We start from the raw sequence: 57,671 nt of genomic DNA on the forward strand, positions 1-57,671 counted from the left end.
GAAGTTTTTCAAGAAGTAATGTCTTAGCATATTTTTCAACAGATCTAAGCGACATGATATGAGGTGTTGAAATAATTGTTATCAAGGTTTTAGATAAGTTAAAAAGACGGAAAAATTCAAGATGAGAATCTGAGAATCCTGGTGGCATATCAATAATAAGCACATTGCCACTCCACCTAGTTACTGAAAGAATCTCTTTAATAACATTTTCAACATCCCTACCTCTAAGTGGTGTTGAATAATCTTGAGTGAAATATGCTAGTGTCATAAGCTCTATCTTTTCATTAACTTTCAAAGGTTTGATGCCCTTGTCTTCTTCAATTCTAACATTTTTTAAATCTAATCCAAATACTATATGAAGTGTTGGATTAGCTAAATCCATGTCTAGAATGGAAACATTTACATCATATTTATTTGATAGCAAAAAAGCTGTTACTGCAGCTAGAAATGTTTTTCCAACACCTCCCTTGGGGCTCATCAAGGCTACAAAAACCTTGAAATCTTCCATTCTTTTCTTTATTGAAGCTATTCTAGGATCAATAATGCTCATTTTATTTACAACCATGATGCTTACATTTTTATGGCTGGGATGAAGGTTTATAAGTTTTTGATTTTTGATTTCTCAATAACTTATCATGTATAAAATTTCTGGTACTGTCATTGAATTAAGGATTAATTTTAAGTTTATTGTTCTAAATATTTTAAAAGCCTGGAAATGTCTACTTCAGTTGTTTAATAGATGAAAATAGATCTAGGTGTATGCTGAAAATTAATGATCAATTTAAAACATTTTTGAGTTAGAGAAGAATTAAAGTCTTAGATACACCCCTCTACCCTGAATGATTTCAAAATCGTGAGAACCACACTTAGGACATTGTATATAACTATGTGCAACCTCAGGTATGAAATGTATTGATTCCTTTGCAAAACTGTCAATATTAACCTCATCTAAGCTCCATACATAGTTGCATCTATTACATTTGAACATTGCTTTTTCTTCAACAATTTTAAGATTCTTTATTACAACATTGTTTTCTTTTTCAGCAAGAGTCTTCAATTCATTGAGTGCAAATTCAAATATGTCTTTATCTATTTCTTGTAGTTCTCCAATTACAATTTCTACAGTTTCAACAATATTTTTATTCTCGCTTTTAGCTTTTTCCAAAACTGTTAATATAACAGATTCTGCTAAAGCCCATTCATGCATAGCACTATTACCTAATCTATGCTGATTAATGATTCTTCGAAATAAGTTAAAAGGCTATATAAATCTTTGATAAAGTCAAAAAGAAGATTATCTCTATAAAGCATTTCTATATGCATTTTTGCCTCAACTGTTACACCTACTTCTACTCTACTATTTGTAATAATAGATAATGTTACTTGGTATTTCCTTAAGTTTTTACCTATGTAGAATCCTTTAACAATAGTTACATTGAAATCGTTTATGAGTCTTCTATCTATAACCTCAATAACTATGCCCATATTTTTAAAAAGCTGTAGTATGTGATTAATTGTTTTTGAACTTGGTGTTAAGATTATTCTTAACAGAATTATTGGCTCATCCATAATATTTGCTAAGGAGGAAACAGTTTTATTTATAGGCATTAAAAACTTTTTCAAATTCTCTATAATGTTATAAACATCTTGCTTAACACTAATAAATGTGGATAATGTTCCTTCACCAGTTGGTGACATGTATACCCTTATTTCAAAATCCTTTCCCACAATAACAATTCGAGCACAGCTTGGCCTTTCTATGGCAATGGAAACAGCACTGTCTTTAAATGATGAGTAAAACTTGTAGCAAAGCTCATCAATACTATTCAAATCTATTGAAAATCTCTCTATAAAACCAATTAAAACATTATTATAACTTATCATAAAAATTGTCCTCTTTATGCAAAAAATTATTGATTTTTTGTAGCTGGAATTTAGCAAACAGATTTATAGCCTCAATACTCGAGTATAGCACATCAGCTATGGCAACACCCTCATGTGGTAAGCCATAGATTACATATCCTCTTAGAAGAATTGATTGAAGAACCAAACCAAGTAAATCTTCTTCACCATCAACAACAACAAGGCTTTTGGGAATACTTAAAGCCTTTCTTATAACATCTATGCATTCACTAGATATTGCTCCTCTGGGATTGCAACACCTAGCTACGTTTTCAAAATATTTTGATATCGTATGATGCGCTTCATAAGGTTTTCTCATAATATTTCCATCTACAATACACATTCTAGGTATGCCAATATAAAGCAAAAATGTTTCGCATGTGTAATCCCCTACAACATAAACTTCATGTAGCTTGTCATAGAATATCGATCTGAGTACCATGGCCACGTATTCTCTCGGTCCTTTAATTACAACAAGGTTTTTGTTATATGTATGTGGTGCTGATAATCTTTTTCTAAGGTCATCAGGCATTCTGTATATAATCATTGCTTACAATGTCACCACTCTTAGATATTAACCTGAACATAAATATCGTTGTCTTCTATATTCCAGTGAATAAATTGTTCAGGTTTTGTAGAGGTTACTACTATTTTCTGAGCTCTTATTTCATTAGCGATATAGTTACGATGCTTTTCCAAAGCTTTAAGCATTAATTGTGATGGTGAGTATACAATAATTTCTTGTAAAACATGGTCCACAGGTAGATTCAGCTCCTTTCTATACATTTGCACTCTTCTAATAAAGTCTCTGGCCAAGCCCTCCAAAACAGCCTCCTCATCCATTGTAACATCTATGAACACCTCATATGGTTTATCACAAACTTTAACAATGTTTTCACTTAGATGAATACTTTGATTTTCAATTTCAACACTTTTCACATTTGCATATATTTGAACAACATGCTTTGCCATACTAACTAACTTAGCCTCATCATCATTACTAACTCTTATCCACATCTTTTTCAAGGGCCATCTTCTCTTAATGTTGTATTTAGCACGCAAAGCCAAAATTTCATCAGCTACTTTAAACAAGTTGTTAACAATGCTCCACTGATTCTTATCCACATCAATTTCTATTCGAGACCACCTCTCAAGGTGAACACTGTCCTTAGAGAGCTCATATCCATATTTTCTTGTAAATGCTTGGTATAGATACTCTGAAATAAATGGTGCAAAAGGTGCTAGAACCTTGTATAGCGCTGTTAAAACCAGAAACAGCGTTGCATATGCAGCTCTTTTCTCCTTTGCCTCTTTCTCAATCCATACCCTAGGCCTTATAACAGTTATGTAGCGATGACTAAGAGACTCTGTTATAAAGTTTAGAATTGCTCTTGCAGCTATGTGCAAATCGTTTTCCTCAATAGCCTTCTCTACAAGGTTTATTAAATTATTTACCTCATGTAAAATCCAGTGATCCTCTGGCAGTAAATACTTTATGTCATTGTGTAGGTTATTAGCATTCCATTTATCCAAGGACATATATGTATCAGCAAAATTGGTTGCATTCCATAAAATATTCAATACTGATTTGATGTCATCAGTTTCGTCAGGATCAAAGTTTATGTTATCCCAAGGAGCAGCTTTAGATGTTACATACAATCTTAGTATGTCAGCACCTTTCTTTTCCATGAAGTCAAGAGCCCATATAACATTGCCTCTACTCTTACTCATTTTCTTACCATATTTGTCTAAAACATGGCCTTGGCACAAAACCTTTTTATATGGTGATCTGCTGTAAAGCGAAGTTGATGTGAATATAAGTGTGTAAAACCAGCCTCTTGTTTGATCAATTGCTTCTGTGATCCAATCATATGGAAACAGATTATTAAACATTTCAAGCTTGTTTATTTGAGCAAGAGATGCTGTATGAGCCATTCCACTATCCATCCAAACATCAACAACAAATGGCTCTCTAAACATTTCAGATCCACATCTTGGACATTTTATAGTGATTTTGTCTATCCAAGGCCTATGAACATCCTCAAGTTTTCTATTACTCAGCCTCTCCAGTTCCTCAATACTGCCCACAGCTATTCTATGTCCACATTTTAGACATGTCCATATAGGTAATGGTGTTCCCCAGTACCTCTCTCTAGATATGCACCAATCTCTTGCATTAACAATCCAGTCTTCAAATCTTTTCCCAGCCCATTCAGGATGCCATTCAACTCTGCGATTTTCTTCTATCATAGTATTCTTTATAGGATCTATTCTCAAAAACCACTGCCTATCAGCATAATACATTAATGGTGTTTCACATCTCCAGCAATGGGGATACTCATGCTCTACTTCACTAATATGTACTACAAGATCCTTCCTCTTTAAATCCTCAACAACCTTTTTACTAGCATCCTTAAACCACATGCCTTTGTATGCTCCAGCTTCATCAGTGAAAACACCATTCTTTTGAATTGGCTTAAAGACTATAAGACCATATTTCTTGCCAAGCTCATAATCCTCTGGACCATGTGCAGGTGCTATGTGAACAATTCCCGTTCCTTCCTCCATACTAACCCATTCAGCAACTAGAATTCTATGATTAGAAGGCTCATGTAATTTATGAGCAGGCACCTCATCTAATAGTGGATGAATGTATTTCTTGTTGAATAGTGATGAACCAGGAAATGCATCAACAACTTCAAAATTGTTCAATCCAATTTCGCTAACAAGTGGTTTTAGCCTTTTTTCAGCAATAATCCAATATTCGTTATTAACTTTAATTTTGACATATTTCTCATTTGGATGCACAGCCAAAGCTTCATTGGCTATGATAGTCCATGGTGTAGTAGTCCAGGCAACAACATATGTTTCTTCATCAGCAAGCTTAATCTTGAAATAGAGACTAGGGTCTTTAACAAGTTTATAGCCTAACGCAACCTCATGAGAACTCAAAGCTGTTTCACATCTTGGGCACACTGGTATAACTCTATAATCCTCGTATAAAAGGCCCTTATCCCACATCTTTTTTAGAAACATCCACACAGCTTCAATATATTTTGGATGTCTTGTTTCATAAGCATTGTCATAGTCAAGCCATAGACCCAGTCTTTCACTAGCTTTGCGCCAGTGACTGATGTAGTAATCAACAAGCTTTTGACATTCATAAATAAACTTGTCAACACCATATAACTCTATATCCTTTTTCGATTTAATTTTTAGATTTTTCTCAACCTCAAGCTCTACTGGTAAGCCCTGAGTATCCCACCCCGCCTGATCCCATACACAAACACCCTTCATTCTATTGTATCTAAGCACAATATCTTTAAATGTCCTTCCTCTTGCATGCCCTACATGCATAAAGCCATTAGCTGTTGGCGGGCCTTCTAAGAATCTAAACAATGCTGATTCTTGTGAACATGTATCCTTCTTTACTTTATCATATATTCCATTTGCTTTCCAGAATTCTAAAACCCATTGCTCAACTTTTACTGGATCATATCTACCCTTAACAGACATTGTACTAGATAATGCTATCACCTCCAATCCTTCTCATTTGTTACCTCATTTGAATAAAGTTGAATAATTCTGTTTTTAAGTATTGCATTGAATACTAGCAAATTTTTGAACCAGGTTTAGCAACACCCTCAACTGTTATTAGCAGTGGTTTTTCGCCATTACATGTCGCTAAAAGCATTCCCTGGCTTTCGTAATTCATAATCTTTTTTGGTTTTAGATTAGTTACAATAACTACTTGTTTTCCAACAAGATCTTCTGGCCTATACCACTCAGCAAGACCAGCAACTATTTGACGCACCTCAGAACCTATATCGACAAGCAATCTCAATAACTTCTTCGAACCAGGGATTTTTTCTGCATACTTAACAATACCAATTCGAAGGTCTATTTTCTTAAAATATTCTATATCAATGATTTCTTGTGATTGAGATGTGTCATTGTCCATGTGTTTGCACCAGTACATATTTTCCTTTGTCACTTAAAAAAATGTTAATTATATAAATAAGGTTTTCAGCACTGAAAATACTACTGTGGGTATTAATGGAAGAGTTAGATTATCTTCTGGACTAAACATTTCTACTAATATAGATGTGGCGGAAACAATCAATGCTATAATAATATTCTTAACTAAAAAGAATAGAATAGATGCAAAAATAGAAAAGGCTATTAGATAAGCCTTAACCGTATGTTTAAACACCTTTCTGCTTTTTCCATCAAGCAAAGTTACTATAGATGTTATACTATCTACGAACGCTAATGCTAATATCCCTACATAAGCATCATATCCACAAGTCACATAACTTAAAAATATTGATAACAAAGCAAAGGTAACACTAACATAGCCATATCTCTTTTCATAATCTCTCTCAACACTTTCAATAAAACTATCTAAGCTTTCCTCATACCTACTAAATATTTTATTAAGTTCTTTGAGAAATTCATTCAAAGGCGTGTTAACAAGAGACTCTGTTACATAATCAATAACCTTCTTCCTATAATCCCTAAACATGTTTAGAATATGCAAGCGAATATAAGGCATTCTGATCTGAATACTATTGATAAGTGCTGAAGCAAAAAGTAGAGTAGAGTATGTAAGTAGTGTAGGATCAATTAAATTGCCTACACCACTAAACAATTCTCTGTAGCAACTAGATAGCGGTATCAGTAAAAGAAGCGTTAATGCTATATGCAGAATTTTTCTAGCTACTTCAAATTTAATTGAAATTGAATTTCTCATGCTCTTCACTTCAGAATCTCAAATTCAATATATTCATAGCCACCTGTTCTCATATTCTTCCAACCATATATGGCCAACACATTATTTCCCACAATATCCCACTGCTCTTCTCCAGATCCAAAACTAACACGTAGTATTTTTGATCCAGGTGGAAATACCCAGTATGCAACATAATCATATTCCGCTATTTCACTTTCATAAATGTTTTCATAAACATTTACTCCTTTCTTTATAGGAGCTCCAAATCTTATTAAGAAAACAATGTATGGATTTCTCCTACCTCTTCTAAATCTAATATCTATCATAATAACCTTTGGAAAGACTCTTGTATTATTTATTTTAACAGTTTCAGCATCTAAAAACTGCTGCATATTTGCCCAAAGCTTTGCAACTTCTTCATTAAAAAGCTCTTCATTCTTCACTACTGTGTCGTAATATCCAAGCGGATCATCATAATCAAATATTAGATAATAAGAAATATAGTTATGTGATACAAAGAAAAATCCCTGTGCATATACAGGCTCTACTTTTTTGCTTGCTTCTTCTAAAAATTTTTGCGAAGGTCTCATCAACCTAGCCCTTTTCACTGTGAAAAGAAATCACTTAGAGATGTTGGCAAGGAATACTCTTGTTTACCATCATTTAACCTAGTTGTTGTTATCGGGATTTTTAGACTTGCTTTAACAAACTCTCTAATCTTTTTCAAAACCTCATTATGATGTTCCCTACTTGGTCTTCTCCAAGCCTCTGCATCATTGAATATTAAGGGTGCAACAACATGTTCTACAAAAACCTCAGCTACTGGACAATTATATAAACAGAATTTACATCTAATGCACAAGTTTTTGTTTCGAACAACTGGAACATTTCTTCCATTCATTTCCACAACACGTATTGTATGTGTTGGACAATTAGATTCGCAAGATTTGCATCCTACGCATAGGTTCCATCTATATAAAAGTTTTAGTAGATCCACAAGCTTTTCAATCTCCTTCTCATTCTTAAATTCAAATACGATTCTATTGCTTGATATCTTCGCCTTGCAATTAGACCATTCAATAGTTACAGACTCTTCACTACTGTAAATCTTAGTTGGGTTAATGACAGTATATTGGTTTTCAAGAAACTGTTTATCTAATGCATTGGCAAAACTTATTATTAAAGTATTTTCGTTTTTAACAACTTCAAATATTCTTGGCACAACAATTTCCTCAAATATTTTTCTCCAATCATTTATCTGCTTTTCAATTCCTAGCCTCTTAGCCATTATTGTTTTATATCTTGCAGGAGCATTCCATCTCCATAGCCCATAATCAATCCAATCTCTTGGCAAATTCAATCGCTGTCTCCAATACTCTAAAACCTCAATCCATTGAGACCAGAGCTCTTTATGTGTTTGAGAAACAAGCTCTAGTTCAGCAAGTGTTGAAGCAGGACACATAAAGCAACCTATGCGCTCATATCCCATGTAGTAAAGTGGGTTCACATAGATTTTGTGTTTATGAAGATAGAGCCAAATCTCGAACTGCGACCAGTTATTTATTGGTGATAGGTTAAGCATTTGAGGAGCCCATCGAAGCCTCCACAAAGTTGGGCTTCTAGCTCTATCTATAGATTCAAAAGCTCTTTGCCCAACTATATTCAAAGCTCCGTTAGACCACATGTTTTTGACTGTTGCTGCAAGTGGAGCAAGTTTACATATCTTACAGCACCACCTATAGTCACGTCCTGGAATCCCAAATTTGTATACAGCACTCCAGAATTTGTTTTCGGCTGAAGCCTCAACAAGTTTCAAGTTATAGCTATCAACAACTTTGTAAACAGTTTCATAAGTTTCTGGAAGCTCAATACCTGTGTTATTGAATAAAACAATGGGCTCAATGCCAAGACTTATAGTAAGATGCAATGCTGTCATGCTATCCTTTCCACCACTAAAAGAAACAACAACAGGTTTGTTCATCTTCTCAACAGTTAAAGCTATAGTTTTCTTAGATTGAGACTCGACAATGTTTAGATGCTCCTCATTCACCTTCATAACAGTATCCATTGATGATTTGGATTCAAAGCCTTGAAATACCTTGCCCTCGCCCCACCAGCTATGAACAATTAACTTGCCATTACCCTTCGAATATGCTAGGCCTACGATATCATCATTTCTTCTAACAAGAAGAACCTGTTTATATTTCTCAATATTTTTATCAACACGAATAATATCTAATGGACTATATTGTGATTTATCAACAACAACTTTTTCAACAACTTCGGAATCTTCGCTTAGAACACGTAAAGCACCAACTTTAGAAAGTCTAAATCTCCATTTTCGAAGAAATGGATCAAAGTATAAACGACCTATTTGAACACCATCAACATACACCTCCTTCATCTCATCATAATATGGAGCCTTATTCAATAGCATAATGGAATTGCCTAAAAGTGTTTTAAGACCTTTATCAGTGGAAAACTCAAATCTATAGGCATTTTGAAGTAGGATATAGTCTCTTTCAAACGCTGGTCTAGCGTCTCCGGGATCGGAAAGAGGAATTCTAACAGCTTTTGATTTACATACAGGACATACTTGCTCTAATAAAGGTACATTGCAGTTGGGGCACCAATAAAACCTTTTTATCTTTGGCCAAAAAATTCTTCTTCCCATGGCTATGGTCACAGCTCACCCAATCTTTACAGTGCAATGGAAGCTATGTGCATTCTTATGCTAAATACATATCTTTATAAGTTTTTAAATTTAGCATTAAAATTATTGAGGTAGAGATGCTGTTGAAAAACTACGTTAATGAAATGATATATAGATACTTCATTGAAAAAGGAGAATTGTTTAGATTAGTAATGGATTCTAAACAAATGGTTTTGAGAGGTAGAAGAATAGCTAAGGGAATAGCAAAACAATTATATATGTTAGGATTTAACAAAGGTAAAATACTTGATGTTGGTTGTGGAACAGGGAGAGTCTCAATACCATTAGCTGAAATGGGTTTTGATGTAGTTGGAATAGATATATCACCTACCTATATTGATATTGCTAATAAAAGAGCTAAGGAGAAGGGTTTAGAAAGCAAAGCATTGTTTTTTGTGTGTGATGCAAGAGAGATGAGCAAATGCGTAGAAAGCTATAGGCCGTTCACATCTGTAATATTTGTATGGTCATCTGTTTTAGGATACTATGATGAGGAAACAGATATGAAGATACTTTCAATGGCTTACGAAGTATCAGCAGACAAGGCTTCTTTAATTATTGCTGATGCTGTGAATAAAGAGTATATATCATTTTCTCAGTATGTTCTTGGATTTACGAAAAAAGTTGCCGAATATGATAATGTTGTTGTAATTGAAAAAACTATATACAATCCAGCTACAGGTAATGTATTGATAAAGCAAGACTTTTATAGAAGAGATAAAAACAATTTACTATTCCTTGGAGAATCGCATTTTGAATTCCATGTCTATAGCTTAGATGAGTTAGTGAAATTAGCTAACAAAGCTGGGTGGTGTCTACATAAAGTTCTGGTTGATTTGTCTGGTGAAGCAAGGTATTCTCCGATGAACTCAATTAATGTGATATTCTCCAAGTGTAGACAATAAAATAATTAACTCTGGTATACTATCTTTAATTTTGTTAAGAGAGTTGATGATGAAAGAGCTCCGCGGAAAGGATCATGTGACTGAACCACGACCGCTGATTCTAGGTGTTTAAAATGGGAATGGAAAGCGTGGAGAATGAGTATTGCCTATCTAACTATGTGAATATAGAACCTCTTTCACTTGACACTATTAGAAAAAGAGTTTTGGATATTTATGTAGAGAGTGTAGATGTTTCTAAAAACATTGTAAAGTTGGATCCAGAGAAAAGAACAGCTTTTAGGTATATGTTAAAGTCTGAAAGGGTTTTTCAATACGTTGCAACAACACTTGGAAAAATAGCTAGGCTTCCACCAAAAGAAAATCTGAACTCATTTTATGCAGATTTACTTGACATAGCTACTCATGGACGCTACAATGAATTGAGAAAACAAGCCTCTTTAGCAGTAAAAGTTATTTCAAGTATGTGGAAAGAGTATCGCTCAAAAATTCTAAGCAGTGGTTTGAATGCAAAAAATGTTTCAAGAGAATTTGTTGGCAGAATTCTTTCTATTGTAAAGCGAAAGGTTAAACTAGTTGAGTTAACAAAGGAAATTTCATATGTTGCTAAAAACACGCCTTGCATAGATTTTAGCAAGCCTTTGATTATAGTAGCTGGTATGCCTCAGGTTGGGAAATCAACGTTTGTTGGTGCTGTTTCCTCGGCTAAGCCAAAGGTGTCTCCATATCCATTTACAACAAAAAATGTTATAATAGGTCATATTAAGCTTGGTGAAGTGGTTATACAGGTTATGGATACCCCGGGAATTTTAGATAGACCAATAAAAGAGATGAACGATATAGAAAGAAGAGCCGTGGCGGCGCTAAGGAATTTAAAAGCTGTTGTGCTATACTTTATGGACCCTTCTCCAGATGCTTACTACTCCTTTGAACAACAAGTAGCTGTTTTGAAAAATGTTGAGGAATTGATTGGCAAAGAGAAAATAATTGTTGTTTTTAACAAAATTGATAAGCTAAGCAAAGAGCTTCTTGAAAAGCACAAAAAAGTTGTTATGGGTATGGGCTACAGTAAATTAGTCGAAATTAGTGCACTACATAAAATAAATGTGTGGACAGCCATAGCATTTGCTATAGAAAGATTTGATGCTTTATTCAACACAACTTACTTGGAATTGCTGAAACTCTATTCTTCCTCAACAACTTCGATATCTGGAGTCTTCTCCTCGCTTTCCTCAACTTCAAGTTGAGATTCCTTGGCTACAACCTCAGCTTCTATTGATTCAGCACTCTCCGTTTTCATTGACACTATTTGTTTAGGTTTGATAGTTCCTGAATATACCAGGTCTAGAAGCTTTGAATAAACCCAAAATTCATCAGCTATAGACGGTATTGTTTCAAAGACATATTCAAATTTGCATGTAGAGCATCTAACATATGCACTCTTTACTCCACTATTCTTATTCTGTCTAATCTCTATTGAGAGTCCGTGGGGATCTCCACAAACAGGGCATTGCTGAAGACTTTGATAAGCTCTAACCTTTCTAGCTTCTTGCATAAGCTTCTTCACTATAACTGTCGATCTACGCCACTTGCTTCTTCTTCTAGCCATTTTCCTCACATCTTCTAAGTTTTTATGTTGTAAATTAATATTTATACTTTAATGAAGTATTTGCTTAAATAAATTATTACATTTAATAACCTTTAGCTATGATGCAAAATACTTTTATTTTTGTTTAACAATGCAATGAAATTAGATGGGCCCGTAGTCTAGCTTGGCTAGGATGCGGGGTACACGGAATTATCCGTGCCCGACTCGGGACCTTTCGGCGGAGATCCCCGTGGTCCCGGGTTCGAATCCCGGCGGGCCCATACCTTATCCAATTTCAATCAGAATTTTTCTTAGTGTTGTCAAAAGCTCGTTGTAATCTGTGTTATTCTTTAGTTTTGCTATAGCTAGCTTTTCATGGCCCATAACATCTTCTACTAAGCCTTGTTTATATAACATCATTGATATTGCAAAAGCTTTGTCATCTCTTGTTTTTATTGCTATTAACCTCTTTTCCTCATTGTATAAAACTACAGGTGATTTCGATATTCTATACAGCGAAGATGCTATAGCTGATAATCTGCATGAACTTGGAATCCTCTTTATTTTCACAACTCTATAGTTAAATATTCTTGCAGAGCTTACAGCAAGCTCCTCAGCTATGCTTTTCTCATTACATAAGGTTGTACTAGTTTCTAAACCAACGTTGATATAATCATTTATTTGAAATGGTGCAGCCACGTGGGGAAGAGGTGAGCTAATCCATCTCACAAATCTTTCCCATAATTCTCTGTTTCTACTCGATGATATATACTTTGATATGTTTACCAAAATCTTTACAAGCTTCTTATTCTCATACTTATAGCCACCTTCAATACTAGCCACAACATTAACAAAACTTTCTATTCTTGGAGTTAGAACCACGCCAATGGATTTTAGAAATGTGTAAACAAGTAGGGCAACAGGCTTCTTACCAACAATAAGTTCATCAACATTCTTCTCAATTTCCTTATAGTGAATATGAGTTGATAAATGATGATCCACATAAATAGTATAGCTTCCTAAATTTCTTAGTTGTGCTAAGAATTTATTTACGTAACTATTGTAGGCAATATCCAAAATAACCACATAGTTTTTCTGCTCACATATTGCGCATTTAACATAGTCTAAGTAAGAAAGAATTGTTTTTGGTGTTGATGGCAAAATATCAACTTTGGTCTTAGATTTAATTGGATAGAGGCCGGCAACTTCCTGCGAATAAACTATTTCAGCAGCTGAAACAATGCCATCAGCATCCCAATCACTAATCACTATAACCTTCATAGTCTTTAACCAAACAAAACCTTCTCAATAAAACTTTTAAGCTTAAATCTATAAAAATAGTCTAGAACAGCATTGTGCCGCGGTAGTATAGCCCGGCTATTATGCGGGCCTGTCAAGCCCGTGACCCGGGTTCAAATCCCGGCCGCGGCGCCAAATAAAACTGTTTCATGCAAAGCATCAACCATAATTAAAACCTCATTGCTTTAGAAACTAGCATAAACTTTGTTGTGTAATTTTATTAATAAAGCATTGGATACTTATTTAACTTAAACTATAGGTGGGAAAAGCCATTGAGCTATGCTAAATGAGTTTTAACTAATCAATAAAAAGACAAGCTATTCTGTGCACTGATACCTGTAAGCATGTTTAATGTAGCTTGTATCTATATCTGTTGTTTTGGCTAGTGATATTATGAGTCTTGCTAACAATACACCACTCATTATTTGTGCTGCTTCGCACTCAAGATAATTGGTTATGCTTTTGTCGAAGAGTATGGATATGGATGGTGGTATACCTTCTTCTCCCAACCATATTGCAACAACTATTGGTACTCTAGGCAATGTGTAAACCTTTACTGCAGCGTCACCTAGATCTATTTTCTCATATTTAAATGGCTCAGCTGCTTTATATAGTAGACTTAGCTGAGATGCAAACACTGTTTCTACAAGTTTTTCAAATGCCTCCATATTTGTTTTTGCCATGGGGCAATGAATAGCTGGACATATTTGAGATAGTTGAATAAGCTCTCCAACCTCTCCCACATCCTCCTTTGTTTGAGCATAGTTATATAGAACATAGTATAGCCCATATCTTTCTCTCTCTGTTAAATACCTGTCCAGAATCTCATCATAAACTTCACCATTATTCAAATCCACTCTAAGTCTAAAGAACCTTAATTCATTACCTTTTTCAAAACCAAGTCTACCAGACAATGACCTCACAACATCTTTAACTCTATCCCAACTCCAAACCTCTTTCCACCAAGCACTAACATCAAGACCCAAACAACTCACCACTAGTTAAGAAGGCAAATAATTTAATATGTCTTTATGAGAATGTTGCTCTAACAATTTGAATAACTTTTTAAATATTACCATGTTTGTTAGGGGTATTATTGCCGCCTGGCAATAGATATGGACGTAGTTCTGCTATGGAGTATTTCATTGGTTTAATAACTTCAATTGCTATTTTGGTTATTGAAACCACTATCTTAGTGTTTAACATGGATATTATCAAGGTTTATTCAATTAATGAATTTTTTCATAATAGCTTAAAATTAGCTATTGTCTGTACATACATAGTAACACTTTTTATAATACCTGCAATAATCTCTTGGTCTACTGATGCTGCAAAAAGTATAGCAAGTATCTATAAAAGATATGCGATAATGAGTCTTGCTTCAGTAAATGAAGAGAGTATAAGGAAAAAGGTTAGCATCACATTTGTTTTAATCTCTGTTTCACTACTGCTAATGATGTTGTCCATAGTTTACAGGAAATTCTTGTTGTCTTTAACATCCCTTATACCATTAACTCTATTTGTGTTCATGTTGCTAAAGCCTATTTTTGATGTTAAGCAGCATAGCAAGCGTATTGATGCTGAAATAAAATGGTTTATGATGCTCCTTCTCATTGTGGAATATGTTAAATGTGGAATTGATTTTATTACCAAGAAACTTGATAAGTCAAAGCTTTTGAAGGCAATATCAAGAGAATTGAATGTGATTAAAAGAGATGAGATAATATATTTCCAGTCTTATGTAGAAGCACTTATTCAAAGAGCTAAAATAACTCCAAATGAGTCATTGAGAAGGTTATTGCTTGGATATGCTATGAGACTTAGAGAAGGTGGGGATACAGTATCATGGCTGAAAACAGTATTAGGTGAGGAGTTGATTAGATGGGAGTGGGAAACAAAGATATATTCTGAAAGAGTAACTTTTATGCTTCTCCAAATAGCCATAGCAATATTTGTTCTTATACCAACACTAGTTGTTGCAATACCATTGATAAACCCATTCACAGCTATCTTGCTAATGATAATCGCAACACCAGTTCTTAGCATAGTTGCATATATCACAAGACCAAAAACACTAGATAAAATAAATGTTTTTGATGTATTGAATCCACTAATTATATTAATATCAGCATCGTCATTGCTATTCACATTTTTTAGTTTTCATGGAATAGTTATGGGCTGGATCATAGCTACAATTGCTAGTTTAAATACAAATAGAATTGTGAAGGAAATACGAATTCTAGATGAAGAATCTTTAGAAATACTAAAAATTGTTGCTGAGCTTAGAAAACATGGCTATGAAATTCCCAAGGCATTGAAAATAATTGCACAAAGCTCTACAGTTAATGCAAAAACATCAAGATTGCTAGAACATGTGTTATCGTTGGTTGAAACAGGGCATGAATTCAGTGAAGCGATTGCTACATTATCCTCGCCATCATTTCAATTCAATTTCATAATTTTTCTTCTAGGGGTAATGTATGAGAGTGGTGGGGGAGATGAGGAGGCAATTCAGATGATATATGAGTACTTATATAGGTATAGAGCATATGAAGAGAATATTAAAAAGGCTTCTCGAATATTCGAGTTATTTACTTTTGTTAATCTTGGAATAATTCTATGGATTTGGAGAGGGCTAAAGCAGTTATATAGCTCATCTCTTTATCAATTCATAGGTGTAGCATCGATAACTAGTGGTGCAGTAGCTATAATGATTATTGTAGCTTTGATAGGATATTCCATAACATCTTCAATTATAAGATATGGAATACCAGTACTTGAAACAGCAAAGAGTATTTCAATGGCGCTAATAGCCTTGGTTATAGCCTCCTTGCTATGACCACTTTATAAATACTCTGAATATTTGGAGGTGTTAGGATGAAGACGAAAATGCTTTGTAAAGGAATTAGCGAACTGCTTGCTATAGTACTTGGTGTTGTAATAACAATAGCAATAGGAATGACTTTATTCATGCTACTTCCCAATTACGTAGGTTTTATTCAACAGCAACAAAGAATTGCAATAACGAACTTTAACATCAATGCTATAGATACTCAAACAGCTGTTGCAACCATCACTATTAGAAACATGGGCACGAAGAACATAGAGAGTGTAACCATTTATATCAACTCATCAAAGAATTCAATCTTTAGCTTATCAATTATAAACCTGAACAACAGTTATAACTACAACTGCACTAACATCATTAGCAATGCCTTATCATGCAGAATTTCTCTAAATCCAGCTCAAGAATTTACATTTGTTGTGCGATTGAAAACCGAGAATGGGGTTGTTATAGGTGACAAAGTAGTTGTTACAATTGCAGCTCTATTTATTGATAAAAGCATTGCAGCAAACACAGCCATAAGTTACATTTACTAATGAAGTGGGCATTGAAAATGTTGCATTGCTTTCCATCTCCTAATGGAAGTGCCTTAAGCAAGGCGCTAACAGGGTTTGTTGCAATGATTATCATACTTTCGCTAAGCGTTTTAATAGGCATAATAATTTTCTCAAGTGTTAACACAGCATATATATTGTCTTATCCACATGCTTATGAGGAAATAAGAATAAATGTAAAATGCTTTTTGCTTACAGCTAATGGATATCTCTGTTTAGCGTCAAACCCACTTGGATATGCTATTAACTTAAGGCTTTACCTAGCTAATGGAAGCATGTTCAGCAGTATTATAGAGCCAAACACTGTTGCACCAATTCCATGTGGGGAGTTTAAGAAATGCACATTGCTTAGTAGCAAAGTTGTCTATGGAGAAGCTATAGCCGTGGGCAATACCACAACTAGTAATAATATTGTTGTAGTTATTGAGAATAGGTGATTGGAATGTTTTCAAAAGGTCAAGGTGAATATGTTTCAGCAACAATAATGATTTTAATAATGGTTATGTTCACTTTTTTAGCATTTGGATGGGGTACCTACATTGAGAGAATAGGACGTTACATGGTTAATGCATTAGAATCTTCAAAAGAGGCTTTGGATATTAGCATTTTGTATGAGGGAGATGGTGTTAAGCTAGTTATAAAAAATAAGTGGGATGGAACATCAATAGCTAAAGGCATTCTTATTCTATTTAAAAACTCTGAAATAATTTACTTAAATGTGGAGGATACTGTAATACCTGTTGGCAGTTTAGTAACAATAAACATAAGCTTACCCAATTTTAATTGGGGTAATGTTGATAGAATATGTATTTACACAAATCATCTAAACATTTTTTGTAATTCCATAGAAAAGTTGGTGTTGAATGTTGAAGGAGGATACTGGTACACCATCTCAAGACAGTTGCTTGGAGAATCGAAAAGCTATGTCATTATAGATCTTCGTACAGGTAGCGAAATTCCTGTGTATATATGGGATGCTAATAAAAGCTATATAATATTCTATGTTGGTGCCACAAACAGAACAAGCATAGCGTTTTTAGAATCAGACAAGCCATTGCAAGTACTTGAAACAAAGACTTGGTTTAAACCATTGATATTAGCACCATACATAGAGCTTGCAGTTAATCATGCTTTTTCATGGACTCTTAATAGCTTGTGTGGTGCAGGACCTGTATATGGTTGTGGAAACACCATTTTATATGCTTCTACATCTATTGAGAATGAGAAGTACTGGTTTGATGGAAGAGCAGTACACTATGAGCTAACAGTTACATACTCCTTTCCAAAGGAGGTAAGTTTTCAATACTATGCTGGTGGAGAGGTGTATGGTGTGTCAATTCAACTTCATAACTATGAAGAAATAGCTCTGTGGCAAAACTGGCAAGCAATGATAAGAATAGAGAATGTTAGCATATCTGCTGATGCTGGAATCTACAACAATATGAGGCTAGCAGGCAAGCAATTTACAGCTTTCAACAATAGTTGTTCACTAAAAGAAAATGTTGTTGGAGCGCAATTCAAATATGTTTCAACACAAATTCAAATAATAACAAACACCACTGCTAATATAATAGCAGATTTACCAAAAGGGTTCATATGTGCATTTGAGCCATTCAACATTGTAGAAGCTAAAGTAAAAATTGAATTGCCAATGGCAACAACAAATATTGTGAAGAATTACATAAAAAACTTTAGCAATGTCATAACTACGCTAAACGGATTTATGATAAGGGTTATAGGCTAAAAATACGAATTATAGTAGTGTGTGTGATGAGCCGTCGAGCATCTGAATAAATGATGTTGTGGTCCTAATCTGATTTCATGAAGCATTATATTTACTTTTTCCCATGAAACAAATTTTAATAGCTTAACCATGTTTCATATATTCTCTTTGCACTAGAATTCTAACTATCTTTTCTGCTATCCTCCTCGACCTTGTTTTTATCAATATCGTATTTCCAGCTTCCTCAACTTCTATAAAGTTGTTAAAACGATTAATGATATCAACACAATTTTTATCAGCTGGTATAACATAATTTCCTCTTGGGTCTTTCCTAGATAGATACTCCCTAACTATTTTATCGATAGAGGAATTCATATTTACAATACCTCAACATTTTGAGCTATTTCCCTAGCAAAAGACTCTAGAAGATCTTTATCAAACCATTCTTTGTATGCATTTTCAATTTTGAGAACAGCTGCAGCAACACCTCTAAATGTTGCTTCGAATGGTGTTAAGCCCTTTGCCATGTAGTATGCTGTTACGGAAAGTAAAATATCGCCTGCCCCTACCTCATCAACAACGTTTATTGGTGGTGGTTTTATATATAGAATTTCCCCATTCTTAATCATGTAAAGACCTTTTTCATCTAAGCTAACAAGGTATAGTGTTTTTGTTGATAAACTCCATTCCTTGACCCTCTTTAGAAGAAGATTGATATCCTTTGAAAAGCAAAACTCTTTTGCATTGCCATGAACAATGTCTATTTTTTGAAATTTCTTCTCCATATTCTCATTCCAAACAAGCTCTATTTCGCCATGGTTATTAACTCTTCTAACAATGCCTTGGATATCTAGTGCAGCTACTTTTGGGCTCCAAGAATCTAAAACATTTAATTCATTCAAATTTATTTCATTTAGTATAGGCCCTAATATAACCACATCAAATCTATAGATTTTGATGTAAGGCTCTAAACTCAATAGATTTATCTTTGGGCTTTCTCCTTTAAATCCAACAGCCTTACCATTTCTAATTATGAAAACTGGTGTGGAGTTGTATCCAGTTTCAATAATTTTTATTCCATGAGATTCTAAAACACCTTTGATAAGCCCTTTATAAATCTCGCTAATGTTTGTAGCAACATAAACTTCAGCATCTAGATATTGCGCAAGTGCTCTACCACCATAGTAACCAGTTCCACCAACTCTAATCCTATCCCCAATCTCATCTAGAGTTACATTACCTATTATCAAAACTCTCACTATGTACACCACTAAAAGTTTAATGCTGAAAGATATATCTCCTTCAGCAATTCTCTTGATGGCTCAAGAGGTGAGAGTTTGAGGGAATACGATAGATAGTTTACAACAGTATCCACAACCCTATCAGCATCAGCTTCCGAAAATCCATACATTTTAAGATTTTCATTGAATCCCATTGTCTTATGAAACTTCTTAACAGCTTGAGCAGCTTTATCAGCATGCTCTGGTAAAGGCTCTAGCTGAGAATCTATATACCTAAGTAGTCTGTGTAGAGGTTCTGGAGCAACTCTATACAAGTGTTTAACAGCTGATGGACCAAGCATTGATAGTCCTGATCCATGTGGAAGAGAGGTGTTTATACCACTTAAAACATTTTCAATTGCATGTATTATGTGAGCTCTGCTATTATCTATGGCAATACCTGCTAACATAGATGCATAGAGAAGCCAGTATCGAGCCTCTATATTTTTTGGATTTTCAATTGCTTTTGGAAGCCATGAAACAATATTTCTAACAGCTTCCTCAGCAATTGCAACTATGTATGGCGATGAATCAACGCCACATGCAGCCTCCAAAGCATGGTAAAATGCATCAAATGCTGTATATAGTGTTTGATTCATTGGCAATGTAACAAGGTATTTAGGGTCATCAACACTTATAACAGGGTATATGCTATCTGAAGCCAAGCCATATTTTGTTTTTGGATTTTCTAAAGTAACAACAGCATATCTATTAACCTCTGATCCAGTTCCATGAGTTAAATTAACTGCTATAACAGGTATGGAGCCACAAACATCTCTAGAACCTCTCACATAATCCTCTACAAATCCTCCACAATGAGAAACAACTGAAATGGCCTTTGCAGAATCAATAACACTTCCACCACCAATAGCTATAACAGCTTCAGCACCAAACCTCCAAACCTTTTCAGACACAAAATTAATCATTGATGCAGCAGGATTTGGTGTAACACCATCGAAAAACTCATAGGATATACCCAAACTCTTCACAATGCTTACAACATCCTGAAAAGAGCCACTAACCCTAGCAGCAGATCTACTAGTAACTATATAGACTCTTCGAAACCTCTGCAAAAAAGACTCAATATTTTTCAAAGCCCCAACACCAAAGTAGAGAACAGTTTTTGAAGCCCTTACCCTAAAACTTTTTAAGTTACTACTCAAAAACTTCACCAAAAACAAAATATTCATGTACAAGGATTTTTATCTTTAATGAAAACAAAACCTCTTAGATAACAAATAACCCTGGGTATTTCACAAAACCCTTCATTGATTTGTAGAGAAACGCTTAATAGTTTAAATAAAACAAGTTTTTGGTGCAGGTGTTTTGAGTTATTGGATTACGCAAAAAATCTGTTAGTAGAGCTTTTAACAAATACTAGCAAGTATTTTGATAAAAGACTTGTTCTAAATTCTGATGGTAGAAAGCTTCTAGATAAAATTATTTACATTCTCTCAACAAATAATTTTCAGAATAGAAAGCTTTTGAAAAGTGTTAGAAAAGAGCCAACACTTGAAAATGTTATTAAACTTGCAGAAGAAGTGTTGCAACTTGATGCAAAAACCTTGCTACAATTCAAAACCAATTTAGATGAGTTGAGATGCTATGAGGAAAAATGTTGTGATTAGCTACATACTCTATGTTTTAGGATCTATAGCAGTACTTATTAGCGGTATAAGCCTTTTAGTAATGCCAATAAACCAAATCCAAATAGAGAACATTGCAAAGATGCTCAACATAGAAAAATCTATTGTTAGAAATGTAATTGTTGTAGCTGGCTTAGCACATACAACACTAGCTTTAATAGCACTAACAATTGCTGCAACGCTCATTAAAAAAGGTGACAAAACATGGGGATACGCAGCACTTGCAACATCAATAATATCGCTAATAATGTTTGCAGGCTACGTAATAGGATCAATAGCAATGGTCATAGCATCAATAAAATATCTAAAAACAATTAAGACTTCAAACAACGCTCTCTAACCAACTCACTAACAATATTAAAAATGGTATTTGCAACCTCATCAGAACCACAAAACCTCCTAAGAAAATCCCTAAGCAAACTACTCTCATAAACCCTATCAATAGAAGATTTATAATAAACTTCAATCACATAAACAAGACCAGGCATCAAACCATTCAAAACACTTCTAACACAATCCCTAAGCCCACTACCCACAAAAAAGCACCTCACAAACCAAATACTACTGCCAAAGCCATATATAGCTTTAGAAGAGCTGGAATAGACACAATCCTATAGCAGAAAAGTTTTTAAAAAGGGAAAATAAGAACCCTTCGCATAACTCAACTATTAATCAACTCATGCTAGGCATGTAAATAGAATACAAAATACCCAAAATTTGCTTTCCATGGGTTCTGAAAGTATACGAATAGACAAATGATTTAGTAATGCAGCCATGGTTTTTCACCAATACTAAAAAGAGAAAGTTGTATAAATAGAACATCACAAGCTTTTCTTGGTGCAAAAAATGAAGACAGAGAGAAGAGTGAAACTTTACAAGTACATGAAAATTGGTGCAATAGCTGCTTCAACTGCAATACCAATTGCAATAGCAATTGCAACTGGAACACCAAAACCACCATCACCGGCTCCTTTCTAATTCGTTGTTGAAATAGTTCTAAAAACTTTTTAACTTTATCAATATATTTTTTGCTGTAACATTTTTTAAGGTATGTTGCTTTAAAAAATTGAGTAGCGAAACAGGGAGCTGAGACCATCTTGGTGCATACTATTGTCTACTGTTATACCACAGAAGTATCTCGATTTCTTATCACGAATATATCTACTTAGAAAATTAACCATAACAAGATTGAGAAGAGAGCTTGAAATGGATTATAAAACTATGCGCAACATCTTTCTATCGCTTTCACATAAGTACAAAATACATTTTTGGGTTGATGTTCTGCAGCAAAAACTTGGGCTTGGATTCACTTTACTAATTCTTAAAAAGGTTAAGCCAAACCTTTTGCAAAGACATGACATAGCAAAGGAATTACTGCATTTAAAATTACCTTTTGTAAGATCAATTTCGCTAACACTCGACGGGGGGCTTCAAATAGTTTTTCAAAATCCGTTGAACTCTAAACTAATTATTGATGAAGGAACAGAGGTTAATGTAAAAGCTATGTACTCATTCAATTTTGTTCTTAGGTCTAAGCCTCTTCCAAATCTTCTTCAAAGCTATGTCAAAGGCGATTTTAACTACTTAACTGAAAAAGGTTTAGAGGAAGCTTTTGAACATAAGTATAAAATTAATGAGGAATATTTGTTAGAGCCAGCAAGATTCGATGGACTCGACTTAGTAATATTGGATGTTATTGAGTCGAGACCTTACATAACCCTTAGAACCCTTACAAATGAAGTGAACAAGCATCTTTCAAGATCCTTTACTGTTGCCCAAATTGAGAGACATGTTGAAAAACATGTTGAGAATCTTGTGCTTGGCTATAGAATGGCTAATGTTAGTTTTACAGAACTTTCAAATTATGGGTCGATTTTAGTGACTTCTTGTAGTAATTGCATAGATTTTTGTTCTAGAGCTATTTCCCATCCATTTATATACATATGTGTTGGCAATACCGGTAATGGTCTAACTGGCATTACCGTTGTTGCGCCTAGGGATATCCATAGCAACTTTGTTATATCTTTGAATTCTATTCTTACTTCTTATGGTTGTGAAGAGGCTGAGAACATAATCAACTATTTTATTGTTAGACCATATTATATGCTCTATGGTGTTCCAAGGCCATATCCTGCTGAGTTGAGGGCTGGGTTTGATGTTGAGGTTGAGTATGATCCGCGTTCTAGAAGTTGGGTTTCTGAGATAAATCTTTCTAGAGTTGTTGAGGTGTTGAGGAAGAGCTTGTGAGTAATTCCATTGTTTATTTTCTACTCTATTTCATTTGTTGCTAGTTGTATTTTGTCCATTTTTTTAAGTGCGTATATATCTATAACTTCTTCTGCTATGTCTATGCTTCTAGCTATTATTCTTGATATTGCATCTAAGATTCTTGTTATTGCTGTTTGTTTGGCAAGGTCTTCTCCATAGCTTTTTCTAATTTCATCTTCTAGTTGTTTTAGTTCTTCTATTTTCTTTGTTATGTTTATTGCAGTGTTTTTGTCTGGTGCTATATAGGCTTCGCAAACACTTTTGAAAACCTCTATTGCGTTTGTATACAGGTTTGTTATGAATTTTGGTTGTGATGCCAGGGTTTGTAAAGATTTTGAAATGTTTACAGCATGATCTCCAACTCTCTCAACGCTTTTAAGAAACATTGTCATGTATATAGCGTCATAGTATTTAAGTCCTCTTCTACCCATTTCATATGGATCACTCAAAATAGCTATTAATTGTCTAAGTGCAAGGAGATACAGCTTATCTACGAGATTATCACGAGCTATAACAGCATCCAATATGCTTTTATCTACAGCATTATTCAAATACGATATTATGTCTTCATGCATACTTATTGCAAGTCTAACCATTCTCTTCATAACACTGGTTAAATTACTTAGGTTAGGATCTACAACAATTTGAAGAGTAATGCTTGTAGCATCCTCATCAACAACCTCTAAACCCATTAGCTTCTCCTTAGCAATATTAACAGCTTTCTCAATAAACTCTCTTCTAATACCTTTATAAACAATCTTAACAGTTAATGCACCAGCAACATACCCACCAATAATTTCTCTCACAACATCCTCTTCAGAATATGTTGAATCAACATAAACAACATGCTCAAACACATTTCTACTCTCCTGCTTATATGGAACATAAATTCTCAGAGAGAGATCTGGCAAAACCTCCATTACAACATTCATTTTAGGTTCTAAACCAATTTTCTTAGCCCACGAATTAGGTAAAGACACTATATATGTTGATTTTCCTATCCTCTGAACACGCCTTCTATAAACAGCCACTATACTACACCAACTACTTGTTATAGTTACAGAGTTAAAAAAGTATAATGACATTATTTGAATTATACATAACAATATATTATTGAATATGCTATTTTAGCTGCTTTAAAAATGTGTTTTGTAAAAGTATGGAAAGCTAAATATTTTTAGCTTAATCACTATAGCGGATATCAAAGCTTTTTACTAAAAACGATAAATTTTATCTACATCTAACTATTCTTGTCAAAGGTTTTCTTAATTCTATCTCCAGATAATATGAGAACACTATTTTTTGGAACTCCAAATTTCTTTGCTATTACATCGCATTTTGCTCTTAAAAGGTGAAGAGACTTTGTTTTGCCAAATTCTGCATATGCTTCTGCATTAGCAATTCCTTTTGCTATTACAAATCCTTTGTCTATGTATGCTATAGGGGATATGCTACCAGGTGTTGATATGATGTTGAAGTTGCTTTCTTCAAAGTCTTTAATAGTTACATCTATTTCATATGGTTTGCTTCTAACAACTATAAATACTTTGTATCCATTGTGTATAAGTGTTTTAGCTAGAACCTTGTCTACTTCAGCTTCACCTGCATTATCTAAAACAAGGTATATATCTTCATTCTTTGGAATATCAGGTATATCCTCTATAACTGGCTTATCCCATATTGCTTCATCCAAGCTATGCACATTTTCATAGCCTAGTACATTAGTATCGATGATGTTGGCAGCTGCAGAAATTCTAAGAGCCTCTCTTATATCCCAGTTAACACTTGCAATATGTTTTTCAATGTTTTGAGCTATCCTCTTCCCAATTTCTTTTAACACATTCTTTTTCTCTTGATAAGGATCTTTATTTTTAACAACTCTTTTTATATATTCAAAGGAACTTGTAAAAGCTTTAGATCTGCTATTTTCCTCATCAACTATTTTCGCAAGTTTTTTCAAAAGAGCTGGCAACTTATTTCCACATCCAAGATCTATGAGATCCTTGGATCTAGAGTAGATTAGGCAAAGCTTGCAATAGTCGTTGTCAATCCACATACTCATTCACAATCTCAACAACTTTTTTAAGATCCTCAATTGTTATATCACCCATAACACCTATTCTAATAGTTGAATCTCTTAATTTGCCCATGCCACCTGCTATAATGTACCCCTCTCTCCTTAGCTTATCAATAATGTTCTTACAGTAATTTGTGTAGAATGCTGTAACTGTGTAGCTTCTCCAAGGCTCTTTAGCAACAGGCTTAAGTTTTATGTTGTTATATAAATACTCAGCTCTTTCCCTATGAATCTCATTGTATTTTGCCAAGCCCATGCTAAGTATATAGTCAAGTGCAGTATCAAGAGCATAGATAACATTTATTGGTGGTGTGTATGGCGTTTCCCACTTCTTAAGACTATTCAAAAACTTGTTTAGATTCATAGATGGTGGCACTGGTGCTTTTGCTCTAGGCTCTTTAGCTATGTACAGTATTGCTGCGCCAGGTGGTGATATAAATGCTTTTTGAGATGCTGTAGCAACAACATCTACCTCCTTCTTGAACACCTCTACAGGAAACAGAGAAACGCTATCAACAAGAAGAATAGCATCATATGAGCTAGCAACATCCTGGTATTTCTCAATGAATCTATTTGTTGTACCAGTACTAGTCTCGTTGTGAATAACAGCAATAGCTTTTACATTACCAACCTTTTTAACAGTATCTTCAACTATGTCTGGTGGAGGCACATCGCCATATTCCCACTCAATTCTATGCACAACACCACCTCTAGACTCTATAGATTCTATGAGCCTTTCCCCAAACTCTCCATTGGTTATTGCAACAACATTTTCACCTGGATCAATATAGTTGTAAACCATTGCATCAACAGCTAAAGTACCTGTACCAGGTATTATAACAGGTGTTGTGTTATAAACAATACTAAGTTTCTCAATAACTCTTCTAAACACATTTCTAAACTCTTCTATTCGATGAAACTGGGGTTGTTTAGCAGCAGCGTCTATAACTTGCTTAGGTATTTGAACAGGTCCTGGGGTAAGATACTTCAAAGCCACTTCACCGCCTCAAGAATATTCTTCACAATTTCCTCAGCAATTCTATCCATTGCCTCAACAGTTTCAGCACCTATGTGAGGAGTTACAACAACCTTTGGATGCTTAATCAGCTTCCACAAGTTCTCATCTCTTGGAGGCTCTTGCTCAAGAACATCAAGTGCAACACCACCAAGTCTATCAATGTGATTAAGCAAAGCATTTGTATCTATAACCTCACCTCTGCTAGTATTGATTAATATGCTCTCATTTTGCATTAGAGACAATGTTTTATCGTTTATCATGTGCCATGTTAGTGGGGTTAGGGGAACATGAATACTGACAACATCTGCTTCACTCAAGAGTTTATCCAAATCAACTTGGATACCACCAACTCTTGAAATCTCGCTTGAGACATCTCTTATGTCATAAGCCATTATATTCATGCCAAAAGACTTTGCATAGTAAGCAACTCTACTACCAATTTTGCCAAAACCTATAATACCAAGTTTCTTACCATACAACTCTCTACCAATGTATTTACCCTTGAGCCACTTACCATGCTTCACATCATCTATTGCATCATAAAGTTTTCTGTATACAATAAGCATTAGAGCTATTGTAAGCTCAGCAACACTTATGACAGAAGCTGAAGGCGCATTCACAACAGCTATTCCTTTTCTAATAGCATATTCAATATCAACATTATCTAACCCTATACCATATCTTGCTAAAACCTTTAGATTGACCCCTCTATCAATAATTTCTTTATCTATTCTAAGCCTACCCCTAAATATCAACACATCATAATTTTCAACAATATTTAAAACATCTTCTCTTAATGCACCAGGTTTATAGCAAACATCAAATCCATGACTTACTAAGCTAGCTAAGAGCTTTTCGGATACTCTATCAACTATAAGAACCTTGTATTTATCGACAAAAAGTTTTCACCAATCTTTAGCACTTTTCATGCTTTCAGTATATAAACTTATCGACTAAAATCAGTTTATACAGTTTTTAAAGATATATACTGATTATATTAAACAATAAACAAATTATTATAGTGCTTTTATCAAAGCATTTCGCCTTGCTCAATACCTCTGTTGTGCGAAGTCTTTGCTTAGTTTTTACATGAATTCGCACCATGTGATTATAAGGTAATTATTTTAAGTTTGTACAAAATTTGTTAACCTAAACTATTGTGGTGACAGTTTCATGGAGCTTAATGGCGATATGAAGTTTTTTAGAGATATTTACCCATTTGAATCTGTGCCAAGATTTAATGTGACAGATCAAGAGCTTAGGGAGAATCTCAGCAAAATATTTTTGACAGATACAACACTAAGGGATGGTCAACAGGGTTGGAGAGTTTTTACAATTGATGAGTGTGAGAAAATCTATGAGCTTTTAGCAGATATTGGTGGTAGAGGAGGTATAGAAAGTACTGAAGTGTTTTTGTACACTGAAAAGGATAGAGAAGCTGTGAAAAGGTTGTTGGCATATGGATATAGATATCCAAAGGTTATTGGCTGGATAAGAGCAACTAATTCTGATCTTCAACTTGTTATAGATGCTAAACTTGATGAAACTGTTATGCTTATGTCCATATCTGACTATCACATAAAGTACAAGTTTAATGCAACGAGAGAAGAGGCTTTTAGAAAGTATTTAGAAGTTGCTGAAAAAGCACTTAGCCATGGCATAACAATTAGAGCGTCTTTAGAGGATATAACGAGAGCAGATATATTTGGAGCTGTAATACCATTTGTAAAAAGACTTCTTGAGTTAAGCGAGAAGTATAGAACACCTGTTAAAATAAAGCTTCCTGACACACTTGGACTTGGCCTTCCATTTCCCGAAGTGCCACTTCCACGAGGAATACCAGCAATTATACAAGCAATTAGGAAAACAACAAATATTCCACAAGAATACATAGAATTTCATGGACACAACGACTTTGGACTTGTTGTTGCTAATCACTTAGCTGCTTGGATGTATGGTGCAGCAGCGGGTAATTGCACTCTTCTTGGCATCGGTGAAAGAGCTGGTAACTGCCCACTAGAAATAATGGCTGTTCATTATGCAGGTATTAAGGGTGTAAACAACATTAATTTGAAGGCTTTGTCGAAATTGCCAGAGCTTTTTGAGAAAATGGGTCTTAAGATTATTGAGCACTATCCACTTGTGGGAAGAAATGCTTTTAGAACGAAGGCAGGTATACATGCTGACGGTCTTTTAAAGAATCCAGAGGTTTACTTACCATTTGATCCGATGAAGGTTTTAGGACTGCCATATTCAGTAGCTATAACGCCATACTCTGGTAGATCAGCTGTTGTGATTTGGCTTAGAAACTATCTTGGCTATAACCATATTTCAAAGGATGATCCAAGAGTTGTAGCTGTATATAACGAAATTGTTGATTTATTCAATAAAACAGGTAGGGTTGAGCCACTATCTGATAGTGAAATGCTTGAAATTGTGAAAAAGCATTTTCCAGAAGTCAGGAAATAAACTTGAACAAAATTCTTTTTGTGTGAATCTCAATGGGTTTGATAGAGAGAATAGTGTCTAAAGCAATTGGAAAAAATGTTTCAGCTGGGGAAATAGTTGTTGTAAATATTGATGCTGTTTATGCTCAAGATGGAACAGCACCACTTGTAATAGATGTTGTTGAGAAGGAGCTTGAGCTAAGAAAAAAGATTGCTGCTGAAAGAGCTTATTTCTTCATTGACCACTCCTCACCAGCTCCACACGTAGCTGCAGCAACTGTTCATAAAGAAATGAGAAGATTTGCAAAAGAATATGGTGTGAAACTATTTGATGTGGGCTATGGTATTAGCCACCAAGTTGTTGTTGAGGATGGTCTTGTCAGACCTGGAATGATTGTTGTGGGTGCTGATAGCCATACACCAACAATTGGGGCTATAGGGGTTTATGCAACTGGTGTTGGAAGTACTGATGCAGCTATTGCCATGATGTTTGGGGTTTTGTGGCTCAAAATTCCAGAAACTGTGAAAGTAACCTTAACTGGTTCTTTGCCAAAGGGTGTTATGAGCAAGGACATAGCTCTTAACATTATAGGTAATGTGAAAACAGATGGAATGCTTGGTAAAGCTGTTGAGTTTAGAGGAGATACTCTCAAGGAGCTTAGCATAGATTCTAGAATGACGTTAACAAACATGTGTACTGAGATGAGTGCTGAATCAGCTATAATCCCTGTTGACAATGTTACTAGAAATTGGCTTGCTGAAAGAGGTTACAATGTCTATAGAGAAGTGGATTGGGAAAAGGAAGATGGGTATGTAGATGAAATTGTTATAGATGTTTCTAAACTTGAGCCTCTTGTAGCAGCTCCACCAGATGTTGATAATGTTAAAAGTGTTGCTGAGGTTGATGGTGTTGAGGTTGATCAAGTGTTTATAGGGTCTTGTACTAATGGCAGACTAGAGGATATAGAAATCGCTGCCAGGATATTGCATGGGAGAAGAGTTAAAGAAGGTGTTAGATGCATAGTATCTCCAGCATCTAGAAAAGTTTATTTAGAGGCGCTTAGAAGAGGGTATATAGATGTGCTAGCTAATGCTGGATGTATAATAGCTCCACCTACTTGTGGGCCTTGTGTAGGAGCTCACATGGGTCTTCTAGCAGCTGGTGAAGTTGCTGTGGCTACAACAAATAGGAATTTCCCTGGTAGAATGGGGCATAGAGATAGCAAGGTGTATTTATCATCTCCAGCTGTTGCAGCTGCAACTGCTATAGAAGGTAGAATTGCGGATCCGAGAAAATATCTTTTGTAAAGGTGTTGTAAATGATAATCCGTGGAAAGTGCTGGAAACTAGGAGATAACATAAGTACTGATCATATTATCTCTGGTAAATACAAGTTTGAAGCTATAAACGATATCAATAAAATGGCTATTCATGTTCTAGAGGATGTTATACCAGGTTTTTACAAGCTTGTGTCGAAGGGCGATGTTATTGTTGGTGGAAGAAACTTTGGCAAAGGCTCTAGCAGAGAACATGCTCCTAGACTACTAAAGCTTGTTGGTGTTGGAGCTGTTGTTGCTAAGAGCTTTGCACATATATTCTATAGAAATGCTGTAAACATTGGCCTTCCAGTTATAGTTGCAAAACGCATTCCTGATGTAAGTGAGACTGGGGATGTGATAGAAATCAGTGTTGTTGAGGGCTACATAAAAAATGTTACGAAGGGTATAGAAGAGAGGTTTACACCATTTCCTAGAGAGGTTCTGGCCATTCTTGAGGCTGGTGGTGTAGTGGAGTATATTAAGAGGTTTGGTGGCTTGCCATGGTCAAGAAATATAGGATAGGTGTTATAAAAGGCGATGGAATAGGTCCTGAAATAGTTGATGCAGCTATTCAAGTTCTTAACACGCTAGGTATTAATGCTGATTATATCGAGTTAAATGCTGGTTACGAGTATTATAAGAAGAGTGGAAAGCCATTTGATAACGAACTCTTTGACATTGCTAAAAAACTTGATGCTATTCTAAAAGGACCTCTTTACACTCCTCCACATGAAAAGGAGTTTAAAAGCATAAATGTTTTGATTAGAAAAGAGCTTGAGCTTTATGCAAATGTTAGACCGTTTAAGAGTTTCAAGGGATTTTCACTAAGAGAGTTTAACTTTGTTGTTATTAGAGAAAATATGGAGGATTTATATGTGGGTATCGAGGGCATGTTTAATGGTATGGCTATAGCTTTGAAAATTATAACATCTGAGGGTTCCAGAAGAGTTATAGAATATGCATTTAAATATGCTAAAAAACATGGATTTAGAAAAGTTACTGTTGTTCACAAAGCAAACATATTAAAGGTAACTGATGGGCTTTTCCGGGAAGTATTTTTTGAAGAGGCTAAGAAGCATCCTGAAATAGTAGCAGATGAGATAATTGTTGATACAGCAGCTTATACAATGGTTAAAAACCCGGAGAAATTCGAGGTTTTGGTTACTCCAAATCTCTATGGAGACATTTTAACTGATTTAGCAGCTGCAATAGTTGGAAGTCTAGGACTTTGTGGATCTGCGCAAATAGGTAAATATACTGCTGTTTTTGAGCCTGTTCATGGAGTTGCTCTCGACATTGCTGGAAAGGGTGTTACCAATCCTATTGGTGAAATAGAGTCTGCTAAGCTAATGCTTTACTATCTGCATGAGAAATTCAATGACAATTACCTATTTGAAAAAGCGATGTTGTTAGATAAGGCTATACATACCGTGGTCGAGAATTGGAGAATACTCACACCAGATTTGGGAGGCTTATACAAAACTATTGACGTTGTTAAAGCTTTTGAAAAAGCGCTAGCCATAAATACCTAGCATAGAAAGTTTTTTAACCCTGTCCAAGCAATAAAAGAAATGGTGAATTACTTGGAAACATAGAAAGTTCTTCACATAAAAAAATATTTAAAGAAAATGTAAAGCTTAGATGCATAAAATGTGGAGCAATATACGAATCCGATCCCTGGTTATTCCTTTGCCCAAAGTGCAAAAACCTTCTAGAAGTTGTTATGCCACCTAAAACAAGTTTTGACTGGGCCAATGTAAGAAAGAGAAGATTTGGTGTGTGGAGATATAGAGAGTTGCTTCCAATAAGTGATAATGTAGAACCTGTTACCATGTGTGAAGGTGGGACACCACTAATAAAATTGAATAGAGCTGTAGATGGTCATGTCTATGTAAAATTTGAGGGTGCTAATCCAACAGGAAGTTTTAAAGATAGGGGTATGACAGTTGGGGTTACAATAGCTAAGCATATTGGAGTTAAGGGGGTTGTTGTTGCTAGCACAGGTAATACTGCTGCTTCAGCTGCAGCCTATGCTGCTAGAGCTGGGCTGGCTTGCGTTGTTGTTTTGCCGCGTGGTGGTGTTGCAAAGGGGAAGCTAGCACAGTCACTATTGCATGGTGCGAGAATTGTTGAAGTTGATGGTGTTTTTGATGATGCTTTGGAGGAGGTTTTTACGGAAGTTGTTATTAATGGCAAAAAAGATTTGTATCCATTGAATTCATACAATCCATGGAGGCTAGAAGGACAAAAGACCATAGCTTTTGAAATTGTTGATGAGCTTTCAGAAGTTCCAGATGCTATTGTTGTTCCTGTAGGTAATGCTGGTAACATATCAGCTATTTGGAAGGGTTTTAAAGAACTTTACAACTATGGATTAATAAGTAAATTGCCTAGAATGATAGGTGTTCAAGCTGAAGGTGCAGCACCACTTGTTGCAACATGGAATAGAAAAAGCGAAACACTATTAGAAATTGAAAAACCATATACAATAGCATCAGCTATAAGGATAGGCAAACCCGTTAACTGGTTAAAGGCTTTGAATGCTGTGAAGGAATCTAATGGGACATTCATTGCTGTATCTGACAACGAAATTTTAAATAGTGTAAAAGACTTGGCGCAATATGAAGGTATTGGTGTTGAGCCTGCTAGTGCAGCATCGCTAGCTGGTTATAGAAAGGCCATTGATCTTGGAATACTAAATAGAGATGATAGTGTAGTGCTTATTGCAACAGGTCATGCACTTAAAGACCCAGACACAATATCAAAAATATTCTAAAAGTGTTTTAATATCCTCAAGGTGATGCAGATGGAGTTTATACCAAGGTTTATGTGTACACAACACCCTGATGCCTCTGTGAAGATTACAGCTCAAGAGGAAGTTGATGAGGCTATACAAGGCTATACCATGTATGGATGTGACGAGGTTATGAGCGATTATGAAGGTAAGCTAACACCATATGCACAGCCAAAGGATATTGTTGTTAAGGCTGCTAAGCTTGGTATTCCAATTGGAGACAAGTACTTTATAACCCCTAGAATACCCAATCCAAAACTTGAAGATATTGACAGAGTTGCTTTATCAATTGAAGCATCACTCATAGCAAACTATTACTCTCATCAACATCTAAATACACAAGCCGTTAAATGGATAATAATGCCTATGGTCGAAGATCCAAATAATGTAAGACTTATTCAGAAGCTTATAATAAAAAAGGCTAGGATACTGCAAGAAGAGCTGGGTCTTCCCAAAAACGATATTCAGTTAATTCCGCTAGTTGAAGATACTCAAAGGTTCTTGGAGATACATAGATATGTTACAATACTTTACAATACTGTAAAGGAATTTGGTGTTGATATAAATCATTTAAGAGTTTTCTTGGGAAAAAGTGATGCAGCTGTTAAAACAGGTCATGTAGCATCGGCACTGGGTTTGATGTATGCATTGAACGAGTTGCGCAAAATAGATGAGGAACTTGATTTAGATATTCAACCTATAATTGGCATGGGCTCTCCATCATTTAGAGGTGGTATAAACAATCCTAATCTTGTTGAGTATGAGGTTAAGCATTATCAAGGATATAGCACTGTTACAATACAATCAGCTATAAGATATGATGTACCTTTTGCCGAGTATCGAAAGGTTTTTTCATCAATTATGCAATGGCTTGGAAAAAAGCCTCATGAGGTATCAGCTTCAGTACTTAGAATCATAAGAAGTGCTTCTGAAAGCTATAGAAAAACTGTTGCTAGGTATCTCGAAGTTTTGGTGAAATATGCCTCGTACATACCATCAACAAGAGATAGAGTTACATGGAAAGAGTATGGAAGGATTTTTCCAGCAGAAGACAAAACTCTTAATGTTCCTCGTGCAATTGTTTATACAGCTACCTGGTATATTTTGGGTCTTCCACCAATATATCTAGATGCAGAATTTATTGCAAATGCATATAGATCCAACGAAATTGATGAAATACTGAATTACATGCCCTATTTAATAGATGAATGGGAATATGAATCACAATTCTACATACCGACTATAGCACGTCAAAGACTTGATGAAGCAATTGTCAAAAAAGTAAATGAAGTTCTTGACTATATGGGGATAAAGCCAGAGCCTAATGAAACATATAAAAGCATTTTAGAGTTTAACCCCATAGAGCCACAGGTGGTGGCTTTAGCTAAAATAAGAGGATTCCTAGGATAATGATGTGTAATCCGGTTACTGACAAGATGATGACCTCCAATAATCTGACTATTGCTATAGGAAAATGATTGATTGCCTAATGCGAAAAGTCTTTAGTCATATACATTTATTTATTAGTTAGCAATAGAATATAGTCTAAGGTGTTTAAAATGAGTAATAGAAGCTCATTTTCAGCATCAAGAAGGTGGCTAAGTAGTGAGAGGATAGCGTTAAGGGTTTTAGAGGAACTTGGATTTAAGATTTTGGAAACAAGGAAAAAGGTTTTGGTTAATGGCATTGAGGTGGGGGAAATCGATGCTGTGGTAGAAGATTCTAGTGGTAACAAATGGGGGGTTGAGATAAAGGCTGGTAGAATTGATGTTACTGGAATTAGGCAAATATATGTGAATTCAATTATTGAAAATGTTAAGCCAATGGTTATATGCAAAGGTTTTGCTGATGATGCTGCAAAGGAGCTTGCTGAAAAGCTTGGTGTAAAGGTAATTGAATTATCTGATGTATTTTTGGTTGATAGTGAAGAGCTAGAGATTATTGTTAGAGAAGTTGTTGAAAACGCTATTGCTGATTATTTTGAACTTTTCTTCACAATGCCATCAAACATTAAGCAAGAGTGGTATGAAACTTTAAAGGTTTTAGCAAATTCATTAACTATTGATGAAGCTTGTGAAAAACTTGGAGTTGATATCAATACACTTGCTAAGCGCCTAAATGAAATGAGGGAAAGAGGATTAATACCAAAATGGGCTAGAAAATTCTCTTCTATTAAGCGTGTTGCTCAAATAATTGTTCAAAGACAAGCAATGAGCCATGCCATGGAGGAAAGCCACAAGATTTTAGAAATGATAAAAACACTAAACACACAGTTTTCACAATTAATTCAAATGTTGTCATCTCTTGAGAAAAACTTGAAGAGTTTTGAAAAGAATCAGTAAAGCTTATGCATAACCTTTTTTAACCAAAAGCTCTGCTATTAAAACTCCATTGCCAGCTGCTCCCCTAATTGTGTTGTGACCAAGAACAACATATTTTACTCCATTCAATACCCTATCCTCTCTGATTCTACCAACAACAACACTCATACCATTACCCTCCATTCTATCCAATCTTGGCTGCGGCCTATCAACTTCTTTTCTCACTACAATAGGCTTTGGAGGTGCTGTGGGTAGATCCAAACCCCTTATTTTGTTTCCTCTAAATTCCTCCATAGCCTTTGCAACTTCATCTATAGACACTTTTTTCTTGAGCTCAACAAAAACAGCTGCTGTATGACCCTCTAAAACCATTACCCTATGGCAACTTGCTGTAACATCAACACTGTTGTTAAATTCTATCGCATTGCCTTTTACAAAGCCTAGGATCTTTCTAGATTCAGTTTCAACCTTATCCTCCTCACCTTCTATGTAAGGAATCAAGTTATCTAGTATAAACATTGATGGCACACCAGTCAAACCTGCACCAGAAAGGGCCTGCATTGTTGATACAACAACTTTTCCAATTCCAAACTCGTCTAGTAGTGGCTTAAGAGTTAATGAAACAATGGCTGTTGTACAGTTTGGCACCTTAGCTATAGCTCCACTCCATCCTCTAACTCTTCTCTGAACCTCTATAATTTCTACATGATCAGCATTAACCTCAGGATTTAAAAGTGGAATATCTGGCTCAAGTCTCATCGAACTTGCATTTGATACTACAACAATTCCCTTCTTAGCAATTTGTGGTTCCAACTCTTTTGCTGCATCTGATGGCAGAGCAGTGAAAACAATATCTATCCTTTCCTTGCCTAGCATATTCAAGTCTATGGGATATAGCTGCATGTCATAGACTTTCTTAGGCATGGGCTTTTCCAAAACCCAGTGAACAGCTTCTACATATTTTCGGCCAGCACTTCTTTCTGATGCCATTAAAAGTTCTAGTTCAAACCATGGATGATCAGCTAGTAGCTGTACAAATCTTTGTCCAACAATACCTGTAGCTCCTAAAACAGCAACTCTTCTCTTCATACCAATTACACCTCTTCAAATATTTTCCTATGTAATTCCCTTAAAATTTTTACTTCTTCTCCCTTCTTCACGTGAACCAACATCGATGGTCTATAGTAATAAGTTTGTAGTCCAAGCACTTCAAAGCCTTTCTCATAGAATATATCAATAATCATTTTAATGAATCTTATGTTTCCAACGCCTTCACCAACTATTGCTATATAAGGCATGTCACTTGATGATTTATACATAATAACCTTTGGCCCAATCATGTTATCTGGTATTTTTCGCTGAATTCTTGTTCCAAACAATTTCCAGGAACCTATAAAAACAGTTGAGCCATAAAACTTTTCCAAAGGTTCAAAAGCTTTTGGATTTATTCTTTTAGCGCCATGTAAAGCAGCTTCCATAGCCTCTACATAGCTCATTACATTAACTATTTTAGCTGATGGAACAACTAAGGGATCTGTTGTCATAATTCCATCAACTTCAGTAACCAAATAAACATCATCTATTCCAAGAAGAGATGCTATAGATGTTGCTGTATAATCCGAGCCTCCTCTTCCAAGAGTAGTCACTACACCATCCTCAGTGGCTCCTACAAAGCCCTCTATAACAGGTGTAACTGAGGCTCCTAAAATAGAGTTTACTATTTTTTCCAGGTTGTTCGCAGTTGAAACATAGTCTATAGATGCATCCCCATGAATATTATTAGTTATTATAAGTTCTCTAGCACTAAGCTCTACAGATTTGACATTGACGATCTCTAAAGATCCAACCATTAGTATCTTGCTTAGCTTCTCCCCAAATGACACAATAAGATCTTGAAATGCTGGATCAAAACTATTTGCTGCTGTACCCACTATTCTTTTTAGTTGTTCAAGTTCCTCCAAAACTCTTTTAACTATTTTCGATGATGATAACTCCTTTGCAATTGCTAAATACTTTTCCACAACATAATCCAAGTGTTTAGTAGAGCCTTTCGCAACTTCAATCAACGAATCTGTAACGCCTTTTGCAGCACTTACAACAACTATAGGCAGTTTTCCATTGTCTATAAACATTTTCTTAATATTTTCAGCAGCTTCTATATAGGATTTTCCATCTCTTAATAGAGAGCCACCAATTTTAACAACACAAAGATTTTTTCTCTCCATCATTTTTTAACCACCTTTTCCAGTGATATGAATAAAACATCATCAAGTACTGAATGAGCAGTTTCAATTCTTCCTCCACCCTTACCAACAAAGAAAAGCTCAGTAGCCTCAGTCTTAACTCTAACAGCATTTAAAGTGCCATTGACTTGAGCTAAGATATTCTCTTTTGGAATTCTCACAATTTTCACAAATGCCGACTTATTTTGAAGATCCAGTGTCGCAACATACTTCAATACCTGACCCTGTCTAATAGCATCTAAAACATCTTTCAATGTAATTTTTGAAAGGCTCTCTCTATATACTGACTTTAGATCAATTGGCTTGCCAACAACATTAGAAACTATACACAACTTAGCTGCTGCATCAAATCCCTCAATATCTAGTGAAGGATCAGCCTCGGCTACACCTATTGCTTGAGCTTTTTTAAGTGCTTGGTCAAAGTCTATCAAATTCTCATGCATTTCCGACAGTATATAGTTTGTGGTAGCATTCAATATTCCCTCAACCTTCTCTACTTCATGACTTTTCATGCTACCAAGCATTTCTAGAAATGGCGTTCCACCCATAACAGTAGCTCTAAACTTCACAACTAAACCTCTTGCCCTAGCCTCATTCATAATCTCATTATAGTGAAGAACCAAGGGAGCTTTATTTGCTGTTACAACATGCACACCTTTTCTTAATGCAAATAGAATATTTGTATAGCCAGGCTCTCCACTAACATAATTTGCAGGAGTTAACTCAATATGTATATCTGGCTCAACCTCCTCATAAATCTCTTTAATACTTGCCCCCTGTCTAGCATAAGGTGAAAACATATAAATACCAGATCTTGGCAATTCACTCATTTTCAACATCTCATACTCATCAAAACCCTCTTTCTTTATAGCAACACCTCTTGAATCTGCTACTGCCACAATACTTATATTAACTCCATATTTCTCCGAAATCGTTTTTCTCTTCAATGAAACCAACTTTACAAATGCTCTACCAACATTTCCAAAACCTATAACAACAACATTCACATTTTTCATAATCTCACCCTCAGCATCCCAAGGCTAAAATCCATGGATAAATAAACAGAATTCTCAACCAACTTCCCCCATTTTCTTAAAATAGTTTCAAAGTAAGAAAATAACCTAGAAACAAGACTCAATACCAACATCTTTTCTTTAAATATCGAAAAACTCTTTGTATTACTGCAACGCATTTTCATCATCCATGGCTTACTGGATTTAATAGTGTGAAGTATTGCTAGAGACTCTTTAAGCATATTTGAGAATGGGATTTTTAGTAATTTGATTATGGATTTAGACGAGAAGGAATGTAAGCAGATTTCAACAAATGTTTTAATTACATTCACTGAAGATATCTGTTTTGTGATGATATCATTTCCCAATTTTCTACTAAGCAATAGTGTAATTATCTTTATCTCTATATACTTCTTCATAACTATTCTGTTTGGCGCATCATTACACCTCTTTTTGCTGTTGTTAAAATAGCGATTTAAAATTTTTTGTACAAGTTTAAAAACTTTATAGAAGCTTCAGCAATTAGATCCATGTACGCAGTACTACCATTGTGTAGGTACTTGTTACCCCTGGTATAGAGCGAATTTCGTCTATGAACTTATTTATCATTTCTATACCAGATGCTCTTACAATGACGAGTATGTCGTATTCTCCAGTTAATTCATATACTATCTCAACTCCTGGTATCTTCAAAATATTTTTGGATACCTCTGGTACTGGAACTGGGGGCTGTGTTTTTACTAAGATGATAGCTTTTATCTCGTTTATGAGCTCATACTCTATTGTTATCTTTTTTATAATCCCACTTTTTATGAGTCTTGAAATTCTTTTTCTAACAGCAGATTCACTTATGCCAAGTTCTTTAGCAAGCTTTGAGTAAGGTGTTCGCGCATTTTCTTTAAGCAATTTTAAAAGCTTTAAATCTAGATCATCTAAAGGCATTATTCCTAGCCCTTAACAACAACAGTTCCCTTCCCATTTAACGCATTGGTTACAGGATTATCTATTACACCAGAAGCTATCACAACTCTGTCAACACCTTCTTCAACAGCTTTCCCAGCCAACATAACCTTTCTATTCATGCCAGGCCCTATTTTCTCAATAATTCTCTCTATAGATGATGACTTTATTTCAGGCACCACTACATTGTCTATTATCACACCCTCTACATCAGTTAGTATTATTAAGTTAGAAGCTTTTAATGCAGTAGCAATAGCATATGCTGCCTGATCTCCATCAACATTTAGGAGAGTGCCCTCACTATCAACAGCTATTGGTGCCACAACTATCGTAAAGCCCTTATCTAAAAGAAGCTGAATAAGCCCTGTCTCAGCTTTAATTACTTTACCTGTGTACCCACCATCTATAACCCTTTTTCTCCCTCTTTCATCAACTATAACAATTCTCTTCTTTCTTTCAGCCAATAACGTTTGGCCATCAGCACCAGTAATACCTACAGCAGGCACATTTAATGCCAGTAACTTTGAAACTATAGTCTTATTTATCTTACCTGCCATAACCATTACATAAACTTCAAGTTCCTTTTCATCAGTATATCTACTCCTTATTCCTTCTGGGGACATCACAAACTTTGGTTCTATTCCAAGTTTTTTACTAATTTCTGTAACAATATCACCTCCACCATGAACAAAAACCACTTTCTCTCTTCTACTTACCTCTGCTAAGTTTTTGACAATGCCATCCATATTCTTATTTAGAGCTCTTCCACCAGCTTTAACAACAATTACCATTGTTTTCAACACCTACACAGGTTTTGGAGGCACTATAAGTAGTCCAGCAGTTTCTTCAAAACCCATTGCAATATTGAATGCTTGTATAGCCTGTCCTGCAGCACCCTTAACAAGATTGTCTATAGCTGCAAATGATGTTACTCTACCAATTCTTTTCTCAATTGCAAAACCAATATCTGCATAATTGCTACCAACAACATATTTGGGATCTGGATAACCCGGGGGAACCTTATATACTATTCTAATGAATGGCTCATTTTTATATGTTGCCACATAGTATTTCAGCATCTCAACATCGTCTATATTTTGAGTAAGCCAAGCATGTGATGATGCTAGTGCTCCTCGCACACTACCAACTGCGTGAGGAACCATGGAAATCGATACGGATTTACCAACAACTAATGAAAGTTCCTGCTCAACTTCCGCAGCATGTCTATGTCCATCAGCATCATATGGTCTTATACAGCCTTCTCTTTCTGGATGGTGATCAGCTATACTTGGTTTTGAACCAGCCTCGCTACTCCCAACCTTTACATCAACAACTATTTTATCTAGAAAAATCAAGTTGTTTTTAACTAAAGGTAGAAGCGATAGTATTCCAGCTGTGGCGTTGCAACCGGGAGATGCAATCAGCTTTGCATTTTTAAGTTCATCACGATGAATCTCTGGTAATCCATAAACAGCTTTGTTAAGTAAATCTGGATAGGGATGTTCAAAACCATACCACATCTTGTAAAGCTCAGGATTCTTCAATCTAAAGTCAGCACTTAAGTCGATAGTTAATATGCCCATTTCTAAAATTTTTGGTACATAATTTAATGAAACACCATGTGGTAGAGAAAGAAAAACAGCGTCACAATTCTTTGAAACAGCATCTAAATTAATATCTGTAAACTTTAGATTTCTATAAATACCACGCAAATTAAAATGAACATAGTGTACAGGCTTGCCCACATACTCTCTCGATGTTGCCATAACAACCTCTACACCTGGATGATTTGCTAGCAGTCTAAGTAGCTCACCTCCTGTATAGCCAGATGCTCCTAATATGCATACTTTCTTGCTATTGGAACTCATTTTGTTATCAACCTGCTGCAAACTTTATTTAGGTACAAGCTTTACTAGTTCAACTTTATTTTTGTATAGCGGTTTTTATACTATAAAGATATGATATTGGTGCAGATTCTAGTAAAGCTACATACATGAATCCGCACATGAATACTAGCATATTGTATATATTCCCTGCAATTCATATAGGATTTGTTAACAAAAACCATGTATTATGAGGTTCATGGAAATGGTAAAAACAAAATGTCCCATATGTGGAGGTGAAGTAACACTACCTGACGATGTCATGTCAGGAGAGGTTATAGAACATGACTGTGGAGTAACGCTGGAAGTTGTTATAGATGGAAACAACATAAAGGTGAAGCCTTTAGAAGGTGTTGACGAAGACTGGGGAGAGTAACAAAGGTGATGTCTATTGCCAAAGCCTTACTAGTTTATGAAGTTATGAGATGGGAGGAAAAAGCTCTTCTAGATGCAGCTAAGGAAATAGATTTAGATGTTGAGCCCATACACCTCTATAGTTCTGTTATCCAAATCGGATATAACGGAGTAAAAGATGTTTTCAAAGCTAATGCTGAAATAGCTTTACAAAGAGCAGTGAGCCATTCTATAGCATTGAATGCTACCATTGCTTTAGAGTCTCTTGGCATTAGAGTAATAAATAATTCAATGTCGACAGCTCTTGCAATGAACAAGCTCTGGACATTATCAATTCTTTCTAGAAATGGTATAAAAACACCAAGAACATTAGTTGCGTTTAGTGATGAGGCATGCTTCAAATTTGCACAAGCAATTGGTTATCCAATTGTTTTAAAGCCTATTGATGGTAGCTGGGGAAGATTAATAGCAATGGCTCGAGATGAGGAAGAGCTTAGAGCAATACTAGAGCATAGAAGCTATATACCAAATCCAACAATGAAAGTTCACATGATTCAAGAACTTGTTAACAAGCCAAATAGAGATATAAGAGTTTTTGTTGTTGGTGATGAGGTTCCAGTGGGTATATATAGAGTAAGTAATCACTGGATAACGAATACCGCTAGAGGGGGGAAGGCGGAGCCTGCTAAAATAGATGATGAGTTAAGGGAGCTTGTTTTAAAATCAGCTAAACTTCTAGGGATAGAGATTGCTGGTGTCGATGTCTTTGAGGATAGAGACAGGGGATACATTGTTAATGAGATTAATGCAGTTCCTGAGTTTAAGAATACTGTTGCGGCAACTGGTTATAAGCTTCAGCTAGATATCATGAAATATGTTAAAAATCAAATAAAGAGATAAAGCATAAAATAACAAATCATTGCTATTCTCATGGTGGTGTCTACATGCTAAAGTATCTAATGTTTTACGAGGATAGAGGTTTAGAAATTTCATATGCTGAGGGGCAATATGTATGGGATTCTAATGGCTTAAAATACATAGATATGCACACAGGGCATGGAGTGGCGTTTCTTGGCCATAGAAATCCACATGTTGTAAAAGCTCTAACAGAGCAGCTGAATAAAGTCTCAATAGCATCAACATCTTTTAGAGTCAGAGTAAGGGAGGAGATGTTAAATATTCTATCAAAGATAGTGCCAAACAGTTTTGAGTATGTATATCTGTTGAATAGTGGTAGCGAAATAGTTGATTTTGCTTTAAAAGTTGCTAGAAAGGCTACGGGCAGAAAAAAGATTGTTTACTTCACTAACTCATTTCATGGCAGAACCTTTGGAGCTTTATCTGTCACATCAAATATTAGATATAGAAGAGGTGTGGAGCCATTACTTCAAGATACTTACCAAGCAAAATTTAATAATGTTGATGAATTAGATAAGGTAGTGGATAATGAAACAGCTGCAGTAATTGTTGAGTTGATACAAGGAGAAGGTGGTGTGAATGTTGCATCAAAAGAGTTTGCTAAAGCAGTGAGAGCTAGAACACTTGAAACAGGCTCTATTCTCATAATTGATGAAATTCAAACAGGTTTTGGCAGAACGGGTACTACATGGCTATTTGAGCAATACAATATAGTACCAGATATTTTGTTAGCTGGTAAGGCAATTGGTGGTGGATTTCCTGTAAGTGTAGCGTTTCTACCACATGAAATAGCATCTAAGCTTGAGCCAGGAACTCATGGATCTACATATGGTGGAAACCCCCTTGCTTGTGCAGCTGTGAAAGCTGCAACAGAGGTGCTTATTCAAGATTCTGTTCCGTTGAAGGCATATGATAAGGGAAGGGAGTTAATAGATTTGCTTAAAAAGGAATTGAGTGGACATAGAATTGTTAGAGAAATTAGAGGTGCTGGGCTTATGATAGGTATTGATCTCAGAATTGAGCCAACAAAAACTATAAAGTGTTTGCAAAACAATGGACTATTGGCTTTAAAAGCAGGGGTAACAGTTCTAAGGCTTTTACCACCATATGTAATAAACCGTGATGATATTGCATATGCGGTGAATGTTATTGGTAAATGCATTGAGGAATCTAGCAGTTGACATGTTGCTAGATATTGTCAAAGCCTATAGCCCTACAGGTGCTGAGGAAAAAGCTGTAAAGATTTTATATGAATATGCTAAAACCCTTGGATTTGACAAAATTACTATAGATAATGTTGGAAACCTTATAGCTGAAATTGGATATGGAGAAAAGAGTCTTGCTTTAATAGGACACATAGATACTGTTCCAGGTGAAATACCAGTTGAGTACAATGGTTATAGCATTAAAGGTAGGGGTGCAGTTGATGCTAAAGGCCCTTTAACAGCAATGTTCATAGCAGCATCTCTTGCTAAGAGAGGTATAGATTTGAATAAGCATAGAATTGTTGTAGTTGCTGCCGTAGGTGAGGAGGGTGATAGTATAGGTGCTAAAGAACTTTTGAAAAAAGGTTTTAAAGCAAATGGAATAGTAATTGGAGAACCTAGCAACAACTCTATTGTAATAGGATACAGAGGTGGTATGCGACTAGAGATCACATGTAAATCCAGACCTTCACACACTTCATCTCCTCCAATAGAGCCTTCAGCATGCGATAAAATCATTGGTATATGGTCAAAAATTAGAGAAATGTACAACACATATACCCCACAGTCAAATTCTGCAACAGCAATTCATATTAGTTGTGGTGAAAACAGTAGATTTAATGTGTATCCAACACATGCAATTCTCATAGTAGATGTAAGAATATCAGTAAGTGGTAGTGTGGAGGCAATTGAAAAAGATGTTCTGAACATAGTTAAACAATACAATGAATGTTTTCAGAGAGTTGTCGATTTTACACCACCAATCAAAGTCTCAGTGAATAACACAGTTGTAAGGGCATTAACAAGAGCATTGTTGAAGACAAACACTAAGCCAAGGTTTGTTTATAAACTTGGGACAAGCGATATGAACATTCTTGCAGCATGTGCAAACAATAATATTGTTGCTTATGGTCCTGGCAAATCACAGTTATCTCATACAGATGAGGAGGAAATAGCTGTTGATGAGCTGCTACAAGGCATAGACATTTACACAAAAACAATTTTAGAGTTTTTCAATATACTTGATTGAATTTGCATTAAAAAATGGAATCTATTAACTAAAATCTCTCTAATTATACCTAGATTCATTACGTTTTCAAAGGTCTTGAAATTCTTGGTTTAACAACTACACCATCTATAGGCTTATTCTCTAAATAATTCACTATAGCCTCCACAACAGCTTCATCCATACCTTTAAGAGACTCCCATGTATATGCAGCTATATGTGGTGTTATAATCACATTTGGATATTTCAACAATTTGTGATCAGGGCCTATAGGCTCTTTCTCAACTGTATCTGCTGCATAAGCTGCTATAGTTCCATTTTCAAGATACTCACACAGCGCATCTTCATCAACAAGCTCTCCTCTAGCGGTATTGACTATTATAACACCCTTCTTCATCTTGCTCAACACATTCCTGTTGATCATATGATAAGTTTCATTTGTTAAAGGTGCATGGAGTGTTACTATATCGCTTTCCCTAGCTAATTCTTCTAAAGATGTAGCATATTTGTAGCTTAGTTGCTCAACTCTTTCCCTAGGTATGTAAGGATCATAAACAATTATTTTAGCTCCAAAACCCTTTGAAAGTATTTCAGCAACTCTAGACCCTATGTTCCCCAGTCCAACAACTCCTACTGTTAAAGAGCTAAGCTCTTTAGCTATGAACTTTGCTCTATCGCCCCACCTACCCTGTTTAACAGCTTCATAGGATTGAACGACATATCTCAAAGCACTTAACATAAGAGCAATTGTGTGTTCCGCAACAGCTTCTCTTTCTCTCCAACCAGGTACCCTAGCAACTGTAACTCCAAATTCTTCAGCAGCTTTAACATCTATATTGTCGTATCCAATACCATGACGAACAATAAGAACAACATCTTGGTTATTCTCAAAGAATTCTCTATCGTAAATTGGGGTAACACTTGCAACAACAACATGATACCCTCTTAGCTTCTCAGCTAAGAGCTTGCCTCTATAGTCTCTTGGAACCTCAAGTCTATCGACAATCCCAAGCTTTTTAAGTTTTTCAATGGCATCGGTATATAAACCAAAGGACTTAGAATTAACAATAGCTATTCTAATCACTACTTAGCACCTGAAGCACTTCATCCAAAACTCTCTTAGCTACTTCAACACTTCTTGAATCAAATTCTTGAATCATTTGAACAGGTGGGTAACCAGCATCAATTCCTCTAAATTTCAAGAGTTCTCTTATAGCCTCTTGAACCTCATTAGAAAGCTTAGTTAAAGCTTTTCTTAATTTGTTGACTTGGTATTGAAGCTCTAGAGCCTTGGTTAAATCACCTTTTAGAACATAGCTATACAACTTCGATGCAGCTTCTGGAATGAGGTTGGATATTCCACATATGTGAGCTGGGATTCCTATGGCAAATGCGTAGAACATGAATGAATCTCCAGCTGCAGCAATAAAGTACTTATCTTTAAATCTCTTAGCATATTCTAATAATTGATCAACATCTCTACTAGTATCCTTTATACCCTTAACACTTTTCACATTATCAACAATGTATTGAAAATCATCAGGTGTTATATTGTATCCAACACGCCCAGGATTGTTGTATATAATGATATCTAGCTCTATCTTGGATGCTACATGGTTAAAGAACTCAGCTAAACCTTTTTTACTAGGTCTATGATATGGAGGAGCCACAATGCTAACCTCTTTGTAGCCTAGATCCTTAACATTTTTGCCAAGCTCTATAACAGTATCGATACTAGCTGATCCTATGTGTGGCAGTAAATACATGTCTTTAGGAGAGAGTTCAAGAGCTTTTTCAAAAACCTTTAGCCTTATAGATTTTGGAAGTATAACTCCCTCGCCATATGTACCTGTTAGAAACAGCCCTTGAACACCATTCTTATATTGAAACTCTATCAACTGTTTCAAACAGTCTACACAAAGTTCTCCATCTTTTGATAACGATGTTATTAAAGCAGTGATTATACCATTTCTTTTCACAATTAACACCTAATACCTTTTCAATGCTGAAAGTAAATAAAGCTTATATAAAACCATGTTTTAAAATATATTTCTGCTACATCATTAAAATGAATTCTAAAACCTTTTTGAATATTTCATAGTCTTTACTTAATTTATCGCTTAATTTGCTATTGGGTTTAACAACATCTGCTGAAAATTTTGATGATATTTTGTAGATATGGTCTTTAAAAACTGCCTTTTCTAGTGAAGTTAAGGCTAGTAAAGAATTACCTACATGTACAGCATCTGGTATCTTCGTAAATACAACATTTTTATTGAAGGTGCTGGCAAGAAGCATTTTTATAAAAGGTATTTGCGCTATTTTGCCACTAGCCACAATCTTTTCATAGTCTATACCACAACCTTGAATAATGTCTCCAATAAGCTTCAGCAGTAATACAAGTCCTTCTGCAATAGACGCTAGAAATAAGTTCATGTTCAATCCCTCTCTCAATCCAAGAACCCAAACACCTATATCCCTAGACATTCTCGGGTGTCTCTCTGGGTATAGCAGTGGTATTACCACTGGCGTGGGTTTTGCAATAAACTCTTCAATGTTAATCTTATAGAGATTTTCTACAACATCTTCAATGTTTGTGTTAATTAGTTTAGCTATGTACTCTAAAACAATTCCACAATTGTTCAATGCTAAACCAGGAATCCAAATACCTCTGTAAAGATAATATGTTTGCAAATTCATATTATTTGACATATCTATAACAGGTTTTTCACTTGTAACTCTAAGCATGCTACTAGTACCCATATTGATAACACCAACACTTCTTTCACCACCAGTAAGTCCAAATATCATAGAGCCTCCATCATATAATCCAAGCACAACTGAAACATCCTCAGAAAGACCCATTTCCCTAGCCACATCAGATCTTAAATGCAGTATATAATCACCTTCCTCAATCCTTGGCAACTGATTTTCATCTACATTTGCAATTTCCAATGCGAAATCATCCCACTTAAGCTTGAATATGTTTAAAAGTTGATAAGAACCACTTGCACTAGACAAATCTGTAATAGGCTCATTTGTAAAATGTAGCATTAGCATAGCCTTTACATCTAGCAACAACGATTTCTTAACAATGTCAGGATTTCGCTGTAGGAAGTAGAGAATCTTGGGTAAGTTATAGATTGGAAGTGGAGGACACCCAGTTCTTCTATAAATTTCAACACCATGTACCTTAACATAATTTAAAACCTCTTCAGATCTTCTATCAAGCCATGTAATAATATTGCTATAAAACTCACCATTTCTACCAACAAAAACCAATGAAAATAGGTAAGATGAAAATATTAGCACATCTGGTTTACCCCAGTTTTTAACTAAATGTTTTGCAAGTCTCTTAGCTTCACCAAGTACATGTGCAGGTATATGCTCATACACCTTCTCATTAGATACTATAACATGTTTTGAATTAATCATTTCTTTAATGGAAAATTCAAAATTCTTATCATCGAAAATTGTCATAGAAGCTTTGATATATGTTGTACCTATATCTATAGAAATTATTTTAAATAAATTCAAAGTTTTCACCACATAATAGTCCAATTGAAATTCATATAATTAGAATAATAAGAAATAAATAAAATCGTTATTTTATTTATTGCTACATAATTACTTCTTCAATAATTTTATTTATAGCTTTTCTTAAAGTGACATATATAGAGAGTTTAGATAAACCTAATAATTGTGATAGCTTCTTCAATCCTCTGCTTCGCCTAGGTGCAAGTATATACCCTGTTTCATAAGCTTTTAAAAGAATTTCTAGCTCTCTTCTAGTAAGTATTGAAAGTGTATAGCTTTTAGCTATTTCGTGAACAATGTCTTTTACACAATTTAGAAGAGATTTTGCAATAAAAGCTATATTTTTGGGCTGTAATATGATAACAAATTATCGATAAATCTTTCAACACTGCTTCGATCCCCATATGCACAGAATTTTCTAAGACCATGAAACATAATATAAGGCTTCACAATTCTGATATTGTAATCATTGATAAGCTGAAAAAATTCACAGCATTCCTTTACTGCAAGAATAATGCTATGAGAATCAAATTTTAATTCTTCAAAAGATACCACACCCAAGTTCCTGTATATTTTTTCATTCGAATATTCTTTTAAATGCTCCAATGCTTTGAGATTACAGCAATAGTGAGGTATAGCTTCTCTTTATCATCTCTATCTACATAAAGAATTACAGGATCATTAACATGCCTAGATAGTTCACCAAATAGACTTGAGGCAGAAGCTTTAACTGCTATAGCATAGCTTGCAATGTGATATTTAGGCAAAGAAGTAACTTCATTCTATAATTTGTAGATAGATTTATAAGTTTTTGCAAGTTCCTTAACATAGATTAAAAATTTTTCATAGCATTTCTCATAAACATTCTTTAGTTGAGCTTCAGGTGATATTACATCAGCTTGTGATTTTATTATTACATCCAATTTTGCTTTAGCTATATCATTTACATAATTCAAAGCTCTTATAGCTACTATCATAGCTCCTAATGCGCTAGCCATTCTCATTACATCGCCACTATACAATGTTATTGGCTTGTCCAGAATATTTGAAATAATTTTTACCACTTCTAGAAGATTACATCCACCACCACCGCAATGCAAACTTTTTATAACAATACCATTTTCCTCCATAGCATTTAGAGCTGTTTTCAATGTGTATCCAACCCCCTCAATAGCTGCTCTAGCTATATGACTAACTTTGTGATGTACTTCGACCCCTAAAATAGTTAATCTTAGGTATGGATCTCTAAATGGGAATCTTTCACCAGATATAAAAGGCAAAACATATACATTTTCACTGCAAGCTTTAACCTCTTTAATCATTTTCAAAAACTCGTTCCATTGAGAAGACTTAACAATATTTTCTCTAATCCATTCTAAAAACGTCATACCATTGTTTGATGCAGCTCCAATGGTTCTATAACCATCAGCACCATAGTAACAGAAAAACCTCATTTCTTCTCTTTTATCTAAAACAACATCCTTTTTGAGAATTCTTATGACAGCTGTTGAACCAAGGTTTATAACACCCTCATCCTCATATACGCTATAACCTATGTTTTGAAGAGCTCCATCGAAAGAACCTAAAACTACAGCTGTTTTCTCAAGCCCAAGATCAGGAAAGGATTTATAATCTAAAACTTTAGCTCCTTCAACAATCTCTGGAAGAATCTTCTCATCAACATTTGCTATTTCCAAGGCTAGAGAATCCCATTTAAGCTTGTGTATATTCATTAAACCTGTTCCAGATGCAGTTCCATAGTCTAGTGCTCTTATACCAGCTAATTTATAAATTACATAGTCTTTTACAAAACTAATAGCATGAGCTTTTTCAAGAAAACCTCTAGCTCTAGCCCACATCAACTTAGTTAATGGGTAAACAAATATAGGCGGACAACCAGTTCTCATGTACAGTTTCTGGCCATGAGCAGAAACCTCATCTTGATAAATAGCAGATCTGGTATCGAGATGAGTTAAAACACCTGTAAGAGGGTTAAGTTTTTGATCAAGTAATGCTAAGCCATGGAGATAACAACTAAAAGACAAAGCCTCAACTTTTTTCTCAAAACCCTTAACCACAAGCTTGAGGCACTTAAAAATATTTTTTAAAATCTCATCAAGATCATGTTCAGCAGCACCAGGCTCCGGCATGTGAAGGTTTACAGGTTGTGTACACTCCTTTGCTATGTGGCCTTCAAAATCCATTAGTGCGGTCTTCACAGATGAGGTACCTATATCTATAGCTACAATCATCATTATTTACCATTAGTAATTATTATGTTAAACTTTAATAATGAAATACAAAGATAAGAAGTTTATAAAATATTAGTTTTATTTTTACCCTTATTAACCCTATGTTGAATCAACAAGGTAGTGTTAACTGTGTGTAGTATGGCAGGTAATGAAGGAAAGAGTAGTAAAAGGATTTTGTATTCAGCCCTACTAATCTGGCTATCCGCATCATCATTTGTTGGCCCAGGTATTGTATGAGCAGCCGAAGCTATAGGATCTGGTGAGGTAGTATTATCTACACGACGTGGTGCAGCATTTGGGCTGATGTTATTATGGGTATCCACATGGGCTGTTATTCTCAAGAACTTGAGTCCTGGCTATCTCCATGGTAGACGGACTGTGGTTTTTGGTGAAGGTGCTATGGATATGTATGCAAAGATGCCACTAAGAAGAGTATGGTCAATAGTGTTCAGCATTTTACACATACTTGCAGGTGCTATGAGCATAGGTGGTTTAGATGCTAGTGTAGGTGTAGCAGTATATACAATAGCTGGTAAAATAAGGCCAGTTCAAGCATATACTGCTGGTATGTACATTGTTATAACTGAAAGCCTCGCCCTAATGACGGGGAGGAGGTCAGAAGAAAGGAAGAGATCAGGATAATACCACTTCAATAATAAAAACATAACCTTATTTTTCAATTTTAATATTTAACATTAAATGGATTTTGAGAAGACTGCTTCATTTGGCTCAATATATTTTCGAGCCATTGAGGTATTTTTACATTGTCTACTCTTCTTGATGGAGTGTAGGGCTTTATATCTAATACAGGTGTTTCGTTATATAAATCTATGTTCTCGACATACAGTAAACCACTGTCTTTATCTACATCTCTTAGTTTTGCTATTGTTAAAGCTATTGGGTTTGGCCTATGTGGAGAATCTGTTGAAAAAACACCTACCTCAGGCAAGGTATGTAGTGGAATCCCCAGTTTCCTAGCCAAGCCCCTAGGTCTTACAACTAACACATTTCTTGTGTTTTCTGAAACTTTATGAAGATAAGCTAAAATAATTATATGAGAAAATCCCTCCAAACCTCTCAACCCAGCTCTATATTCAGGAAAAATCTCAATAATACCGTCAACACCATTTATAGACTCCTTTACATGCTCATCGCTATAACCATGCCTTACAATACCAATTGGTTTTAAAACAATGCAACTAAGAGACAAGATATTAACACCATCAATATATACATTGTATTGTACATAAATGCTTTACTACTAATGCTTTATATGTTGTCTGAAGATAAGCAGTAGAAACAAAAATAGTTATACAAACGTGAAAATGTAAATACAATTCATGACTCTTATTACATTAATTACTTACTTATCTTGTACTGGATATAGAACTGTTTAAGTAGCAGCAAAATGTTGATTTTATAGTAAGACGTTTCAAGTCCCTAAATCACTTAATGAAAATCAAATATGATGCATGTTTATAGAGAGAAGTTACCTAGATTATCTGTAGAGAAATGCAATTTACAATTCTTTGAAGAGAAACAGTGCTGATAATGTCTAAATTTATTTTAAAGCTACAGGCTTTGAATACCTAGATATAGTTCTAAAAGCTCCTTCTTTTGTAAAAGTTCTTTGGGCTCTCCTGCAAATCTTATTTCACCACTTGCAAGTAGATATACCCTATCAGCTATTTCTAGTGCTCTGTGAGCATATTGCTCAACAATTAGAATTGTTATACCCTTTTTTCTTAGCTCAACAACTTTTTCCAAAACTCTTTTAACCATTATTGGTGCCAAGTCTGTTGTTACCTCATCGAGTAGAAGCAGCTTTGGATTTTTCATCAATGCTAGTGCTATTGCCAACATTCTTCTTTCACCACCACTCAATGTACCTGCTTTTCTATTTATCAACTCCTTGAGCTTGGGGAAAGTCTCTAAAACATCGTCAACTCTTTTCAGAAACTGAGACTTTGGCAAACCTACAGCAGCTAGTCTCAAGTTCTCATATACAGATAGACTAGAAAATATATTGTTTACTTGTGGTACATAGCCTATTCCAAGCAATGAGATTTGATGTGGCTTTAAACCAGCTATGTTACTGCCATTAAATATGATTTCACCACTATAGATGTCTGCCAATCCATATATGCTATTAAGAAGTGTTGTTTTTCCAGCACCGTTGGGGCCTATAATAGCTGTGATAGAACCTTCTGAAACATCTATATTGACATTAAACAAAACCCTTATTTTTCCATATCCTGAGTACAGATTTCTTATTTGTAATAATACCAATTGGTGTTACCCTAAATAGATTTCAGCTACCTTAGGATTCTTCAAAATTTCTACAGAAGTTCCACTTGCAACAACTCTTCCCCTATCCATAACATAGACATTATCAGCATACTTTAAAGCTATATCAATTCTGTGCTCTATAACAAGAAATGATACATCCAAAATACTTCTAATTTTGCTTAATCTTTCAAAAATTCTAGAGGCGTATCCAGGGTCTGTACCACCAATTGGTTCATCAAGAGCTAAAAGCTTTGCTCCTGAGGCAAGAGCTCTTGCAACTTCAAGCATTTTTAGATGGCCTGCACCAAGCTTATAAGCTTCCCAATCCCAGTATGAGTCAAGACCAACAACTTCAAGTATTTTAAATGCTTTTTCAATGTTCTCCTTCTCCTCCCTAACCCAACTTCTTTTAACTAATGCTCTCAATGGATTCTCGCCCCTACTCTTCATAGCAACAAGAACATTATCCAAAACAGTTAAGCTTCTAAATGGCTGTGGTATTTGAAATGTTCTTGCAAATCCAAGGCTATAAACTTTATAAGGAGGCCATCCAGTTATATCAATGGAATTAAACAAGACCTTGCCATAATCAGGTTTCAAAACACCAGTACAAACATTAACAAAAGTTGTTTTCCCAGCGCCATTAGGGCCTATAAGCAATGTTATGCTATTTCTTTGAACATCTATTGTTACAGAATCCAGTGCCACAACTCCTCCAAATCGCTTAGTTAAATTCCTCGTAGATAGTATAGAACCATTTGAATTAGCGTGGCTCAATGCATTCACCCAGTTTACATAACTTACTTGGATTATTTTTAGTTTTTAAAAATTTATGCATATACTATACACAACTATACATATAAATTAAAATGAGTTAGTTTAAAAATATATTAATTTTTAAAACATGATCTTCATTTCATATTTTTGCTTTAACTATATATCACAAGCTGACCGTTTATAAACCCTCCTACCTCCTTCCATACATACTTATCTCCTTCTTTAACTACAGCACCAATTGTATAATCTGTTGTTGCTCTATCACCATTTTCATCAAGTTGGAAATGTCCTGAAGCTCCAATAAACATTTGAAGTACTAGAGGAATTGCATTTCTTATGGCTTCACCATCATATTTACCAACATGATCTAAAGCTAGTGCAACAGCCCATACAGCATCGTAAGTGAAGTATGCATAGGGTATGGGTTCTTGGCCAAGTTTTTGAATAAGTCTTTGCCTAACTGAGTCCTTCAATGGTGATTGGCCAGGAGCAGCCATAGTATTCCAGAATCCTACTTTTGCAGCAAAGTCGGCAAGTTCTTTATTTTCAACAAGTTTAGATGTTCCATAGGTTCCATCAGAGCCTTCCCATTTAACCTCAGCAAGTATTGGATATTTCAAAGCCTCTGTAAATATGTTTGCCACTTCTTCAAAGGATATTGCCAGTACACCAACTTTGTCCTTGCCATATTTATTCACATAGTTTGTAACAATGTCATTAAGTTTTGCAACTTCTGTTGAAAACTCCTGTGCTTTTGGATCATATCTTATTCCATTATCGAACCCACAGTTTCCTCCACCAACACTACTACACAATTTCATAAACTCTGTTTTTGTATAATTAACTAGTCCATCTCCCCATGTATCACCTCTCCATATTGGAACAACATATCTTACTCCTCTTTCCCACAGAATGTGAGCTATTGCAATTCCCTGGTATTTGTCTGGAGGCACAAATCTATATATGAAGTCATTTGGTATTGCAAGCTCCATAGATGTTGATGACTGTGAAATAACTAGTATTTTATTTGAATCAGCGAAACTCTTAATATTTTTAACCTCGCTACTGGCCATGGGGCCAACAACAACTTTTACACCTCTTGCTGCAAGATCCATCAACTTATTTAGTGCAATATTAGGATCAACAGCTGTGTCCTCAACATAGGGTTTCAATCTCCATGGTTTACCAAGTTTCTGCAGCCACTCATTAACATCATTTACAGCCAAAAGAAATGCCTCTTTGCATTGTGCTCCATAAGTTGCTAGTGCACCCGATAATGGTAATAGTGCTCCTATTGGAATGTCTCCTGAAAGTACTGTAGCTATTGGGGTAGCATATGTTGTTACAGTGTACGTTATTGTGGAGGGAGCAACTGAGGATACTGTGGGAGTTGCTTGTACTCCAGGTTTAGACATAAGCGAGTATGATGCATAGCCTATACCATATCCAACGACTAGTGCTACTATGATTAGGCCAATTGCTATGGTGTTTTTCATGTTTATACACCTTTACATCTATCGTAGTTACTATACATGTATATGCTATTTTGAGGGCTATAAATATTTTAATCAGATTTATAATCATATAAATCAATTTCATGTTACTTACTATAGTCTATGTATTTGTGGCTGAATAAAGTATTTTATACCCTACAAACCATTTTTGACTAAGTCGCTAAGACGTGGTGTAGAAAGTAGTATGTTGCCCATAGTGCTTACATCAATAGCCTATGCATCTATATTAGCAATTGGATGTGCTGCAATAACCTTGTGGTATGCATCAACACGTGTATTCAACTTTGCACATGCATCTATGGTTAGCTGGGGATTTTACATAACATTTATACTTTATAAGCTTTTTGATTCTTCACCATATTTATTTATGCCTATTGCTGCATTAATTACTGGCTTATTTGGTATTGCCATATATGTTTCGGTAATTAGAAGGTTGATACAGGTTAAAGCATCTGAAATAACACTGATGATGGTTACTTTAGGTGCAGATTTTGTTTTATTTGCTTTTCTAAATGTTGTTATAGATTATCTTGCAAATGTTTACAGATGGGATATTAGAAGTGTAAATATCGTTTTAAAGGATGTTACAATAGCTACAATATATGGTGTTACTATTAAAGGTGTTTACCTAGTAGCACCTTTTTCAGCTCTTGCATTTCTAGTTTCTATATACATGTTTTTGAATATGACAAGCACTGGAATAGCAATGAGGGCTTCTATAGAGAATCCAGAGCTTTCATCAATTCTTGGGATAAATACTGATAAAATCTATGCACTTGCATGGTTTATTGGAGGGTTATTGGCAGGGTTTTCTGGAGGCCTTTTAACAATGATTACACAAGGTACAAGCTCTATAGGTTCTGACTTGATAGTACTCTACTTTGCTGGATCCATTGTTGGAGGTTTGCAAAATATTTTAGGTGGTTTATTAGGTGGGCTTCTTGTTGGATTAAGTGAAAGATTGATTCCATACTATCTCTCAGCTGTTTTTCCATGGATTTACTCATATAGATTTGCAGTACCCTTGATAATGCTTGTAGCAACACTGCTTCTATATCCAAGGGGCTTAGCTGGGTTGGTGGAGAGGAGATGGCGCTAGAATCAGGACTAACATATATATTAATGAACATTATTTTAAATTTCAGCATATACTTAATACTATCACTTAGCCTCAACATAGAAGTTGGGTTTACTGGTATTCCACAATTTGGAAGATTAACAGCAGCATTGGTAGGATCTATAGCTGTTGGTGGTGTAATAGGCAGAGTTGCAGCTACTTTAATAGGAGCTCCTACAGGTAGTGAGTTCATATCTTACAATGCACCAATAATAACACAAATAAACAACTATCTATCTACACATGCTATAGCATCAATTACCCTTTTAGTATTGGCAATTTTGACAGCAGTATTACTTGGAGCCTTAATAGGTTTGCTAACAGCATTGCCTGCAATAAGACTTAAAGAGTCTTATCTAGGTATAACACTATTGTCGTTTGGTGAAATACTTAGAACAATTACATATAACTCTCCTGAAATAATTGGAGGAACATTGGGCATTGCTGCACCATCCTTTTTCAGTTTTACAGGCGCATATGAGAGTTTTGCAGTCATGCTATTCATAGTCTTAATGGCTATTTTCTGCTACTTAATCGCTGAGCGAATAAGTAAATCGCCTTTGGGAAGGGTTATGAGAGCTGTTAGAGATTCTGAGCTCGCTTCACAAGTTTATGGAAGAGATATAATGATTGTAAGAATCTATGCCATTGTTATAGGCTCTTCAATGGCGGCATTAGCAGGAGCTCTCTACTCCATATTTACAAAAAGTGTGAGAGCAGATATCTTCACAAGATACAGCTGGACATTTTTACCATGGGCATACATAATGCTTGGTGGAGTTGGAAACAATCTTGGGGTTGCTCTAGGAGTTATAATACTTACTATAGCTAGAAGCACCATATCCATATACAAGTATGAGATCTCAGAACTTATTCCAATAGACCCTGTTTGGCTAGAGTACATACTAATAGGTATGGTGATAATACTGCTAACTCTCTTTAGACCTCAAGGAATCCTACCAGAAAAGCCTGTAACCACTGTTTCTAAAAAAGAGCTTGAGGACATTAAAAGAAAAGTTGCATCATTCACTAGCTAATTTAAACTATTTATTTATATGACAAGCGAGTAAACCCTAATACAAATATTCATAAATTATCTACAATGATATATGGTGCAAACTAGGGTCTTTTCAAATGAGATATAGAATCTTCTTCAACTTGAAGAAAAACTAAAC

The 57,671-nt window shown here is 35.2% G+C and carries 60 protein-coding genes and 2 tRNA genes (1 of these 62 only partly in view); 26 read left to right on the top strand and 36 right to left on the bottom strand.

What is annotated here, in order from left to right; genetic code table 11:
* The 9 genes from QPL79_RS06950 to QPL79_RS06990 all read right to left on the bottom strand — a co-directional run.
* Positions 1 to 550, bottom strand: the 5' portion of a protein-coding gene (locus QPL79_RS06950; protein WP_285274085.1) for a P-loop NTPase. Its footprint begins 233 nt before the window's first position; the window shows 550 of its 783 coding nt (coding positions 1–550); the start codon lies at positions 548 to 550; the stop codon falls past the left edge of the window.
* A 258-nt stretch (positions 551 to 808) separates the two neighbouring features.
* Positions 809 to 1,207, bottom strand: a complete 399-nt coding sequence (gene hypA / locus QPL79_RS06955; protein WP_285274086.1) for a hydrogenase nickel incorporation protein HypA — start codon at positions 1,205 to 1,207, stop codon at positions 809 to 811.
* Positions 1,208 to 1,218: 11 nt separating this feature from the next.
* Positions 1,219 to 1,884, bottom strand: coding sequence for a hypothetical protein (locus QPL79_RS06960; RefSeq protein WP_285274087.1), 666 nt, complete (start codon positions 1,882 to 1,884; stop codon positions 1,219 to 1,221).
* A complete protein-coding gene (locus tag QPL79_RS06965; protein WP_285274088.1) occupies positions 1,871 to 2,449 on the bottom strand; it encodes a DUF359 domain-containing protein in 579 nt (192 codons plus the stop codon). Before QPL79_RS06965 ends, QPL79_RS06960 begins: the two co-directional genes overlap by 14 nt.
* A gap of 20 nt (positions 2,450 to 2,469) precedes the next feature.
* Positions 2,470 to 5,439 carry an isoleucine--tRNA ligase gene (ileS, locus tag QPL79_RS06970; RefSeq protein ID WP_285274166.1) on the bottom strand — a complete coding sequence of 990 codons (2,970 nt, stop codon included), beginning with the start codon at positions 5,437 to 5,439 and terminating at the stop codon, positions 2,470 to 2,472.
* Positions 5,440 to 5,512: 73 nt separating this feature from the next.
* Positions 5,513 to 5,863, bottom strand: coding sequence for a methionine--tRNA ligase subunit beta (gene metG, locus QPL79_RS06975; RefSeq protein WP_285274089.1), 351 nt, complete (start codon positions 5,861 to 5,863; stop codon positions 5,513 to 5,515).
* 48 nt (positions 5,864 to 5,911) lie between these two features.
* Positions 5,912 to 6,655, bottom strand: coding sequence for a hypothetical protein (locus QPL79_RS06980; protein WP_285274090.1), 744 nt, complete (start codon positions 6,653 to 6,655; stop codon positions 5,912 to 5,914).
* Positions 6,656 to 6,660: 5 nt separating this feature from the next.
* Positions 6,661 to 7,224, bottom strand: a complete 564-nt coding sequence (locus QPL79_RS06985; protein WP_285274091.1) for a hypothetical protein — start codon at positions 7,222 to 7,224, stop codon at positions 6,661 to 6,663.
* A gap of 14 nt (positions 7,225 to 7,238) precedes the next feature.
* Positions 7,239 to 9,320, bottom strand: coding sequence for a phosphoadenosine phosphosulfate reductase domain-containing protein (locus tag QPL79_RS06990; RefSeq protein ID WP_285274092.1), 2,082 nt, complete (start codon positions 9,318 to 9,320; stop codon positions 7,239 to 7,241).
* 110 nt (positions 9,321 to 9,430) lie between these two features.
* Here QPL79_RS06990 and QPL79_RS06995 point away from each other — a divergent pair, with 110 nt between their 5' ends.
* Entirely contained in the window at positions 9,431 to 10,252 is an 822-nt protein-coding gene (locus QPL79_RS06995; protein ID WP_285274093.1) for a class I SAM-dependent methyltransferase, read from the top strand.
* Positions 10,253 to 10,365: 113 nt separating this feature from the next.
* Positions 10,366 to 11,496 carry a GTPase gene (locus tag QPL79_RS07000; protein WP_285274094.1) on the top strand — a complete coding sequence of 377 codons (1,131 nt, stop codon included), beginning with the start codon at positions 10,366 to 10,368 and terminating at the stop codon, positions 11,494 to 11,496.
* Here the strand turns inward: QPL79_RS07000 and QPL79_RS07005 are convergent.
* Positions 11,433 to 11,858, bottom strand: coding sequence for a hypothetical protein (locus QPL79_RS07005; RefSeq protein ID WP_285274095.1), 426 nt, complete (start codon positions 11,856 to 11,858; stop codon positions 11,433 to 11,435). The genes QPL79_RS07000 and QPL79_RS07005 overlap by 64 nt on opposite strands.
* Positions 11,859 to 12,005: 147 nt before the next feature.
* Between QPL79_RS07005 and QPL79_RS07010 the strand changes: the two genes are divergently transcribed.
* A tRNA-Pro gene (locus tag QPL79_RS07010) sits at positions 12,006 to 12,118 on the top strand.
* Positions 12,119 to 12,122: 4 nt separating this feature from the next.
* On the opposite strand, the gene QPL79_RS07015 is transcribed toward QPL79_RS07010, so the two are convergent.
* Entirely contained in the window at positions 12,123 to 13,118 is a 996-nt protein-coding gene (locus QPL79_RS07015) for a hypothetical protein (RefSeq protein ID WP_285274096.1), read from the bottom strand.
* Positions 13,119 to 13,194: 76 nt separating this feature from the next.
* Here QPL79_RS07015 and QPL79_RS07020 point away from each other — a divergent pair.
* A tRNA-Asp gene (locus QPL79_RS07020) sits at positions 13,195 to 13,271 on the top strand.
* 182 nt (positions 13,272 to 13,453) lie between these two features.
* Here QPL79_RS07020 and QPL79_RS07025 read toward each other — a convergent pair.
* Positions 13,454 to 14,122: a DUF3786 domain-containing protein gene (locus QPL79_RS07025; protein ID WP_285274097.1), complete on the bottom strand. Its 669-nt coding sequence runs from the start codon at positions 14,120 to 14,122 to the stop codon at positions 13,454 to 13,456.
* Between the two features lie 110 nt (positions 14,123 to 14,232).
* Between QPL79_RS07025 and QPL79_RS07030 the strand changes: the two genes are divergently transcribed.
* The 4 genes from QPL79_RS07030 to QPL79_RS07045 are packed head-to-tail and all read left to right on the top strand — an operon-like array spanning position 14,233 to position 18,279.
* Complete coding sequence (locus tag QPL79_RS07030) at positions 14,233 to 15,975, top strand: type II secretion system F family protein (RefSeq protein ID WP_285274098.1); 1,743 nt, start codon at positions 14,233 to 14,235, stop codon at positions 15,973 to 15,975.
* Positions 15,976 to 16,013: 38 nt separating this feature from the next.
* Positions 16,014 to 16,517 carry a hypothetical protein gene (locus QPL79_RS07035; RefSeq protein ID WP_285274099.1) on the top strand — a complete coding sequence of 168 codons (504 nt, stop codon included), beginning with the start codon at positions 16,014 to 16,016 and terminating at the stop codon, positions 16,515 to 16,517.
* Between the two features lie 17 nt (positions 16,518 to 16,534).
* Complete coding sequence (locus QPL79_RS07040) at positions 16,535 to 16,972, top strand: hypothetical protein (RefSeq protein WP_285274100.1); 438 nt, start codon at positions 16,535 to 16,537, stop codon at positions 16,970 to 16,972.
* Between the two features lie 5 nt (positions 16,973 to 16,977).
* Positions 16,978 to 18,279 carry a hypothetical protein gene (locus QPL79_RS07045; protein WP_285274101.1) on the top strand — a complete coding sequence of 434 codons (1,302 nt, stop codon included), beginning with the start codon at positions 16,978 to 16,980 and terminating at the stop codon, positions 18,277 to 18,279.
* A gap of 123 nt (positions 18,280 to 18,402) precedes the next feature.
* Here the strand turns inward: QPL79_RS07045 and QPL79_RS07050 are convergent, their stop codons facing one another.
* From QPL79_RS07050 to QPL79_RS07060, 3 genes are read right to left on the bottom strand one after another with little or no spacing between them, the layout of a single operon-like run.
* A complete protein-coding gene (locus QPL79_RS07050) occupies positions 18,403 to 18,633 on the bottom strand; it encodes a hypothetical protein (RefSeq protein WP_285274102.1) in 231 nt (76 codons plus the stop codon).
* A gap of 2 nt (positions 18,634 to 18,635) precedes the next feature.
* Complete coding sequence (locus tag QPL79_RS07055; protein ID WP_285274103.1) at positions 18,636 to 19,517, bottom strand: PfkB family carbohydrate kinase; 882 nt, start codon at positions 19,515 to 19,517, stop codon at positions 18,636 to 18,638.
* 11 nt (positions 19,518 to 19,528) lie between these two features.
* Positions 19,529 to 20,701: an iron-containing alcohol dehydrogenase gene (locus tag QPL79_RS07060; protein ID WP_285274104.1), complete on the bottom strand. Its 1,173-nt coding sequence runs from the start codon at positions 20,699 to 20,701 to the stop codon at positions 19,529 to 19,531.
* 171 nt (positions 20,702 to 20,872) lie between these two features.
* Between QPL79_RS07060 and QPL79_RS07065 the strand changes: the two genes are divergently transcribed.
* Both QPL79_RS07065 and QPL79_RS07070 read left to right on the top strand, forming a co-directional pair.
* Entirely contained in the window at positions 20,873 to 21,166 is a 294-nt protein-coding gene (locus QPL79_RS07065; RefSeq protein ID WP_285274105.1) for a hypothetical protein, read from the top strand.
* Positions 21,144 to 21,524 carry a hypothetical protein gene (locus tag QPL79_RS07070; protein WP_285274106.1) on the top strand — a complete coding sequence of 127 codons (381 nt, stop codon included), beginning with the start codon at positions 21,144 to 21,146 and terminating at the stop codon, positions 21,522 to 21,524. Before QPL79_RS07065 ends, QPL79_RS07070 begins: the two co-directional genes overlap by 23 nt.
* Here the strand turns inward: QPL79_RS07070 and QPL79_RS07075 are convergent.
* A complete protein-coding gene (locus QPL79_RS07075) occupies positions 21,499 to 21,720 on the bottom strand; it encodes a hypothetical protein (RefSeq protein WP_285274107.1) in 222 nt (73 codons plus the stop codon). The two genes, QPL79_RS07070 and QPL79_RS07075, sit on opposite strands and share 26 nt — an antisense overlap.
* A gap of 310 nt (positions 21,721 to 22,030) precedes the next feature.
* On the opposite strand from QPL79_RS07075, the gene QPL79_RS07080 reads away from it, so the two are divergent.
* Together QPL79_RS07080 and QPL79_RS07085 are read left to right on the top strand one after the other, a co-directional pair.
* Positions 22,031 to 22,162 carry a hypothetical protein gene (locus QPL79_RS07080; protein WP_285274108.1) on the top strand — a complete coding sequence of 44 codons (132 nt, stop codon included), beginning with the start codon at positions 22,031 to 22,033 and terminating at the stop codon, positions 22,160 to 22,162.
* Between the two features lie 132 nt (positions 22,163 to 22,294).
* On the top strand, positions 22,295 to 23,431 hold the full coding sequence (locus tag QPL79_RS07085) for a hypothetical protein (RefSeq protein WP_285274109.1): 1,137 nt from the start codon (positions 22,295 to 22,297) through the stop codon (positions 23,429 to 23,431).
* Between the two features lie 20 nt (positions 23,432 to 23,451).
* Here QPL79_RS07085 and QPL79_RS07090 read toward each other — a convergent pair whose 3' ends face one another.
* From QPL79_RS07090 to QPL79_RS07105, 4 genes are all read right to left on the bottom strand, one after another.
* On the bottom strand, positions 23,452 to 24,483 hold the full coding sequence (locus QPL79_RS07090; RefSeq protein ID WP_285274110.1) for a PhoU domain-containing protein: 1,032 nt from the start codon (positions 24,481 to 24,483) through the stop codon (positions 23,452 to 23,454).
* 209 nt (positions 24,484 to 24,692) lie between these two features.
* Positions 24,693 to 25,514, bottom strand: coding sequence for an ARMT1-like domain-containing protein (locus QPL79_RS07095; RefSeq protein ID WP_285274111.1), 822 nt, complete (start codon positions 25,512 to 25,514; stop codon positions 24,693 to 24,695).
* On the bottom strand, positions 25,498 to 26,526 hold the full coding sequence (locus QPL79_RS07100) for a pyridoxal-phosphate-dependent aminotransferase family protein (RefSeq protein ID WP_285274112.1): 1,029 nt from the start codon (positions 26,524 to 26,526) through the stop codon (positions 25,498 to 25,500). The genes QPL79_RS07095 and QPL79_RS07100 overlap by 17 nt, the downstream gene beginning before the upstream one ends.
* Positions 26,517 to 27,422: a D-2-hydroxyacid dehydrogenase gene (locus QPL79_RS07105; RefSeq protein WP_285274167.1), complete on the bottom strand. Its 906-nt coding sequence runs from the start codon at positions 27,420 to 27,422 to the stop codon at positions 26,517 to 26,519. The genes QPL79_RS07100 and QPL79_RS07105 overlap by 10 nt, the downstream gene beginning before the upstream one ends.
* Positions 27,423 to 27,720: 298 nt before the next feature.
* On the opposite strand from QPL79_RS07105, the gene QPL79_RS07110 reads away from it, so the two are divergent.
* The 7 genes from QPL79_RS07110 (at position 27,721) to QPL79_RS07140 (ending at position 35,449) form a co-directional block, all read left to right on the top strand.
* Positions 27,721 to 29,016: a hydroxymethylglutaryl-CoA lyase-like TIM-barrel protein gene (locus QPL79_RS07110; RefSeq protein WP_285274113.1), complete on the top strand. Its 1,296-nt coding sequence runs from the start codon at positions 27,721 to 27,723 to the stop codon at positions 29,014 to 29,016.
* Between the two features lie 32 nt (positions 29,017 to 29,048).
* Complete coding sequence (locus tag QPL79_RS07115) at positions 29,049 to 30,302, top strand: 3-isopropylmalate dehydratase large subunit (protein WP_285274114.1); 1,254 nt, start codon at positions 29,049 to 29,051, stop codon at positions 30,300 to 30,302.
* 14 nt (positions 30,303 to 30,316) lie between these two features.
* Entirely contained in the window at positions 30,317 to 30,835 is a 519-nt protein-coding gene (locus QPL79_RS07120; RefSeq protein ID WP_350309097.1) for a LeuD/DmdB family oxidoreductase small subunit, read from the top strand.
* Positions 30,814 to 31,845: an isocitrate/isopropylmalate dehydrogenase family protein gene (locus QPL79_RS07125; RefSeq protein WP_285274116.1), complete on the top strand. Its 1,032-nt coding sequence runs from the start codon at positions 30,814 to 30,816 to the stop codon at positions 31,843 to 31,845. The genes QPL79_RS07120 and QPL79_RS07125 overlap by 22 nt, the downstream gene beginning before the upstream one ends.
* 191 nt (positions 31,846 to 32,036) lie before the next feature.
* Positions 32,037 to 33,089, top strand: a complete 1,053-nt coding sequence (thrC, locus tag QPL79_RS07130; protein WP_285274117.1) for a threonine synthase — start codon at positions 32,037 to 32,039, stop codon at positions 33,087 to 33,089.
* A 30-nt stretch (positions 33,090 to 33,119) separates the two neighbouring features.
* Positions 33,120 to 34,517, top strand: coding sequence for a phosphoenolpyruvate carboxylase (ppcA, locus tag QPL79_RS07135; RefSeq protein WP_285274118.1), 1,398 nt, complete (start codon positions 33,120 to 33,122; stop codon positions 34,515 to 34,517).
* Between the two features lie 149 nt (positions 34,518 to 34,666).
* Positions 34,667 to 35,449, top strand: coding sequence for a recombinase RecB (locus tag QPL79_RS07140; RefSeq protein ID WP_285274119.1), 783 nt, complete (start codon positions 34,667 to 34,669; stop codon positions 35,447 to 35,449).
* A gap of 3 nt (positions 35,450 to 35,452) precedes the next feature.
* On the opposite strand, the gene asd is transcribed toward QPL79_RS07140, so the two are convergent.
* The 6 genes from asd to argC all read right to left on the bottom strand — a co-directional run bounded on the left by asd (position 35,453) and on the right by argC (position 41,512).
* Positions 35,453 to 36,517 (bottom strand): aspartate-semialdehyde dehydrogenase, encoded by a 1,065-nt coding sequence (gene asd, locus QPL79_RS07145; RefSeq protein WP_285274120.1) that lies wholly within the window; start codon positions 36,515 to 36,517, stop codon positions 35,453 to 35,455.
* 5 nt (positions 36,518 to 36,522) lie between these two features.
* Positions 36,523 to 37,656, bottom strand: coding sequence for an amino acid kinase family protein (locus QPL79_RS07150; RefSeq protein ID WP_285274121.1), 1,134 nt, complete (start codon positions 37,654 to 37,656; stop codon positions 36,523 to 36,525).
* The gene (locus QPL79_RS07155) at positions 37,653 to 38,687 is read right to left on the bottom strand and encodes a homoserine dehydrogenase (RefSeq protein ID WP_285274122.1); all 1,035 of its coding nucleotides are present in this window, start codon (positions 38,685 to 38,687) and stop codon (positions 37,653 to 37,655) included. Before QPL79_RS07155 ends, QPL79_RS07150 begins: the two co-directional genes overlap by 4 nt.
* A 519-nt stretch (positions 38,688 to 39,206) precedes the next feature.
* Positions 39,207 to 39,626, bottom strand: coding sequence for an HTH-type transcriptional regulator LysM (gene lysM / locus QPL79_RS07160; RefSeq protein ID WP_285274123.1), 420 nt, complete (start codon positions 39,624 to 39,626; stop codon positions 39,207 to 39,209).
* A gap of 5 nt (positions 39,627 to 39,631) precedes the next feature.
* Positions 39,632 to 40,435, bottom strand: a complete 804-nt coding sequence (locus tag QPL79_RS07165; protein ID WP_285274124.1) for a [LysW]-aminoadipate/[LysW]-glutamate kinase — start codon at positions 40,433 to 40,435, stop codon at positions 39,632 to 39,634.
* A 12-nt stretch (positions 40,436 to 40,447) separates the two neighbouring features.
* Complete coding sequence (argC, locus tag QPL79_RS07170) at positions 40,448 to 41,512, bottom strand: N-acetyl-gamma-glutamyl-phosphate reductase (RefSeq protein WP_285274125.1); 1,065 nt, start codon at positions 41,510 to 41,512, stop codon at positions 40,448 to 40,450.
* A 220-nt stretch (positions 41,513 to 41,732) separates the two neighbouring features.
* Between argC and lysW/argW the strand changes: the two genes are divergently transcribed.
* From lysW/argW to QPL79_RS07190, 4 genes are read left to right on the top strand one after another with little or no spacing between them, the layout of a single operon-like run.
* Entirely contained in the window at positions 41,733 to 41,903 is a 171-nt protein-coding gene (gene lysW/argW, locus QPL79_RS07175) for an alpha-aminoadipate/glutamate carrier protein LysW (RefSeq protein ID WP_285274126.1), read from the top strand.
* An 8-nt stretch (positions 41,904 to 41,911) separates the two neighbouring features.
* Positions 41,912 to 42,781: a lysine biosynthesis protein LysX gene (gene lysX, locus QPL79_RS07180; RefSeq protein ID WP_285274127.1), complete on the top strand. Its 870-nt coding sequence runs from the start codon at positions 41,912 to 41,914 to the stop codon at positions 42,779 to 42,781.
* A gap of 44 nt (positions 42,782 to 42,825) precedes the next feature.
* Positions 42,826 to 43,980, top strand: a complete 1,155-nt coding sequence (locus tag QPL79_RS07185) for an aspartate aminotransferase family protein (protein ID WP_285274128.1) — start codon at positions 42,826 to 42,828, stop codon at positions 43,978 to 43,980.
* The gene (locus QPL79_RS07190) at positions 43,949 to 45,034 is read left to right on the top strand and encodes an N-acetyl-lysine deacetylase (protein WP_285274129.1); all 1,086 of its coding nucleotides are present in this window, start codon (positions 43,949 to 43,951) and stop codon (positions 45,032 to 45,034) included. The genes QPL79_RS07185 and QPL79_RS07190 overlap by 32 nt, the downstream gene beginning before the upstream one ends.
* Before the next feature lie 58 nt (positions 45,035 to 45,092).
* Here QPL79_RS07190 and QPL79_RS07195 read toward each other — a convergent pair whose 3' ends face one another.
* The 6 genes from QPL79_RS07195 to QPL79_RS07215 form a co-directional block, all read right to left on the bottom strand.
* The gene (locus QPL79_RS07195; RefSeq protein ID WP_285274130.1) at positions 45,093 to 46,094 is read right to left on the bottom strand and encodes a D-isomer specific 2-hydroxyacid dehydrogenase family protein; all 1,002 of its coding nucleotides are present in this window, start codon (positions 46,092 to 46,094) and stop codon (positions 45,093 to 45,095) included.
* Positions 46,087 to 46,989: a dihydrodipicolinate synthase family protein gene (locus QPL79_RS07200; RefSeq protein ID WP_285274131.1), complete on the bottom strand. Its 903-nt coding sequence runs from the start codon at positions 46,987 to 46,989 to the stop codon at positions 46,087 to 46,089. Before QPL79_RS07200 ends, QPL79_RS07195 begins: the two co-directional genes overlap by 8 nt.
* A gap of 76 nt (positions 46,990 to 47,065) precedes the next feature.
* Positions 47,066 to 48,547, bottom strand: a complete 1,482-nt coding sequence (locus QPL79_RS07205) for an FGGY family carbohydrate kinase (protein WP_285274132.1) — start codon at positions 48,545 to 48,547, stop codon at positions 47,066 to 47,068.
* Between the two features lie 82 nt (positions 48,548 to 48,629).
* Positions 48,630 to 48,908: a helix-turn-helix domain-containing protein gene (locus QPL79_RS09285; protein ID WP_350309098.1), complete on the bottom strand. Its 279-nt coding sequence runs from the start codon at positions 48,906 to 48,908 to the stop codon at positions 48,630 to 48,632.
* Between the two features lie 232 nt (positions 48,909 to 49,140).
* Positions 49,141 to 49,314: a hypothetical protein gene (locus tag QPL79_RS07210; protein ID WP_285274133.1), complete on the bottom strand. Its 174-nt coding sequence runs from the start codon at positions 49,312 to 49,314 to the stop codon at positions 49,141 to 49,143.
* A 15-nt stretch (positions 49,315 to 49,329) separates the two neighbouring features.
* On the bottom strand, positions 49,330 to 50,799 hold the full coding sequence (locus QPL79_RS07215) for a gluconokinase (RefSeq protein WP_285274134.1): 1,470 nt from the start codon (positions 50,797 to 50,799) through the stop codon (positions 49,330 to 49,332).
* Positions 50,800 to 51,102: 303 nt separating this feature from the next.
* Between QPL79_RS07215 and QPL79_RS07220 the strand changes: the two genes are divergently transcribed.
* Complete coding sequence (locus tag QPL79_RS07220) at positions 51,103 to 51,441, top strand: hypothetical protein (RefSeq protein ID WP_285274135.1); 339 nt, start codon at positions 51,103 to 51,105, stop codon at positions 51,439 to 51,441.
* Positions 51,442 to 51,481: 40 nt separating this feature from the next.
* Here QPL79_RS07220 and tsaA read toward each other — a convergent pair whose 3' ends face one another.
* The 4 genes from tsaA to QPL79_RS07240 all read right to left on the bottom strand — a co-directional run bounded on the left by tsaA (position 51,482) and on the right by QPL79_RS07240 (position 55,361).
* Positions 51,482 to 52,009: a tRNA (N6-threonylcarbamoyladenosine(37)-N6)-methyltransferase TrmO gene (tsaA, locus tag QPL79_RS07225; RefSeq protein WP_285274136.1), complete on the bottom strand. Its 528-nt coding sequence runs from the start codon at positions 52,007 to 52,009 to the stop codon at positions 51,482 to 51,484.
* Positions 52,010 to 52,371: 362 nt separating this feature from the next.
* Positions 52,372 to 53,088, bottom strand: coding sequence for an ABC transporter ATP-binding protein (locus QPL79_RS07230; protein ID WP_285274137.1), 717 nt, complete (start codon positions 53,086 to 53,088; stop codon positions 52,372 to 52,374).
* 6 nt (positions 53,089 to 53,094) lie between these two features.
* Entirely contained in the window at positions 53,095 to 53,874 is a 780-nt protein-coding gene (locus tag QPL79_RS07235) for an ABC transporter ATP-binding protein (RefSeq protein ID WP_438839356.1), read from the bottom strand.
* 143 nt (positions 53,875 to 54,017) lie between these two features.
* Positions 54,018 to 55,361, bottom strand: coding sequence for a penicillin-binding protein activator (locus QPL79_RS07240; protein ID WP_285274139.1), 1,344 nt, complete (start codon positions 55,359 to 55,361; stop codon positions 54,018 to 54,020).
* A 214-nt stretch (positions 55,362 to 55,575) separates the two neighbouring features.
* Between QPL79_RS07240 and QPL79_RS07245 the strand changes: the two genes are divergently transcribed.
* Both QPL79_RS07245 and QPL79_RS07250 read left to right on the top strand, forming a co-directional pair.
* Complete coding sequence (locus QPL79_RS07245; RefSeq protein ID WP_285274168.1) at positions 55,576 to 56,478, top strand: branched-chain amino acid ABC transporter permease; 903 nt, start codon at positions 55,576 to 55,578, stop codon at positions 56,476 to 56,478.
* Complete coding sequence (locus QPL79_RS07250) at positions 56,469 to 57,533, top strand: branched-chain amino acid ABC transporter permease (protein WP_285274140.1); 1,065 nt, start codon at positions 56,469 to 56,471, stop codon at positions 57,531 to 57,533. Before QPL79_RS07245 ends, QPL79_RS07250 begins: the two co-directional genes overlap by 10 nt.
* Positions 57,534 to 57,671: the final 138 nt, after the last annotated feature.

This window comes from Ignisphaera cupida, from assembly GCF_030186535.1.
Classification (GTDB): domain Archaea; phylum Thermoproteota; class Thermoprotei_A; order Sulfolobales; family Ignisphaeraceae; genus Ignisphaera; species Ignisphaera cupida.

Bases quoted from the DNA above. Each gene is read 5' to 3' on its own strand.
- hypA (WP_285274086.1), bottom strand. From the start codon at position 1,207: ATGCATGAATGGGCTTTAGCAGAATCTGTTATATTAACAGTTTTGGAA.
- QPL79_RS06960 (WP_285274087.1), bottom strand. From the start codon at position 1,884: ATGATAAGTTATAATAATGTTTTAATTGGTTTTATAGAGAGATTTTCA.
- QPL79_RS06965 (WP_285274088.1), bottom strand. From the start codon at position 2,449: ATGATTATATACAGAATGCCTGATGACCTTAGAAAAAGATTATCAGCA.
- metG (WP_285274089.1), bottom strand. From the start codon at position 5,863: ATGGACAATGACACATCTCAATCACAAGAAATCATTGATATAGAATAT.
- QPL79_RS06980 (WP_285274090.1), bottom strand. From the start codon at position 6,655: ATGAGAAATTCAATTTCAATTAAATTTGAAGTAGCTAGAAAAATTCTG.
- QPL79_RS06985 (WP_285274091.1), bottom strand. From the start codon at position 7,224: ATGAGACCTTCGCAAAAATTTTTAGAAGAAGCAAGCAAAAAAGTAGAG.
- QPL79_RS07000 (WP_285274094.1), top strand. From the start codon at position 10,366: ATGGGAATGGAAAGCGTGGAGAATGAGTATTGCCTATCTAACTATGTG.
- QPL79_RS07005 (WP_285274095.1), bottom strand. From the start codon at position 11,858: ATGGCTAGAAGAAGAAGCAAGTGGCGTAGATCGACAGTTATAGTGAAG.
- QPL79_RS07015 (WP_285274096.1), bottom strand. From the start codon at position 13,118: ATGAAGGTTATAGTGATTAGTGATTGGGATGCTGATGGCATTGTTTCA.
- QPL79_RS07035 (WP_285274099.1), top strand. From the start codon at position 16,014: ATGAAGACGAAAATGCTTTGTAAAGGAATTAGCGAACTGCTTGCTATA.
- QPL79_RS07040 (WP_285274100.1), top strand. From the start codon at position 16,535: ATGTTGCATTGCTTTCCATCTCCTAATGGAAGTGCCTTAAGCAAGGCG.
- QPL79_RS07045 (WP_285274101.1), top strand. From the start codon at position 16,978: ATGTTTTCAAAAGGTCAAGGTGAATATGTTTCAGCAACAATAATGATT.
- QPL79_RS07050 (WP_285274102.1), bottom strand. From the start codon at position 18,633: ATGAATTCCTCTATCGATAAAATAGTTAGGGAGTATCTATCTAGGAAA.
- QPL79_RS07070 (WP_285274106.1), top strand. From the start codon at position 21,144: ATGAGGAAAAATGTTGTGATTAGCTACATACTCTATGTTTTAGGATCT.
- QPL79_RS07080 (WP_285274108.1), top strand. From the start codon at position 22,031: ATGAAGACAGAGAGAAGAGTGAAACTTTACAAGTACATGAAAATTGGT.
- QPL79_RS07095 (WP_285274111.1), bottom strand. From the start codon at position 25,514: ATGAGTATGTGGATTGACAACGACTATTGCAAGCTTTGCCTAATCTAC.
- QPL79_RS07110 (WP_285274113.1), top strand. From the start codon at position 27,721: ATGGAGCTTAATGGCGATATGAAGTTTTTTAGAGATATTTACCCATTT.
- QPL79_RS07115 (WP_285274114.1), top strand. From the start codon at position 29,049: ATGGGTTTGATAGAGAGAATAGTGTCTAAAGCAATTGGAAAAAATGTT.
- QPL79_RS07125 (WP_285274116.1), top strand. From the start codon at position 30,814: ATGGTCAAGAAATATAGGATAGGTGTTATAAAAGGCGATGGAATAGGT.
- thrC (WP_285274117.1), top strand. From the start codon at position 32,037: ATGCCACCTAAAACAAGTTTTGACTGGGCCAATGTAAGAAAGAGAAGA.
- ppcA (WP_285274118.1), top strand. From the start codon at position 33,120: ATGGAGTTTATACCAAGGTTTATGTGTACACAACACCCTGATGCCTCT.
- QPL79_RS07140 (WP_285274119.1), top strand. From the start codon at position 34,667: ATGAGTAATAGAAGCTCATTTTCAGCATCAAGAAGGTGGCTAAGTAGT.
- asd (WP_285274120.1), bottom strand. From the start codon at position 36,517: ATGAAGAGAAGAGTTGCTGTTTTAGGAGCTACAGGTATTGTTGGACAA.
- QPL79_RS07150 (WP_285274121.1), bottom strand. From the start codon at position 37,656: ATGATGGAGAGAAAAAATCTTTGTGTTGTTAAAATTGGTGGCTCTCTA.
- QPL79_RS07155 (WP_285274122.1), bottom strand. From the start codon at position 38,687: ATGAAAAATGTGAATGTTGTTGTTATAGGTTTTGGAAATGTTGGTAGA.
- lysM (WP_285274123.1), bottom strand. From the start codon at position 39,626: ATGCCTTTAGATGATCTAGATTTAAAGCTTTTAAAATTGCTTAAAGAA.
- QPL79_RS07165 (WP_285274124.1), bottom strand. From the start codon at position 40,435: ATGGTAATTGTTGTTAAAGCTGGTGGAAGAGCTCTAAATAAGAATATG.
- argC (WP_285274125.1), bottom strand. From the start codon at position 41,512: ATGAGTTCCAATAGCAAGAAAGTATGCATATTAGGAGCATCTGGCTAT.
- lysW/argW (WP_285274126.1), top strand. From the start codon at position 41,733: ATGGTAAAAACAAAATGTCCCATATGTGGAGGTGAAGTAACACTACCT.
- lysX (WP_285274127.1), top strand. From the start codon at position 41,912: ATGTCTATTGCCAAAGCCTTACTAGTTTATGAAGTTATGAGATGGGAG.
- QPL79_RS07185 (WP_285274128.1), top strand. From the start codon at position 42,826: ATGCTAAAGTATCTAATGTTTTACGAGGATAGAGGTTTAGAAATTTCA.
- QPL79_RS07215 (WP_285274134.1), bottom strand. From the start codon at position 50,799: ATGATTGTAGCTATAGATATAGGTACCTCATCTGTGAAGACCGCACTA.
- QPL79_RS07220 (WP_285274135.1), top strand. From the start codon at position 51,103: ATGTTATTATGGGTATCCACATGGGCTGTTATTCTCAAGAACTTGAGT.
- QPL79_RS07240 (WP_285274139.1), bottom strand. From the start codon at position 55,361: ATGAAAAACACCATAGCAATTGGCCTAATCATAGTAGCACTAGTCGTT.
- QPL79_RS07250 (WP_285274140.1), top strand. From the start codon at position 56,469: ATGGCGCTAGAATCAGGACTAACATATATATTAATGAACATTATTTTA.